The 57,671-nt window shown below is 32.2% G+C and carries 46 protein-coding genes (2 of these 46 running past the window's edge); 13 read left to right on the top strand and 33 right to left on the bottom strand.

Annotation, left to right across the window (positions count from 1 at the left end; genetic code table 11):
* Nucleotides 1-63, top strand: partial view of a mannosyltransferase gene (locus H0I32_RS10085; RefSeq protein WP_179313452.1) — the final stretch only. 1,302 nt of this gene lie to the left of the window's left edge; 63 of the gene's 1,365 nt are visible here — the last part of the coding sequence; its start codon lies off the left edge, out of view; its stop codon occupies nucleotides 61-63.
* A 37-nt stretch (nucleotides 64-100) separates the two neighbouring features.
* On the opposite strand, the gene H0I32_RS10080 is transcribed toward H0I32_RS10085, so the two are convergent.
* The 7 genes from H0I32_RS10080 to H0I32_RS10050 all read right to left on the bottom strand — a co-directional run bounded on the left by H0I32_RS10080 (nucleotide 101) and on the right by H0I32_RS10050 (nucleotide 6,477).
* Nucleotides 101-472 (bottom strand): hypothetical protein, encoded by a 372-nt coding sequence (locus tag H0I32_RS10080; RefSeq protein ID WP_173586373.1) that lies wholly within the window; start codon nucleotides 470-472, stop codon nucleotides 101-103.
* Between the two features lie 178 nt (nucleotides 473-650).
* Nucleotides 651-1,064 (bottom strand): VOC family protein, encoded by a 414-nt coding sequence (locus tag H0I32_RS10075; protein WP_179313453.1) that lies wholly within the window; start codon nucleotides 1,062-1,064, stop codon nucleotides 651-653.
* A gap of 124 nt (nucleotides 1,065-1,188) precedes the next feature.
* Entirely contained in the window at nucleotides 1,189-1,515 is a 327-nt protein-coding gene (locus H0I32_RS10070; protein ID WP_179313454.1) for a hypothetical protein, read from the bottom strand.
* A 44-nt stretch (nucleotides 1,516-1,559) separates the two neighbouring features.
* Nucleotides 1,560-3,092: a carbon-nitrogen hydrolase family protein gene (locus H0I32_RS10065; RefSeq protein WP_179313455.1), complete on the bottom strand. Its 1,533-nt coding sequence runs from the start codon at nucleotides 3,090-3,092 to the stop codon at nucleotides 1,560-1,562.
* 2 nt (nucleotides 3,093-3,094) lie between these two features.
* A complete protein-coding gene (locus H0I32_RS10060; protein ID WP_179313456.1) occupies nucleotides 3,095-4,072 on the bottom strand; it encodes a deoxyhypusine synthase family protein in 978 nt (325 codons plus the stop codon).
* Complete coding sequence (gene speB, locus H0I32_RS10055) at nucleotides 4,062-5,003, bottom strand: agmatinase (RefSeq protein WP_179313457.1); 942 nt, start codon at nucleotides 5,001-5,003, stop codon at nucleotides 4,062-4,064. Before speB ends, H0I32_RS10060 begins: the two co-directional genes overlap by 11 nt.
* 76 nt (nucleotides 5,004-5,079) lie before the next feature.
* Nucleotides 5,080-6,477, bottom strand: coding sequence for an arginine decarboxylase (locus H0I32_RS10050; RefSeq protein ID WP_179313458.1), 1,398 nt, complete (start codon nucleotides 6,475-6,477; stop codon nucleotides 5,080-5,082).
* Nucleotides 6,478-7,144: 667 nt separating this feature from the next.
* Here H0I32_RS10050 and H0I32_RS10045 point away from each other — a divergent pair.
* Nucleotides 7,145-8,098: a nucleoside hydrolase gene (locus H0I32_RS10045; protein ID WP_179313459.1), complete on the top strand. Its 954-nt coding sequence runs from the start codon at nucleotides 7,145-7,147 to the stop codon at nucleotides 8,096-8,098.
* A gap of 12 nt (nucleotides 8,099-8,110) precedes the next feature.
* The gene (locus tag H0I32_RS10040) at nucleotides 8,111-9,085 is read left to right on the top strand and encodes a phosphotransferase (protein WP_179313460.1); all 975 of its coding nucleotides are present in this window, start codon (nucleotides 8,111-8,113) and stop codon (nucleotides 9,083-9,085) included.
* Here the strand turns inward: H0I32_RS10040 and H0I32_RS10035 are convergent.
* Both H0I32_RS10035 and H0I32_RS10030 read right to left on the bottom strand, forming a co-directional pair.
* Nucleotides 9,082-9,843, bottom strand: coding sequence for a helix-turn-helix domain-containing protein (locus tag H0I32_RS10035; RefSeq protein ID WP_179313461.1), 762 nt, complete (start codon nucleotides 9,841-9,843; stop codon nucleotides 9,082-9,084). The genes H0I32_RS10040 and H0I32_RS10035 overlap by 4 nt on opposite strands.
* 46 nt (nucleotides 9,844-9,889) lie before the next feature.
* Nucleotides 9,890-11,032, bottom strand: coding sequence for an MFS transporter (locus H0I32_RS10030; RefSeq protein ID WP_179313462.1), 1,143 nt, complete (start codon nucleotides 11,030-11,032; stop codon nucleotides 9,890-9,892).
* 207 nt (nucleotides 11,033-11,239) lie between these two features.
* Between H0I32_RS10030 and H0I32_RS10025 the strand changes: the two genes are divergently transcribed.
* The 3 genes from H0I32_RS10025 (at nucleotide 11,240) to H0I32_RS10015 (ending at nucleotide 13,436) form a co-directional block, all read left to right on the top strand.
* The gene (locus H0I32_RS10025; RefSeq protein ID WP_173586362.1) at nucleotides 11,240-12,082 is read left to right on the top strand and encodes a helix-turn-helix domain-containing protein; all 843 of its coding nucleotides are present in this window, start codon (nucleotides 11,240-11,242) and stop codon (nucleotides 12,080-12,082) included.
* 386 nt (nucleotides 12,083-12,468) lie between these two features.
* Complete coding sequence (locus H0I32_RS10020; protein ID WP_179313463.1) at nucleotides 12,469-13,005, top strand: carboxymuconolactone decarboxylase family protein; 537 nt, start codon at nucleotides 12,469-12,471, stop codon at nucleotides 13,003-13,005.
* A gap of 41 nt (nucleotides 13,006-13,046) precedes the next feature.
* Nucleotides 13,047-13,436, top strand: a complete 390-nt coding sequence (locus H0I32_RS10015) for a cupredoxin domain-containing protein (protein WP_179313464.1) — start codon at nucleotides 13,047-13,049, stop codon at nucleotides 13,434-13,436.
* Nucleotides 13,437-13,774: 338 nt separating this feature from the next.
* On the opposite strand, the gene H0I32_RS10010 is transcribed toward H0I32_RS10015, so the two are convergent.
* A complete protein-coding gene (locus H0I32_RS10010; protein WP_179313465.1) occupies nucleotides 13,775-14,536 on the bottom strand; it encodes a DeoR/GlpR family DNA-binding transcription regulator in 762 nt (253 codons plus the stop codon).
* 289 nt (nucleotides 14,537-14,825) lie between these two features.
* On the opposite strand from H0I32_RS10010, the gene H0I32_RS10005 reads away from it, so the two are divergent.
* From H0I32_RS10005 to H0I32_RS09990, 4 genes are read left to right on the top strand one after another with little or no spacing between them, the layout of a single operon-like run.
* Nucleotides 14,826-16,385: a glycerol-3-phosphate dehydrogenase/oxidase gene (locus H0I32_RS10005; protein WP_179313466.1), complete on the top strand. Its 1,560-nt coding sequence runs from the start codon at nucleotides 14,826-14,828 to the stop codon at nucleotides 16,383-16,385.
* Between the two features lie 33 nt (nucleotides 16,386-16,418).
* Nucleotides 16,419-17,915 carry a glycerol kinase GlpK gene (gene glpK / locus H0I32_RS10000; RefSeq protein ID WP_173586357.1) on the top strand — a complete coding sequence of 499 codons (1,497 nt, stop codon included), beginning with the start codon at nucleotides 16,419-16,421 and terminating at the stop codon, nucleotides 17,913-17,915.
* 37 nt (nucleotides 17,916-17,952) lie between these two features.
* Complete coding sequence (locus H0I32_RS09995) at nucleotides 17,953-18,690, top strand: MIP/aquaporin family protein (RefSeq protein ID WP_173586356.1); 738 nt, start codon at nucleotides 17,953-17,955, stop codon at nucleotides 18,688-18,690.
* 25 nt (nucleotides 18,691-18,715) lie between these two features.
* Complete coding sequence (locus H0I32_RS09990; RefSeq protein ID WP_179313467.1) at nucleotides 18,716-19,483, top strand: hypothetical protein; 768 nt, start codon at nucleotides 18,716-18,718, stop codon at nucleotides 19,481-19,483.
* A 203-nt stretch (nucleotides 19,484-19,686) separates the two neighbouring features.
* On the opposite strand, the gene H0I32_RS09985 is transcribed toward H0I32_RS09990, so the two are convergent.
* From H0I32_RS09985 to H0I32_RS09965, 5 genes are all read right to left on the bottom strand, one after another.
* On the bottom strand, nucleotides 19,687-20,535 hold the full coding sequence (locus H0I32_RS09985; protein WP_173586354.1) for a pseudouridine synthase: 849 nt from the start codon (nucleotides 20,533-20,535) through the stop codon (nucleotides 19,687-19,689).
* Nucleotides 20,536-20,641: 106 nt separating this feature from the next.
* Complete coding sequence (locus tag H0I32_RS09980; protein WP_173586353.1) at nucleotides 20,642-21,544, bottom strand: geranylgeranylglycerol-phosphate geranylgeranyltransferase; 903 nt, start codon at nucleotides 21,542-21,544, stop codon at nucleotides 20,642-20,644.
* Nucleotides 21,545-21,633: 89 nt separating this feature from the next.
* Entirely contained in the window at nucleotides 21,634-22,563 is a 930-nt protein-coding gene (locus H0I32_RS09975; protein WP_179313468.1) for a mevalonate kinase, read from the bottom strand.
* 40 nt (nucleotides 22,564-22,603) lie between these two features.
* Nucleotides 22,604-23,689: a diphosphomevalonate/mevalonate 3,5-bisphosphate decarboxylase family protein gene (locus H0I32_RS09970; protein ID WP_179313469.1), complete on the bottom strand. Its 1,086-nt coding sequence runs from the start codon at nucleotides 23,687-23,689 to the stop codon at nucleotides 22,604-22,606.
* A gap of 6 nt (nucleotides 23,690-23,695) precedes the next feature.
* Entirely contained in the window at nucleotides 23,696-24,229 is a 534-nt protein-coding gene (locus H0I32_RS09965) for a DUF1697 domain-containing protein (protein WP_179313470.1), read from the bottom strand.
* 264 nt (nucleotides 24,230-24,493) lie between these two features.
* On the opposite strand from H0I32_RS09965, the gene H0I32_RS09960 reads away from it, so the two are divergent.
* On the top strand, nucleotides 24,494-26,779 hold the full coding sequence (locus tag H0I32_RS09960) for a response regulator (protein WP_179313471.1): 2,286 nt from the start codon (nucleotides 24,494-24,496) through the stop codon (nucleotides 26,777-26,779).
* Here the strand turns inward: H0I32_RS09960 and H0I32_RS09955 are convergent.
* From H0I32_RS09955 to H0I32_RS09915, 9 genes are all read right to left on the bottom strand, one after another.
* Entirely contained in the window at nucleotides 26,746-27,963 is a 1,218-nt protein-coding gene (locus tag H0I32_RS09955) for an NAD(P)/FAD-dependent oxidoreductase (protein ID WP_179313472.1), read from the bottom strand. The genes H0I32_RS09960 and H0I32_RS09955 overlap by 34 nt on opposite strands.
* Before the next feature lie 51 nt (nucleotides 27,964-28,014).
* Nucleotides 28,015-29,355 carry a DUF2254 domain-containing protein gene (locus H0I32_RS09950; RefSeq protein WP_179313473.1) on the bottom strand — a complete coding sequence of 447 codons (1,341 nt, stop codon included), beginning with the start codon at nucleotides 29,353-29,355 and terminating at the stop codon, nucleotides 28,015-28,017.
* 9 nt (nucleotides 29,356-29,364) lie between these two features.
* Nucleotides 29,365-33,069 carry a metallophosphoesterase gene (locus tag H0I32_RS09945; protein ID WP_179313474.1) on the bottom strand — a complete coding sequence of 1,235 codons (3,705 nt, stop codon included), beginning with the start codon at nucleotides 33,067-33,069 and terminating at the stop codon, nucleotides 29,365-29,367.
* A 72-nt stretch (nucleotides 33,070-33,141) separates the two neighbouring features.
* Nucleotides 33,142-34,083, bottom strand: coding sequence for an L-histidine N(alpha)-methyltransferase (locus tag H0I32_RS09940; protein ID WP_173586345.1), 942 nt, complete (start codon nucleotides 34,081-34,083; stop codon nucleotides 33,142-33,144).
* Between the two features lie 53 nt (nucleotides 34,084-34,136).
* Entirely contained in the window at nucleotides 34,137-35,294 is a 1,158-nt protein-coding gene (gene egtB, locus H0I32_RS09935) for an ergothioneine biosynthesis protein EgtB (RefSeq protein ID WP_179313620.1), read from the bottom strand.
* Between the two features lie 18 nt (nucleotides 35,295-35,312).
* A complete protein-coding gene (locus H0I32_RS09930) occupies nucleotides 35,313-36,530 on the bottom strand; it encodes a bifunctional alpha/beta hydrolase/OsmC family protein (protein ID WP_179313475.1) in 1,218 nt (405 codons plus the stop codon).
* Nucleotides 36,531-36,539: 9 nt separating this feature from the next.
* Nucleotides 36,540-36,821, bottom strand: coding sequence for a DUF427 domain-containing protein (locus tag H0I32_RS09925; RefSeq protein WP_173586343.1), 282 nt, complete (start codon nucleotides 36,819-36,821; stop codon nucleotides 36,540-36,542).
* A gap of 63 nt (nucleotides 36,822-36,884) precedes the next feature.
* The gene (locus tag H0I32_RS09920) at nucleotides 36,885-37,610 is read right to left on the bottom strand and encodes a flavodoxin family protein (RefSeq protein WP_179313476.1); all 726 of its coding nucleotides are present in this window, start codon (nucleotides 37,608-37,610) and stop codon (nucleotides 36,885-36,887) included.
* Between the two features lie 28 nt (nucleotides 37,611-37,638).
* Nucleotides 37,639-39,201 (bottom strand): protein adenylyltransferase SelO, encoded by a 1,563-nt coding sequence (locus H0I32_RS09915; RefSeq protein ID WP_179313477.1) that lies wholly within the window; start codon nucleotides 39,199-39,201, stop codon nucleotides 37,639-37,641.
* 201 nt (nucleotides 39,202-39,402) lie between these two features.
* Here H0I32_RS09915 and H0I32_RS09910 point away from each other — a divergent pair, with 201 nt between their 5' ends.
* Nucleotides 39,403-40,665 carry a Pycsar system effector family protein gene (locus tag H0I32_RS09910; protein WP_179313478.1) on the top strand — a complete coding sequence of 421 codons (1,263 nt, stop codon included), beginning with the start codon at nucleotides 39,403-39,405 and terminating at the stop codon, nucleotides 40,663-40,665.
* Here the strand turns inward: H0I32_RS09910 and H0I32_RS09905 are convergent.
* From H0I32_RS09905 to H0I32_RS09865, 9 genes are all read right to left on the bottom strand, one after another.
* Nucleotides 40,662-43,043: a GAF domain-containing protein gene (locus H0I32_RS09905; RefSeq protein ID WP_317166990.1), complete on the bottom strand. Its 2,382-nt coding sequence runs from the start codon at nucleotides 43,041-43,043 to the stop codon at nucleotides 40,662-40,664. The genes H0I32_RS09910 and H0I32_RS09905 overlap by 4 nt on opposite strands.
* Nucleotides 43,044-43,159: 116 nt before the next feature.
* Nucleotides 43,160-45,280, bottom strand: a complete 2,121-nt coding sequence (locus H0I32_RS09900; RefSeq protein ID WP_179313480.1) for a glycoside hydrolase family 97 protein — start codon at nucleotides 45,278-45,280, stop codon at nucleotides 43,160-43,162.
* Between the two features lie 2 nt (nucleotides 45,281-45,282).
* Nucleotides 45,283-46,959, bottom strand: a complete 1,677-nt coding sequence (locus H0I32_RS09895; protein ID WP_179313481.1) for an alpha-amylase family glycosyl hydrolase — start codon at nucleotides 46,957-46,959, stop codon at nucleotides 45,283-45,285.
* Between the two features lie 95 nt (nucleotides 46,960-47,054).
* Nucleotides 47,055-48,935, bottom strand: a complete 1,881-nt coding sequence (locus tag H0I32_RS09890) for an alpha-amylase family glycosyl hydrolase (protein ID WP_179313482.1) — start codon at nucleotides 48,933-48,935, stop codon at nucleotides 47,055-47,057.
* Between the two features lie 4 nt (nucleotides 48,936-48,939).
* Complete coding sequence (locus H0I32_RS09885) at nucleotides 48,940-51,327, bottom strand: TIM-barrel domain-containing protein (protein WP_179313483.1); 2,388 nt, start codon at nucleotides 51,325-51,327, stop codon at nucleotides 48,940-48,942.
* A 169-nt stretch (nucleotides 51,328-51,496) separates the two neighbouring features.
* The gene (locus tag H0I32_RS09880; protein WP_179313484.1) at nucleotides 51,497-53,803 is read right to left on the bottom strand and encodes a glycoside hydrolase family 65 protein; all 2,307 of its coding nucleotides are present in this window, start codon (nucleotides 53,801-53,803) and stop codon (nucleotides 51,497-51,499) included.
* A gap of 44 nt (nucleotides 53,804-53,847) precedes the next feature.
* Entirely contained in the window at nucleotides 53,848-54,504 is a 657-nt protein-coding gene (gene pgmB / locus H0I32_RS09875) for a beta-phosphoglucomutase (RefSeq protein ID WP_173586333.1), read from the bottom strand.
* A 6-nt stretch (nucleotides 54,505-54,510) separates the two neighbouring features.
* A complete protein-coding gene (locus tag H0I32_RS09870; protein ID WP_179313485.1) occupies nucleotides 54,511-55,869 on the bottom strand; it encodes an MFS transporter in 1,359 nt (452 codons plus the stop codon).
* Nucleotides 55,870-56,002: 133 nt separating this feature from the next.
* Entirely contained in the window at nucleotides 56,003-57,049 is a 1,047-nt protein-coding gene (locus tag H0I32_RS09865) for a LacI family DNA-binding transcriptional regulator (RefSeq protein WP_173586331.1), read from the bottom strand.
* 270 nt (nucleotides 57,050-57,319) lie between these two features.
* Between H0I32_RS09865 and H0I32_RS09860 the strand changes: the two genes are divergently transcribed.
* Nucleotides 57,320-57,671: the 5' portion of a SusC/RagA family TonB-linked outer membrane protein gene (locus tag H0I32_RS09860; RefSeq protein WP_179313486.1), read on the top strand. 2,579 nt of this gene lie beyond the right edge of the window; the window shows 352 of its 2,931 coding nt (coding positions 1-352); it begins with the start codon at nucleotides 57,320-57,322; the stop codon falls past the right edge of the window.

Here is a 57,671-nt window from a genome sequence, read left to right as displayed (position 1 = left end):
CTTATTGTCTTTTCTGTATTTATTTGGGAAGTGGTCTTAAAAAAAAGACTGTCAGTTTCCTAACAGCCTCTATTTACAATTTTTAGAAATTTCTATTTAATTACAACTTTTTGAGTTTAATTATTTTATAACTTTCGTAGATCTCAGTGTAACCATTTTCATCTACTTCTTCATACTCTGTAACTTCGTATGTAATCTCAAATCGCTTACCTATTAAATCCTTAGACTTTAGATTCGCTATTTTTAAAACAGATGCATCAACCGTAGCAAAATAAACAGTTGCCTCAGTGTCTTCATCTTTCTCATCCTCTCTAATTAAAAAGGCATAACCATCATCAATATCATAACCATCATAAACCCCCTGAGCAGTTACGATTGTTTTATCTTGAAATTTATCTTTTGTAATTGAAATTGCATTCACGCTTAAAACCATTACCATAAGCACAAATACTGCTATTGTTCTTGTATTCATTGCACTAAATTTTGTACTGAAATTATTCAGTATGAATTAATATAAGATTGTGGTTTTGGGAATTTGCCACTTCAAGCCCAAATGCTTTTAGAATACAGCCTTATGGCTATAATTACTGTGGATATTTTAAAGTATTTCTTTCTGAAGTTTCGTTGTGCTAGATTATAAAATAACAACCTTAAGTTGTAAACATATGATTAGGATCCTTAAAACTTTTAAACTCTAACATATAATCATTAGGATCTTTTATAAAAAAAGAGCAATGCTCACCTCGTTTATCATCTAAAAAAGTCGTCTGAGTTACTTTTTTTAAATTTGAATTACTAAGGTTTTCATGTAACGCTTTCCATTTTTCAACAGCTACAATAATACCAAAATGGAATGAAGGTAATAATTTACCTCCAAAGACATAATTAGGACTATTGAAATTAAATTTTTCGGTTTGAATAAAGGTGACTTGATGACCAAAGAGATTAATATCTACCCAGTTTTCTCCTGTTCTTCCTAAAGAACCACCAATGTTATCAATATAAAAGTTTCTAGTATCTTCTATACTTAAACATGGTAAAGACATGTGAAATGCAGTTTCCATAATTCAACTATTTAAAAAGGATTCACTCTTAAATTAAAAACTCAGCTTCAACTTTTTTGTAGACAAAAGCTAAAGCTGAATTCCTATATTAAATTACAAAATATTTTTTACGTGATAATCTTTATTAAGAAAAATCTTCGTCTTCTGCTCCTGGCTCTAATTCTGGATCAACAACTGCATCGGGATCATCATCTTCGAAATCTTCATAATCATCTTCGTCGTAATTTTCCATCGTCTGCTCAAGTTTCGTACTCACTTTAACCAAATACTTGGTATCTTCAGTAGTGACTTCAACGGCTTCGACTGTTTCATTTTTTGCATTTTTAAACGAAATTACATTTTCATCATCATATCCATCGGGATATTTCTCTACTAAAAGTGATAAAATTTCTGGTGTTAATTTTTTAAAGTCAACTATAACTCGTTTTAAATGTGCGTCTTTTGGTTTCATTCTTTAATATTATTTCTAAAGCTAAATTTTTTTAAATATAATACTTATTTACTTACTCGAATAACATCGTAAACATCTTTTCTACGATCTTTTAAATTTTTTACTGCACCAAAAGAATTCAGCTCTCTTAACAAGCCTAAGTCTACATCTGCAACTAAAATCATTTCCGTATTTGGCGTGGTTTCTGCTTTTATACCATTACTTGGAAAAGCAAAATCACAAGGCGTAAATACAGCAGACTGCGCATATTGAATGTCCATATTACTCACATTTGGCAAGTTACCTACACTACCTGCAATGGCCACATAACATTCATTTTCTATGGCACGCGCCTGTGCACAAAGCCTTACACGAGAATAACCGTTTTGAGTATCGGTTAAAAATGGCACAAATAAAATATCCATACCTTCATCTGCTAACAACCGTGATAACTCAGGAAATTCAGAATCATAACAAATTAAAATTCCTATTTTACCTGCGTCTGTTTCAAACGTTTTTAGTTCACTTCCACGTTGCATCCCCCAAACTTTAGCTTCATCTGGCGTAACATGAATTTTTTCATAACGCTCCAAACTTCCATCTCTTCGACATAAATATCCTACATTATAAAGCACATCTCCAACCAATTCTGGCATACTCCCAGTAATAATATTTATATTGTATGAAATTGATAATTGCTGCATTTTCTCTACAATCGTCTGCGTGTAACCTGCTAACTCTCTAATCGCTTGCGGCTCGTGCATGTGATTGTACTTTGCCATTAACGGTGCATTAAAAAACTCAGGAAACACTGCAAAATCTGAACGGTAAGCAGAAACACTATCTACAAAATATTCTACCTGTTGCATTAAATCGTCTAATCCATTATAAGGACGCATTTGCCATTGAATCAACCCTAAACGCACTACTGTTTTTACGCTGCTCGCTTTTTTATTTGGTTTGGTATAATAAATATTATCCCATTCCATTAAAACCGCATATTCACTAGACGCTGTATCGCCTTCTAAATACCCTTTAATAATTCTTAATGGGTGAAAATCATTAGACGTTTGAAAGTTTAAAACCGGATCATGTATTTCCTTACGTTTTACTTTCTGAATATATTCTTTTGGTGAATATTGATCTTTATATTTATGAAAATTAGGCATTCTACCTCCAAAAACAATTCCTTTTAAATTTAGGTTTTCGCACAATTCTTTACGGTAATCATATAAACGACGTCCTAATCTTAACCCTCTAAACTCGGGTTTAATAAAGACATCTATGCCATATAAAACATCGCCATCAGGGTCGTGATTTTTAAATTTATCTCCCTCAATAATATCAGCATAGGTGTGGTTATCATCAATTTTATCGTAATCTACAATTAAAGATAATGCACAACCTGCCAACTGACCATCAATTCTAATAACCACCTGACCTTCTGAAAAAATAGAGGTCAAACGTGCAATATGGTCTTTTTTCCAATAGGAATTTAAAACACCACCATAGGCTTCTAAGGTTGCCGATTTTAATTCCTTAAAATCGTCAACCGTTAAAAAGCTTAATTCTATATTATTAATTTTATGATCTTCCATAATTACATATCTAAAAGATAAGCAAATATTAAAGGTGCAACAATAGTGGCATCACTTTCAATGATGAATTTTGGGGTATCGATATCTAATTTACCCCAAGTTATTTTCTCATTCGGCACAGCTCCAGAATACGAACCGTAACTTGTTGTACTATCACTAATTTGACAAAAATAACTCCAGAATGGTGTTTCTGGACGCTCCATATCTTGATACAACATTGGCACTACACAAATAGGAAAATCACCTGCAATACCTCCACCGATTTGGAAGAAACCAATACCTTTTTCAGAATTATCTGTGTACCAATCTGCTAAAAACGTCATGTATTCTATACCAGATTTCATAGTGCTAGCATTTAACTCTCCTTTAAGTACGTAGCTTGCAAAGATGTTACCCATAGTACTATCTTCCCAACCTGGACAAACAATAGGTAGGTTTTTTTCGGCTGCAGCATACATCCATGAATCCTTTAAATCTATTTCGTAATGCTCTTCTAAAACACCAGATAATAATAATTTGTACATATATTCATGTGGTAAATAACGTTCACCTTTAGCTTCTGCATCTTTCCAAATCTTAACAATATGTTCTTGAATTCTTCTAAAAGCTTCCTCTTCTGGAATACAAGTATCCGTAACACGATTTAATCCTTTTTCAAGTAAATCCCATTCGTCTTGAGGCGTTAAATCTCTGTAATTAGGTACACGTTTGTAATGAGAATGCGCTACCAAATTCATGATATCTTCTTCTAAATTGGCACCAGTACAAGACACTATTTGCACTTTATCTTTACGAATCATTTCAGCAAAAATCTTACCCAATTCTGCTGTGCTCATTGCACCCGCTAAAGACACTAACATCTTTGCGCCAGAATTTAATTGTGCTTCGTACCCCTTTGCAGCGTCTACTAAAGCCGCTGAGTTAAAGTGTAAATAATACTTTTCTATAAATTTCGAAATTTCTCCTTTGCTAGTATTCATCTTCTGTATTGAATTTAGATTTTTTATTTCCTTCTTTGTTTGAATCGTTAAAGTTGCTTTCAAAACCATCTTCTATATTTTGATTTTGAAATTTATAACTCAACATTTTGTAATATAATTTGGCTGCTAAGAAGTCTGAAGATTTATCAGCTTCATTAGGACATAATTCTACAATATCAAAACCTACCACATTCTTTTCTTCAAAAACTTGTTTTAAGAACTCTAGCGTTTCGTAATACAATAATCCTCCCGGCTCAGGTGTTCCTGTACTTGGCATAATTGAAGGATCAAACGCATCTAAATCGAATGTTATAAAGACGTTATCTGTCATTTGGTCTATTGCAGCATCCATCCAGCTATCATCCATAGCCATTTGGTGAGCGAAATACGTTTTTTCTTCATCCATTACCGTTTTTTCGATACTATCCATGGAACGAATTCCGACCTGAATTAAGTTAGTCGTTTGGCTCGCTTCATAAACAGCACAAGCATGGTTACATGTAGAACCTTCATAGCTTTTGCGTAAATCTGCATGCGCATCGATATGAAGCACCGTAAGGTCTTCAAACATTTCATTAAAGGCTCTAATAGTTCCGATAGATACTGAATGTTCACCACCAAAAACAGTAACAAATTTATTTTTCTTAATATATTTTTTTGTCGCTTGGTGCACCGCTTCTACCATAGCTTCTGGCGATGTATGTTCTGTAACCGCATTGGCTAAAAATACACCTTGTTGGTAAACTTCAGAAGCGGTTTCAATATCATAAAGCTCCATATTTTCAGAAGCATCTAAAAAAGCATCAGGACCTTTATCTGCTCCTTTTTGCCAAGTGCTTGTACCATCATAAGGTACAGGAATCAATACAATTTTAGCTGTTTCTAATTTTGCTAAATCTTCTGGAATACCAGCGTAAGTTTTTGTTTTCATTTTATATCATTTTCCGCTAAAACGGAAGTGTTTTATTATTCAATAATTTTATTAATACTGTTTACTTAACCTCCTCTTAAGAGTCATACCCTAAAATACCGAGTAAGTGTTCACTTTTTTGCTGTTCTGCAAAAACGCTAGTCTTTAAGTTTCCATCCGCATCTTTTTGAATTAAAATATGCTTTGGTGTTGGTATTAAACAGTGTTGCAAACCTCCAAAACCACCTATAGTTTCTTGGTAAGCACCTGTATTAAAAAAGCCAATATATAAGGGTTTATCTTTATTATATTTTGGTAAATAAATAGCATTAGTGTGTTGCTCACTATTATAATAATCATCACTATCGCATGTTAAACCACCTAAAAGTACACGCTCATAACTTTCGTTCCAACGGTTAATTGGCAACATTATAAAACGTTTATTAATCGCCCATGTATCTGGCAATGTTGTTATGAAAGATGAATTAATCATGTTCCATTTTTCACGATCGTTTTGCTGTTTTTGATAAAGAATTTTATAAATCGCACCACCACTTTCTCCAACGGTAAAACTCCCAAATTCTGTAAAAATATTGGGTACCGCTACCTCTTCTTCTTCACAAACTAGGTTTATTTGATTTACAATTTCATCTACCATATAAGCATAATCAAAATCGAAAGCCAATGAGTTTTTTATAGGAAAACCACCACCAATGTTTAAACTATCTAAAGTTGGGCATATTCTTTTTAAAGCTGTGTATACCTTTAAACACTTATGCAATTCGTTCCAGTAGTAAGCATTGTCTCTTATCCCTGTGTTAATAAAAAAGTGAAGCATCTTTAACTCTACTTTTTTATTATCTTGAATTTGACTTTTATAAAAAGGTACAATGTTTTTGTAACCAATTCCTAAACGTGAGGTGTAAAATTCAAACTTTGGTTCTTCCTCAGAAGCGATTCTAATTCCAACCTTAAATTCCCCGTTAATCTCTTCAGATAATAAATCAATTTCTTCGTAATTATCTATAATAGGGATACAGTTTTTATGACCGTCATTAATAAGACTTGCAATATTAGTAATGTATTGATCACGTTTAAAACCGTTGCTTAACACATAAGTTTTGTCGGTAATTTTACCTTCTTTTTTAAGTGCTTTTACAATATCTATATCAAAAGCCGAAGAGGTTTCAATATGAATATCATTGGTAAGTGCCTCATCTAAAACATGCTTAAAGTGTGAGCTTTTAGTACAATAACAATAATTGTATTGCCCCTTATAGTTATACTTTTCAAAAGCATCAGCAAACCATTTTTTAGCACGCTGTATGTTATTAGAAATTTGTGGTAAATATGTAAATTTTAAAGGTGCTCCGTATTCTTCAACCAATTTCATTAGGTCTATATCGTGAAAATGCAAAGCTTTGTCTTCAAGTTTAAATTCGTCTTGAGGAAAGTGAAAGGATTGATCGATGAGATCAATATATTTATTGTTCATGTTGTGGATTAAAAATTCAAGTATAAGATAAAAAATATATGCGTAAACAATGTTAAGGATACGTTATATCATACCTGAATTTGGCTTTGTGTAGTAGGTACAAAACCGTAAATATGCTGACTAGCAGCAATCGATGATGCGGAAGTTAGCTCTAAAATTCGGTTACTTAATCTATAAGCTGCTCTTGAATATGACTTCCTAATTTTCAAGAACCCGAACATATAAACATGTCTCAACTGTTCAGCTAAAATTGGTTTTATTATCTTGTTAGACGGTCACCAATTTCGGGACAAATATATCTTTTTTTTTAATACGTTAATCTTTTTTTATTTTTTTTAAACATTTATTTTAGACTCCTTATCTTTAAAGGAATACAACATTTATTAGAGTTAATAATTAGAGCAACAAAGCCTTAATTCCATATTAATATTAAGAGATAAAGTGTATATTTATAAAACACTATTAACGACATATTACATAATTTGAGAAGACTAATATTTATGCTATTCCGAATTCCATCCTCATAAAAACATTAAATTCTCGTTAAAAAAGAATTAATAAACTCAAAACCCGTAATAAAATTTAAATTTTACGACCTATAGCTTCAACACACTTTAGGTTTTTAAATAATCTATTAAGCTTAAAGCAGCACAATCAATCTTCTTAAATGAACAATTCACACTTAAATAAAAGCATAAAAAAAATCAACAATTACCTTTTTTTAGGTCTTTTACTTTTATGCTCTATTTCTATAAACGCACAAGATAAAACGCAAAAATTAGATTTAATTATTGACGCTGACACCGCAAATGAAGTTGATGATTTGTATGCGATTGTAAGAGCCATTTTAGAACCTAGCTTTAATTTAATAGCGATAACATCTGCTCAGTTTTACACCTCTCCTCTAGCTTCAGACAATACCGTTAGCGAAAGTCAAAAAATTAATGAAGACATTATTAGCCTAATGAATGCTAAAGGTATTTCACTCCCCTTAGGAAGCAACACACCTTTAACGGAATACGGCAAACCGGTTTCTTCTGATGCTTCTCAGTTTATTATTGAAACAGCGCATAAAATGAAAGGTGATCAAAAACTAAATATTGTTGTTCTAGGCTCGTGTACCAATATTGCCTCTGCTATTTTAGAAGACCCAACAATAATCCCTAAAATTAAAGTACATTATCTTGGTTTCTGGCACACACCAGAGACTAATATTTATAATAAAAAAGAATTCAATTCTGGAAATGATCCTATTGCTGTAGAAGTTTTACTTAACACAAAAACACTTAATCTAGATGTAATGACAGCGACTACAAGTCAGCATTTAGTATTTACAAAACAAGAAGTAGATCTTCATTTAAAAGATAAAAAAGGTATCGCCGCTTATTTAATCAATAGATGGGAAACATACGATCGCTGGTGGACAAAAGAAGATCCTAAAAAGGAAAAATGGACCATGTGGGATATTGCAATTATTGAAGCTTTAGCAAAACCAAAATTATCCACTAAAGAAAGCCATCTAACACCTCCTGAAAACACACAACGCAATATTGGTATACATACCAAAATAGACGCTGAACAAATGACAAGTGATTTTTGGAATACTTTAAAAAAAATATAATCTGCCCTTTTTATGTTTATAGACCTACAAACACCTAGAGAAGACATTAAAAATCTCTTACAAAAAATTGATTTTTTTAATGATATAAACGAAACCATCACTCACGTTACAAAACCAGGTGAAGGCAATATGAATGTAGTATTACGTATTGAAACTAATTTGCGTTCATTTATTTTAAAACAATCACGTCCATTTGTTCAAAAATATAAAGATATACAAGCACCAATAGAACGCATTGATGTAGAATTTCAATTTTATTCTTCTATTGAAAATAACATTTTGGTCAATAAACATTTTCCAAAAGTTTTAAAATACAACGCAGAGCATCATTTATTAATTTTAGAAGATTTAGGTAAATGTGAAGATATGACCAGCTTATATGATGCTCATAAAATTGACTTAAACCAATTAAGACTACTAGCCAATATTGCTGCAAATATTCACAACTCAAAAGCACCTAAAAACTACCCAGAAAATAAAGCGCTACGATTACTAAATCATCAACATATTTTTGAACTTCCATTTATAGAAAATAATGGTTTTTGCTTGGACGACATTCAACCAGGATTAGAAGCGCTTTCTATTCCATATAAAAAGGACACTTTACTAAAAGAGAAAATTAAAGAAATAGGACAGCAATATTTGTCTAAAGGAACAACTTTATTACATGGTGATTATTACCCAGCAAGTTGGATGACAAATAAAGATTCGCTTTATATTATTGATCCCGAATTTAGCTTTTTAGGTTTCCCTGAGTTTGATCTTGGTGTTCTTGCTGCACATTCGATTATAATAACAAAAGACGAAACATTTATTTCTAGGATTAAAGACCATTACCCAAATGAAATAGACAAAAACCTTTTAGCACAAATAACAGGTGTTGAAATTATGCGTCGTTTAATAGGTTTAGCACAATTACCAATTTCGACTTCTATAAAAGAAAAAGAAGCACTCTTACAATTGGCTTACAAATTAATTATGAATTAATGCTGCTTCTTAAAACCCGAAGGACTTACACCAACATATTGCTTAAAAAATCTTGAAAAACTACTCATAGAACTAAAACCTAAATCAAAAGCCAACTCTTTTGTTGAAATTTCACTTTTAATCAATCTGCGTTTGGCCTCCGTTATTTGACGCTGCTGAATAATTTGTTTTGCGGTGAGATTTAATTTTTCTTTTAAAATCTGATTCAATCGTTTGGTACTCATACCGATTTCTTCAGCATAAAAATGAGGATTGGTTTCGTTTAAAAAATTAGCCTCCATCAATTCTAAAAATTGAAAAACTCTTTTTTGGTGAAGATCTTGCTTTAAAAAATCATCTTTCTGAGAACGTATTAAATGAAGTAACAAAACTTTAAGTAAGGTTTTTAGCATTATATAAGATGCTAATTCACTATAAAATTCATCTTTAATGAGGTTAATGATTTGTCGAAGTAAAACAACCTCTTTAGCATCTTTAATTTCTAATTCTGAATACTTATTAAAAAGAAACATCACATCTAAAGCATACTCAATATCATCCTCGTCAATAAGTTCACGTTCAAAATTTAATAATACACCGTGATTCGAATTAAAAATGGTCGTATCAAAAACCTCGTTTAAAGGTTTAAAATGAACAATAACTTTATTTTCTTCAATAAATTTGAAATAAACACCCATAGAATTAACTGAAAGTGAAGTTGTATCACTTTCAAAATCATCTACTATCTGAATTTTATTTTTCCAGTGCTCTTTACTCATTCTCTTTTTCAAGTGAACTCCAAAAATAAGAAGAAATTACCCAAATTTATTGTTTAGATAATTTCTGAAACATTACAAACATTGCAATACCAATGATTAAAGCTAGTGCTGCCGCTGTTCCAAAAATCGCTTCATAATCCTTAGAAATGTAATTGATAAACGTAGATAAAAATTGACCACCAAACACTCCCATAGAAAACAAACCTAAGTTTTTCCCTTGGTCATGTACCGTACTTGCCTCAACCATCATGTGGTTAAGTAACGGAATGGTAAAACCAAAACCTACACCTATAAACAATACCGTTAACACTAAAAATGGTGCAGATGTAGCAGTTGCTAGCACCAAATACCCTAACATAAAAAACAGAAAACCAAATGAGACCGTTTTTCCATCTCCAAAAGTTTTTACCATTTTAGGCATCTGACTTGCTGTTACAATAGCAATAAGTGAAATAAAAGCCATTAGGTATCCGGTGTGCGATTCGCTAAATCCAAACGATTCTGGCAAGTATAGAGGTAAGGTTACAAAACCTATAAAAAAGAGCATCATAGCTAATAAAGATGCTGTAAAAATTAGCCTAACTTTAAATTTCTGTTTATCACTCGATGTTGTGTTGTCTTGTTCCTCTAGTATTTCAACCTCAGGTTTTGGTAATGTTTTTGCGACTAAAACCAAACACAACAAAGCAATTAAATAAATGTAAAATGGGTATTGCCAATTTAGCTCCCCTAAAATTCCGCCAATTGCAAGAAACACAACGCCACCCAACTCAATAGACATTCCCTGCCAAGCCATCATTTTCATTCTTGCTTCACCTGTAAAAAAATCAGCAATATACGCCGTTACAGAAACCTGAACAGCAACTGTAGCTCCACCTAATAAAAACCGATCTAAAATCAGCAGATAATCATTAGCTATAAAAGCACCAATAAGTCCTAAAATAGCATAAGGAATAAGACCTAAACTCAATAATTTTAGTGTTCCTAACTTATTTAAAAGCCGACCAACAAAAGGCGCAAAAACCACAACACCTAAAGAAGGCAATGTAATTAACCAACTTGGTGAAAAACTAAGATTTTTATGCTCTACAATTCCTGAAAGTGATGGAGCGATAACCGTCCCAACCATTATGGTTAAACTACTCACGAAAAGCAGTGTGAAAATTCCGAAGTTTGATATTTGTTTCATAATGCAAAATTCAAACTATTATAATGAAATGACTTTACCAGTTTTCTAAATAAGTAAACCGAAATGGACATTCTTATAAAATAAAATACATAAGCTCAACTTTCAAGTCTTCTCAAATATCCTTAAGCATTTATATTCCTAATCAAAAACAGGATCTAAATTCTATTTTTTGTAATTTTCAATCTTCTAATGAGACTTAGTAAGTATATGATACACACTTTCAAAGAATTTTCTACAAATGCTATTTTCAATATTGGAAATGAGAATGATTTATTGTCCTTCAAAAAAGCAAAACAAAGTGAATTTTACACTTTTATTTGGGTAAAATCAGAAGCTGTAGATCTTGTTATTGATAGTGTCCCATTCACGGTACAACCACACAGTATCTTAGCACTTACACCTATTCAATACCTTCAGTATATAAAAGGAACAAATGTTACTGTATATCAATTTAACCAAGAATTCTATTGCATTAAAGACCACGACCAAGAAGTTAGCTGTGTTGGTATATTATTCTTCGGAAATATCAATATTCCTATTATACATTTAGATGAAAAAGAACAAACAAAGTTTGAAACTTTACATGAAGTTTTTATTGATGAATTAGAAACTGAAGATAACATACAAGCCGAAATGCTCAGAATGCTAATGGCTCGTTTTATTATAAAAAGCACACGTTTATTAAAAGCGAAAGAGGGAATTATTGAAACCCCAAAAAGTTCTAAAGTAGACCTCTTACGTGAATTTAATTTTTTAGTAGAACAACATTTCAAAACAGAACACAGTGTTGGTTTTTATGCCGAAAAATTATTTAGATCTCCAAAAACCTTATCCAATAATTTTGCTAAACTAAACAGAAGTCCACTACAAATTATACACGAACGTATTATTTTAGAGACGCAACGCCAATTAAGTTATACTGATAAAACAGCAAAAGAAATTGCTTACGATATTGGTTTTGAAGATGCTTCTCACCTAAGTCGTTTATTTAAGAAACACACCACGTTATCACCTTCAGACTACAAAAAACGACTAAATACCTTAAGTTAGGAAAAATTGACATGCCATAAGGCAAATTATTCATTTTATAACAGCTTCTTCTATCGCATCTTTGCATTGTAATATTAAAACAATTAAAAGATGAAACTAAAAAACATATCCTTATTCAATCTCATAGAAATATTCACTAACAACAAAAAACGAGTTGTTAACACCATTAGCCCTAAAACATACTGTGAACAAAAACATATTCATGACTTCTATTGTGATGCAGAAAAACCTTTTATAGGTTAAAACAAGACAAAGGGAAAAAATGACATGCTAAAGGGAATAAGAATCATTCCCCAACTCTTATAAAACACGCAACTTTGCACCAACAAAAAAAATTAAAATAAATAACATAACACTGAACACCTTTCAGTATAAAAAAATAAATTATGAATACATTTAATATCCCAACAAAAGAAGAAGTAAGTTCAAACAATCAAGCCATTTTTGAAAATTTAAATAAAGCTTTAGGTTTTGTTCCAAATTTATATGCAACATATGCACATAGTGATACAGCTTTAGAAAACTATCTAAACTTTGCTAATGCTAAAACATCATTATCTGCAAAAGAGAAAGAAGTCGTAAACCTTGCTGTAAGTCAAGTTAACGACTGTACATATTGTTTATCTGCACACACAGCAATTGGAAAAATGAATGGTTTTACAGATGAACAAATCTTAGAATTAAGAGCTGGGTTTTCTTCTGTAAATGACAAATTAGATGCTTTAGCAAAATTAGCTAAAAACATTACCGAAAATAGAGGAAAAACAGATGATGCAGTATTAGAAAACTTTTTTAATGCAGGATATACAAAAGGAAACCTAATTGATACTATTTCTTTAGTTGGAGATAAAACAATTTCTAATTATATACATAGCACTACACAAGTGCCAGTAGATTTCCCAATTGCTCAACCTTTAAAATAATAAACCCAATACTTAATAATAAACTTTAAAAATAAAAAAAGATGAAAAAAATTATCACATTACTCGTAATCGCGTTAACTTTTACATTAACAGGAAATGCTCAAGACTCTATGAAAATGAAAACTAAAGCAACAACTGTTTCTTTAGAACAAACGACTGGAGAATTCACTCAAAAATCACTTAAATTAAAAGAAGGAGATTATATTTTTGAAATCGCTAACAAAAATGTAGGACACCAAGTTGGTTTCGTATTAGTACCTAAAGGAAAGGATGCTTCTAAACCAGAAAACCACATCAGCACAGCTTATGTTACTAAAGCCGTAGAGAACAACACAAAAGAAACTAGTAAAGTTACAAGCTTAACTAAAGGAAAGTATATTTATTTCTGCCCTTTAAATCCAACACCTCAATATACATTGACTGTAGAATAAAGTAAATGTCTCTAATTAAATAAAGAAAGAGCAATCCAATGGATTGCTCTTTCTTTATTTAATGTCACCCTCTTCACAATAGCATATTATATTACCTCAGGAAAATATATTAATCATTAAAATAAACACATAAAAAAGTACCCGTTAAAAGGATGCTAAATTCTCAAAAAATCAGGAAAGATACTGCTTCTCACCAAGTAATGTGAAGATGTTTCTTGCTAAATTATCTATACTTCAAAAATAAACAAAACCTATTTTAACTATGTTAAACACATGTTTTATCTAGGTTAAGTATTCGTTGCAAAACAATATGACAAAATAGATAACAGACTATTTAATTATACAATAGTTAACTCTACTCCCATTTCTAGTAATCTGCGTTTTGTATTCTCGTCAATACCAGAGTCAGTAATAATTTGATCTACCTCATTAAGTTCACAAATTCTACCAAAACCCTTTTTATTAAATTTTGAAGAATCAGCTAAAACAATAATTTTTTGTGACGACTTTATCATCTCCTTATTTAAAGAAGCCTCCATTAAATTGGTTGTTGTAAGCCCATAATCTAAATCAATACCATCAACACCTAAAAACAATTTAGTAAAGGTAAATTCTGCTAACATTTTCTCACCAATAGGTCCAACAACAGAAGCAGAACTAGGCCTCACCATACCCCCTAATTGCATAACATCTATTTCTTTATTTTTAGATAAAATAAGAGCTGTACTTAAAGAAGCCGTCAAGACAGTTAATCCCTCCACAGGTCTAATGCGTCTAGCAAATTCAATAACAGATGTACCAGAAGCAATAATTATGCTGTCATGTGGCTCTAAAGTTTTTGTAGCAGCTTTGGCTATTTTATTCTTTTCTTTTGCATTAATTTTTTCTTTAACCTCAACATGATTCTCTGTAATATATGGATTTACAGGTATTGCTTTTCCATGAGATCTAAACAGTAATTTTTTTTCTTCAAGAAGCTTAAGATCCTTTCTTATAGTCACCAATGAAACATTAAACTCTTCACTTAAATCATTGACATTTACAAATCCATCTTCATTTAATTTACTTAATATGAGTTTATGACGATCTATGATATTCATTGCTTTTTCTTCGTTTTAAACAAAAATAAAGATTATTAATATCATTTTAACATTGAAATCACAAATATTCTTGATTTTTTTAACACAAAACGAAACCTCTTTTATGTATTCATGAAATAAATTGACAAAAAAATCATAATTACAAAATTAAAACACGCCTTTATTGTTAAAAAAACATATAAAAATTAAAAATAACAATAAAAAACTTTTTTTTAGTTTCGTTTTGTTGTAGTTTTATACTCGGAAACAAAAATAACAATAAGTTAACAACATATTAATCTAACCCGTTATGGATAGAAATAAAATGATAAGTAAGTTAAGAAGTGATTCAAAAACTTATGATTTCGTAATTATAGGAGGAGGAGCAACAGGTATTGGTATTGCTCTCGAAGCATCTGCAAGAGGATATTCAGTTGCATTGCTTGAAAAATCTGATTTCACTAAATCAACATCAAGTAAAGCGACAAAATTATTACATGGAGGTGTAAGATATTTGGCGCAAGGAGATATTGGACTAGTAAGAGAAGCCGTAGTAGAAAGAGGTTTAATGCTAAGAAACGCACCTCACATTACTAAAACCCAATCTTTTATAATTCCAACACATGGACTTTGGGATGAAATATTATATACTGTTGGTTTAACATTTTATGACTTATTAGCTGGTAAGTTAAGTTTAGGAAGATCAAAACGCATCTCCAAAGAGAAAACTTTAAAACGTATCTCTCTCATCAATCCAGATAAAATATCTGCTGGTGTCGTTTATTACGATGGTCAGTTTGACGACTCACGTATGGCGATAAATGTTCTTCAAAGTTCAGTTGAAATGGGAGCCTTAGTCGCTAACTATTGTTCCGTTGAAGGTTTAATTAAAGATGAAAACGGAAATGTAACAGGTGTTAAAGCTCATGATGAAGTAGACGGAACCTCTTTCGAAATAAAAGGAAAGCAAGTTGTTAATGCTACTGGGGTTTTTGCTGATGATGTGTTACAGATGGACAAACCGGGTGCTGAAAAAACAATTGCACCAAGTCAAGGTGTTCACTTAATGTTAGATAAGTCTTTTTTACCAGGAAATGACGCTATCACTATACCAAAAACAGATGATGGCCGTGTGTTATTCTTAGTGCCATGGCACAACAGAGTTATAGTAGGAACAACAGATACACCTTTAGAAAAAGAATCATTAGAGCCAGTTGCTCTTGAAGAAGAAATAGGGTTTATTTTAAACACCGCAGGTCGTTACTTAACCAAAGCTCCAAAAAGAAGCGATGTACTAAGTGTATTTGCAGGATTACGTCCTTTAGCAGCTCCAAAAGCAAAAGGAAATAAAACTAAAGAAATATCAAGAAGTCATAAAATCTACACTGCAGATTCTGGACTATTAACTATCGTTGGAGGTAAATGGACCACTTTTAGAAGAATGGGACAAGATTTAGTAGATACTGCTGAAAAAAATCACGATTGGAAACACATCCCTACCAAAACAAAACGTTTAAAAATTCATGGTTACAAAGAAAATATTAATCATAATGATCCTTTGTATTTCTACGGTAGTGATGAAGAAGAAGTGCTAAAATTATCTAAAGAAAACGGATGGGATAAATCCCTAAGTGATTCTATGGGAGTTATACAAGCACAAGTTGTATGGGCTGTACGAAATGAAATGGCTTTAAACATCGAAGATTTTCTTGCTAGAAGAGTTCGTTGTCAATTATTAAATGCTAAAGAAAGTGTTACAATGGCACCAGAAGTTGCTAAAATAATGGCAAAAGAATTAGGTGAAGATGAAGCTTGGCAAGCTGCACAAGTAGAAGAATACACTAAGGTGACCTCTAATTATATACTATAAACAACAAATTAAAAACAACTAAATCAAACTGTAATGAAAGACAAATTAATTTTAGCGTTAGACCAAGGGACAACATCGTCTCGAGCTATTTTGTTTAACCACAGCGGAGAGATTGTAAAAGTATCTCAAAAACCTTTCGAACAAATATTTCCAAAACCGGGATGGGTAGAACATGATCCAAATGCTATTTGGTCATCACAAATATCAGTTGCTGCAGAAGTTATTGCACAACATGGAATTAACGGAGAATCTATTGCTGCTATCGGTATCACAAACCAAAGAGAAACTGTAGTGGTATGGGATCGTGAAACTAGCGAACCTATTCATAATGCAATTGTATGGCAAGATAGAAGAACATCTAGATACTGTGACGAGTTAAAAGAAGCTGGTCACACAGATATGATTAAAAAGAAAACAGGTTTAGTAATTGACGCCTATTTCTCTGCTACAAAATTAAAATGGATTTTAGATAATGTAGAAGGAGCAAGAGAAAAAGCTGAAGCTGGAAAATTATGTTTTGGTACTGTTGATTCATGGCTTATCTGGAAACTTACTAGAGGAAAAATGTTTATCACAGATGTTTCAAACGCAAGTAGAACAATGTTATTTAACATTCATACTATGGCGTGGGATGAAGAATTAATGGAATTATTTACTATTCCTAAAGCTATGTTGCCAGAAGTAAAACAAAGTAGTGAAGTATACGGAACTACTGCAACAACATTATTCTCTACAAAAATTCCAATCGCAGGTATCGCAGGTGATCAACAAGCTGCATTATTTGGACAAATGTGTACAAAACCAGGAATGGTTAAAAACACTTACGGAACAGGATGTTTCTTATTAATGAATACTGGTGAAGAAGCTGTTTACTCTAAAAACAACTTATTAACGACTGTTGCATGGAAAATAAACGGAAAAACTACTTATGCGTTAGAAGGTAGTGTTTTTGTTGGTGGTGCCGCAATACAATGGTTACGTGATGGTGCAAGAATGGTAAGAACTGCCCCAGGTATTAATCACTTAGCTGAAATGGCGGAAGATAATGGTGGTGTATATTTTGTACCAGCATTAACAGGTTTAGGTGCTCCTTATTGGGATCAATATGCACGTGGAGCTATGTTAGGAATTACTCGAGGAACTACTGATGCACATATTGCTCGTGCAACATTAGAAGGTATTGCTTTTCAAGTTTACGATATCGTTAGAGCTATGGAAGCTGATGCAGGTAAAAAAAGTATTGAACTTAGAGTTGATGGTGGTGCAGCTGCAAGTGATTTGTTAATGCAAATTCAATCTGATTTATTTGGATTTAAAATCATTAGACCTAAGACCCTTGAAACAACAGTTATGGGAGCTGCATATTTAGCAGGTTTAGCAGTTGGTTATTGGGATAGTATAGATGATATTCAATCTCAATGGGAAATTGACAAAGAATTTTACCCAGAAGCTCCTCAAGAAAAAGTAGACAACATGCTGCATTACTGGCATAAAGCAGTGAAGTGTGCTCAGAACTGGATTGAAGAATAAATAAACTCTAATACAACAACTATAAAATTAAACAATCATGTCAATATTATTAGCAGAAATATTAGGCACCATGATCCTCATTATATGTGGTAATGGTGTCGTAGCAAATGCCGTATTAAAAGGCACAAAAGGTAATGGATCGGGGTGGATTGAAATCACCACAAGCTGGGCCTTAGGTGTATTTCTTGGCGTTATCATAGCAGGACCATATAGTGGTGCTCACTTAAACCCAGCTGTAACTGTTGCTTTAGCAACAACAGGTGGTATTTCTTGGGCTGTAGTACCAGAATATCTTGCCGGTGAAATGATCGGTGCCATGTTAGGTGCATTTTTTGTATGGTTAGTATACAAGGATCACTTTAAAATTACAGATGATGAAGGAGGTAAATTAGCTTGTTTTAGCACAGGACCAGCAATAAGAAACACGGTCTCTAACTTAACTAGTGAGATTATTGGAACTTTTGTTTTAGTATTTGTCATCTTTTATATCGCAGGACCTACTATTAACTTAGGAGTTTCAGGAAGTACTGAAGCAGCTATAGGACTAGGATCAATTGGAGCAATACCCGTTGCATTTCTTGTTTGGGTAATAGGTTTATCCTTAGGAGGTACAACTGGCTACGCTATTAATCCCGCAAGGGATTTAGGACCAAGAATTATGCACGCTATTTTACCTGTAAAAGGTTCTAGCGACTGGAGCTATTCATGGATCCCAGTAGTAGGACCTATTATAGGTGCTTTAATCGCATCGTTTTTATACATGGCCATAAGCTAATACATCTCTCTAATAACAAAAACAAATGAAAAAATTATTAATAATATTCGTAGCACTAATTGCAGTGCAAATGGGCTATGCTCAAGACACAGAATTAAAAGACAGTCCAATTGATTTTAATTTAGACGTAAAAACAAACCATCTTTGGAGAGGGTTAGTTATTACAGATAAACCAATGGCAGCTGTTTTTTCAAAACTAAAACTAAACGAATCAGGTAGTTTTACTGCTGGATTCTGGGGAGGAATGGCTTTTTCTAATGATAGTGATGCTACTTCTTACAAAGAGATAAACTACTATGCTCAATATGCAAAAAACGGTTTTTCTATAGCGTTATGGGATTTATTTAACACAAGAAGTGTAGAAAATCCTGATGTGTGGAATTATGATAAAAACACAACTACACACCTATTAGATTTACGTACTTCTTACACTTTTAAAGGTGATTTTCCTTTAAGATTAGAAGCTGATGTATTGCTATACGGAACTGGAGATGCACAATTAAATGACGAAGGAGAGTTAGAGCAAAGATATTCTACTTACGTAGAAGCATCTTACCCTATTATCAGAGACTCTAAGGTTAATTTAAATGCTTTTGCAGGTGCTGCTTTTTCTTTAAACGGAGACACTCACTTATATGGTGATGGTGAACAAAATTTCGATTTTGTTAATGTAGGATTTACAGCTTCAAAAACACTTAAATTTTCAGATTTAAGTTTTCCTGTATCAGCTACAACAATGTGGAATCCTTCACAAAAAATAGCTAGAATACAGTTAGCAGTTAGCTTATTCTAAGAAAATTATCATAAGTTTTATTACATACCCTATGGTTTGAAACGCTTTTCAAATCATAGGGTATATTTTTTTGAATATCTTTTCAAGATAATTGAATCCATATAATAAAAAAACCTTTGATTACGTGTGACATTTATTATCACATGTAATCAAAGGTTCAATTATAAATAGTAGATGTTAACTACCTAATTGTAATTACAACTTTATATCATTTTTAAGGTATTCACCTCTTGCTCTGTAAGATGTTTCCAGTGACCACGAGGAATATCTTTTTTCGTTAAGTGACCAATTGCAACACAATCAATTCTTACAATATCATATTTAAGTTCATCAAATATAGTACGTAAGATAGTGTTACCTGTATTTTTAATTTTAATACCTACTTGATTTTTAGATTCACCTTGTATGTAACTAATCTCTTCTACAGAAACAAGTTTTCCTTCAATTTTAAAACCTTCTTGAATCTTTTTTAGATCTTCAAATTTTAAATTTTTATCTAATTCTATTTGAAATAAACGAGCTACACCGTTTTTTGAATTAGTAAATTTTTGAACCACTTTGTCATCATTAGTAAACAATAGCAACCCTAACGAGTTTCTACCTAAACGACCTATTGGCTTTATGTTTACATTAGTTGCGTTAGCTACTAAGTCCATAACCGTTTTACCTTTACCTTCTGCAGTTGTAGTTGCAAATCCTTTTGGCTTATTTAATAACACATAAACATTTGGCTCTGGAGTAATACGTTGACCATCGTAACGCACCTCATCAGTACGCTTTACTTTATGCCCCATTTCGGTAATTACTTTACCGTTAACAGATACTAAACCAATAGCTATATTCTCATCAGCTTCACGACGCGAACAAATACCTGAATTTGCTATATATTTATTTAAACGCATCTCATCTGGATTAGATGGTTTGCTTGCTGCTGGTGTTTTCTTTTTTACGGGAGCATTTCCTCTAGCTAAACTATCGGTTTTACTATTAGCATTTCCTCTTCCTGAAGTTTTCCCTTTCCCTTTTCCTTTGCTATCTTGATTTCTGCTCATGTTCTAAATTTTTTGCAAAGATAAACAATAGTTTACATCTTGCACTTAATTATTAAAGTAGTTTAACTCTTGTAATTTTCAACACTTTAAAACTATAAAGGCAATTCTATATTCTATTTAAAACGACCGAAACATCAATTAATAGAATTGAAAAAACACCTGTTACAATTATAAATTTAAGAATATTATGCAGTATTAAATAGTGCGTTTTCTTATTTGATTTTAAAAGGATGATAAGGTAGATAAGCAATAGCATTATACTCAAATAAAAGAAATAATACATATATCCGATTTCAAAAAACAGAATAAGCAACACTGCAGAAACAATAGTTAAAACAGCTACAATAGTTAGCATTAACTTAGACATCTGCTCTCCATAAACTACAGGGATAGTTCTGTAATTTAAAGCTAAATCACCTTTTATATTTTCTAAATCTTTAGTGAGTTCTCTCATAGAGATTAATAAAAACAAAAATATACCATGAGCAAAAACAACATGCTCAAAATTCTGATAATAAATAAAGATGACAAAAAATGGTGTTACAGTAAGTATTGCAGATACCAAGTTACCTACTAAAGGACGTTTTTTTAAACGATGTGAATAAAACCAAATCGCAAAAATGTATATAGAAAAGAAAATTACAGCCTTAAATGACACATAACTAGCAAAGACAACTGCCACAAAATTTAGCACAAAATAAAAAGACAATTTTGTATTTTGACTCACCAAACGGTCAAGCATTGTTTTTCGAGGCTTGTTTATTAAATCTTTTTCAGAATCGTAGAAATTATTAATAATATAACCTGATGCAATTGTTGCTGAAGATGCTAGAACTAACATTAATAAATTAATATCTAAAAGTACTGATTTAACAGGTTTAGTATGTGCAAAAATATAAATAGATGCTAAATACTGAGCGATAACTACAACTAGAACATTATAGCCTCTAACAACAGAGAATAGGCCGAAAAATTTTAATAGAATGTGTTTCCGCCTTCTAGATAACATAATTTGATTAAGAAAAAATTAGAAATAAAACTTCAATCTACTTTAATAAAATACATTTCTTAAAGCTTACTGAATAACGGAATCAAAATCTAAAAATTATAAACAACTTCTAATTTCTGACCCTTAAGCGCTTCCCTAGCTTTATCTATATTTTCAGTAAATCCTAAGATATAACCTCCACCACCAGAACCACAAAGTTTTAAATAGTAATCATTAGTATCTAAGCCTTTTTTCCATAAGTCATGAAATTGAGCAGGAATCATAGGCTTAAAGTTGTTTAAAACAACTTTAGATAATTGCTTTGTATTTTTAAACAACGATTTCATATCACCCTTTAAAAAATCATCTACACAAGCATCAGTATGCTTTATAAATTGATCTTTAAGCATGCTACGGAAACCTTCATTTTTCATGCTTTCCATAAAAATACTCACCATTGGTGCAGTCTCACCAACAATACCACTATCTATTAAAAATACAGCTCCTTTTCCTTCTGCTTTTTGTGAAGGAATACCTGTAGCTTCAATATTATCTTTCGAATTGATTAAAATAGGAAGACTTAAATAACTATTTAAAGGATCTAATCCTGAAGATTTACCATGAAAAAATGATTCCATAGCAGAAAAAACAGATTTTAACTTTAGAAGTTTTTCACGTGTCAAGTTCTCTAAAACTGTGATTTTGTCACTTGCATATTTATCATAAATTGCAGCAACTAAAGCACCACTACTCCCTACTCCGTATCCTTGTGGAATTGAAGAATCAAAATACATGCCTTCATTAAGATCTCTATGTAATTCACTTGCATTAAAAACCACCAAATCCTTATCTAAACCCTCTAAATACGTCGCAAAACGTTTTAAACTAGCGTTAGAATCTGTAGCTTCTTTAGTTTGGTTATCACTAAGTTTTAGTGCACCATTATAAAAATTATAAGGAATAGACAAGCCTTTAGAATCGCGAATGATTCCGTACTCTCCAAATAAAAGAATCTTAGAATAAAATAATGGTCCCTTCATAAATTTAAAGCAATTACTTTAACAAATATACGTATTAAAATTAGATTTGGTTTGCACCCAAACCAATTTGGTCGCAAATATAATGTTCATTTTGACAATAGCTAACCAATTCATTTTTAATAAACTCAAGAACACTTTTGGTTTCACTTTCTGGATACAGAATATGCACATTTGCACCTGCATCTAGCGTGAAACAAACTTTAGAATCGGTCTTTGCTCTAAAGGCCCAAATTTTATTAATAACCTCTAGTGTGTTTGGTTTCATTAATATAAAATAAGGCATACTCGTCATCATCATAGCATGGAGCGTTAAGGCTTCACTTTCTACAATTTTTACAAATTCATTTAAATCACCCGAAGCTAAAATCGTTTTTAAAGTCGCTAAATTATCATGCGCTTGCTTAAAACGTTCTTGAGCAAATGGATGTCCATACATTAACTGATGACCAACCGTACTACTCACCTGCTTCTCTCCTTTATCGACTAACAAAATAGTGTCTTGATAATTTTTAAAGTTAGAATGCACTTCACCTTCAAATTTTACACCGTATAAATCTGAACTTTCAGCTATACTTTCATTCTCTCCCCAAACAACAAGTTCTCCTTCAATACTTCTGCATGCACTTCCGGATCCTAATCTTGCTAAAAAAGATGCTTTTTGATTAAAATATTTAAGATCAGAAGACTTTTCTACTGCATTCAACTTATATTCAATACTCATTAAACACAAAGCAATAGCACTCATACCTGATGCAGATGAAGCAATACCAGAACTATGAGGAAATGTATTTGAAGTATCAATTTTAAAATGATAATCTCTTAAAAATGGCATATAAGCTTCAATACGCTCAAAAAATATTTGAATTTTCGGTTTGAAGGCTTCATTTTTTTCACCTTCAAAATACACATCAAAACTAAATTCTTTGCCTTCCTTTTTAGTATAAGTAACTTCCGTTATCGTTTTACAATTAGAAAGCGTAAAACTTATGGAAGGATTTTCTGGAATTTGATCTTTCTTTTTCCCCCAATATTTCACCAAAGCAATATTACTTGGAGAAGCCCATTTTACTGAACCTGTTTCAACATTAGTTTGGTATGATTTTAGAATAAAGTCTTGTACTGTCATTACATATTAAATATTGGACAAAGATAAGAGTTTTACCATTGTTTTATAGTTTCTGGCTGTAGCATTGACATCTAGTTTTTTTTCGAAGTAACTTAAGTTGAATTTAGATTTACCATAACCTTTAGAACAGAACAAATAAATACAGTTGTTCATAATCTTATAATCATCATCTATATATCTTTTTTCTGAGGCTTCTTTTATCAACTTTTCGTTTGAAATATCACTCAAAATAACGAAATAACTATGCTCTTTTTTAGCATCACTAAAAGGACAATTATTAAAAATAATTTCTAATTCACTTCTTAAAAGTACCAAAACCGGAATTTCAAAACCAAAATGAGTTAATATTAAATTTTGTATCTTATTTTCTAAAACTCTTTTATCCTCATCTATAGTCTTAAAAATAACATTACCACTTTGTATATAAGTTTGTACATTTTCTAATCCAGATTTAGATAATAAAGTTTTAAGCTCTTGCATTGAAATTTTTCTATGTCCACCAACATTAACCCCTCTGAGGAGTGCTATATAATTTTGCATATTACATCATATTAAAGTATTAGCTACTAATTATTAATAAAACTCGTTATAAATAATATTTCTTTTACAAAAATCTACTAAAATAAATTTACACAACAAAAAAAAAACACTAAACCACCTATACCACAGGCACTTAACATGATTTTTAATTGTTTAAAACATTATAAATTAGCTAATTAATATCTTCAAAATACAAATAAACACGATTAAATGTTGCAAAAGCTTGGTAAAAGTTTAGTTTTACACTCTTAATAGTTGAATTACATGTGTTTCCCCAAATCCAACGCTATTATTATTTTATTTGTTTTCTTACTTTTTGCAGCTCTAAATGTAAATCCACAAGAAAAGCCTTTAACAGATAATAAAAGTGAAGTTTACTCTTTTGATAGTTACAGACTAGATCGGTTAGTTGATAAAGACAGCCTTTACAAGGCAACTATACTTGTAAATAAAGCTATAGATTTCTCAAAGAAAAACAATCTGAAATTAACTGAAGCCAAAGCCTATAATGCTTTAGCTAATGTTTTAGTTAAAACCTCTAATTTTAAAAAAGCGGAGAGTTATCATAAAAAAGCATTTCAAATATTTGATTCATTAAATAACAAAAAAGGAAAAGATCTTGCACTAGCTGGATTAGTTAATACTTATGTCAACGAAAAAAACTATACGAAATTTGATAGTATATACCCTATAGCTCAAGCATTATCGAAATCTTTGAATAGTGAAATTTATTTTATAAATTTTGAGAATTTAATTAAAAGAAACTATTATAATTTAAAAAACAACAGTCTCTTAGAAACCTCTACAAAAGGATTAGAAATTATTAACAATACAGATTTCAGTACTTTAAACAACTCTAAAGATTATCGTACCGAAAATTTAAAACAAGCTTTAACTTTATCTTATAAATACTACAACAGTATTGCCAGAGTAAAAGTAGACAATGTTACCCCTGAAGATTATACAGCTCTATTATCAATAAATGATAAGGATTTAATGTCTATTTTAAAAACAGACATGAGCACTTATAGAAAAGTTGCTACACTAAACTATTATAAACATTCATACTTCACCTATGCTAATAAAAATTTAGACTCAGCAAATAAGTATCTTCTAAAGTCTGATAGCTATAAATACACTGCATTAAGACTTAGTGAAAAAAAAGAGGCTAGAAATGGCGAGTTAATTTCTAAGATAATTAATGCTGAACAACAACTAAATTTAGCTAATGAGATTCAGAAAAAAGATATTAATAATTCTAAAATTTTTCTACGAAGTACAATCATAGTTAGCATCTTATTTATTATTACATTGGTTAGTTTCTTTTTCTACTTTAAAGGAAAAAAGAATCTTGAAAAAATGAATAAAGCATTAACAGCTTCTAATTTAAAATTTGCAAAAATTGACAAAGATAGGCTAGAGTTTTTCTCTATTTTAAGTCATGAATTACGTACACCAATTTATGGCATTAATGGTTTAGCGACACTTATTGACCAAGAAAAGGATGATAAAAAGAAACAATCTTACTTAGACTCACTTATATCCTCAAGTAACTATTTATCTATTTTAATTGATAACATCCTACAAGCTAATCGCTTAAAATTTGACAAACAAAGCCTCCGTTTAAAACCGGGGAAAATAAATACTATTGTCAATCATGTAGTAAGTACCGTTGCCGTTGCTGCAAAGAATAAAGGTTTAGATCTTAAAATTCATATTGATAAATCTGACGAACAAGAACACATTTTAATAGATAAAGTAGCCTTTAGTCAAATATTAATAAACTTAGCATACAATGCTATTCGCTATACAAAAAAAGGCCATATTGGTATTAATGTTTTTGAAAAAAAGCGAGACGCAAACAATATCACCTTACGTTTTGAAGTAAAGGATACAGGTATTGGAATAAGAGAAGAGCACAGATCTATTGTATTCAGTGCCTTTGAAAATAAGGCGTTCTTAAATAAAAATAGTAGTGGCTCTGGATTAGGTCTTCATATTGTAAAAACATTACTCGAAAGTCATAATTCGCAAATAGACTTCACATCTGTCCTAAATGAAGGTACTTGCTTTTTCTTTGAAATTACATTTAAGCTTGTCAATATCTCTGATGAAACTCAAAAAATAATATCTATATTACCGCATAGAGAGATGCGCGTATTGGTTGTTGATGACAATAAAATTAATCTTTTAATTACCAAGAAAAATATAGAGAAAATTGAAGGTTACAGTTGCGAAACAGTATCTAATGGCAAAGAAGCTATAGCTGTCATAAAAAATAAAGATTTTGACATCATCTTAATGGATATAAACATGCCTGACATGGACGGTTATGAAGTTACTAGACACATTAGAATATTTAATTCTGGAACTCCTATTTTGGCACTAACGGCTTTAAATTCTAATGAAATTTTACAAAAAGCTGAAGAAGCAGGTATTAATCACATCATTACTAAGCCTTACATTTTTGAAGATTTTAAAGCTGTTATTATGTCGTACAGTGGCGATAACGACAACTACTGTAAAATTATCGATGTCGATGCAATGTAAGCACTTGTCCAAGCATTCTGAAAGTTAAAACCACCCGTTACCGCATCTACATTAATGACTTCACCAGCAAAATAGAGATTAGGAATTCTTTTGCTCTCAAAAGTTTTAAAATTTACTTCCTTTAAATCAACTCCGCCAGCTGTAACAAATTCATCTTTAAAAGTACTTTTTCCCATAACCTGAAAAATAGCACGTGTTAATTGGCTAGCTAATGCTTCTAATTGTTGCTTATTAAGATCTGCCCAACGTTTATTATCTTCAATATCTGAAGCTAAAACTAATTGTTTCCATAACCGTTTTGGTAAGTCGAAATGCGAAAGGTTAATGACAGTCTTCTTTGCAAATTCTTGTTTAAAGGCTTTAATCTGATCTATGCAAGATTCATAATCTCTATTAATAAAATTAATTTCAATCTTAAAATTATAATCCATTCTTGCCAATTCTACAGCTCCAAAAGCAGAAAGTTTTAAAATGGCAGGCGCACTCATACCAACATGAGTTATTAGTAATGGCCCTTGTGATTCCAAATCTGTACCTACAACTTTAATGTTTGCATTTTTAGCAACAACGCCAGGAATATCTTTAATGCGTTTATCTTTTATATCAAAAGTAAACAGTGATGGAACGGGATTAATAATAGTATGCCCTAAACCTTCAATAAGTTTCCAAATTTTAGGATTACTACCCGTAGCGATCATTACTTTTTTAGACTGAAAATCGCCTTGAGATGTTTCTATTTTAAATCCACTTTCTAAAGCATCCATAGATTTAACCGAGTGATTATATAAAATCTCTACGTTATGCTTTTTAGCTTCATATAGAAAACAATCGATTATAGTTTGAGATGAATTTGATGCAGGAAACATACGTCCATCTTCTTCAATTTTAAGTTCTACACCACGTTCTTCAAACCAAGCAATTGTATCACCTGTCATAAACTTATGGAAGGGTCCTAAGAGTTCTTTTTCGCCTCTTGGATAGTTGTGCACCAATTCTGAAGGAATAAACTCAGCATGTGTTACATTACAACGCCCTCCTCCAGAAATCTTTACTTTTTGCAAACCTTCTTTACCACGCTCTAATAAAGCAACTGATAATTCTGGGTTTTGTTCGGCAATATTAATCGCCGCAAAAAAACCAGCAGCACCTCCACCTATAATAATGACATCTTTGGTAATAGACATAAAATATATTTAAGAAATTGCGTAATTCAGTCTATCAGCTATTAATTTCACCTATTGAACCTCTAAGGAATATTCTGAAGGAATTACAGTTTTAAGTTTTGCAATATAGGATTTAATCACCTCAATATCTCTATCATTTTGATGATTATTTAAAGCATCATTTCTAAGATTTATGATTTCTTTTATAATAATTTCTTTATAATTTTCTTTTAAAACATCATTTTGCTGCAACAAATATTGAAACATAATAAATAATTTCTGAACAATTATAATATCATGCTTACAGTAAGTTCTCATGGCTGCCATTACATTATAAAGTAATTCCTGAAAATTTACAGTTTTAATAGAAATAACTGCTTTTTCATCTTCATTAAAATAGTAACTTTTATCTTTTTTAGTCATCCTTAACGCAAACAATTCCGTTAAATAATCAATTGCATTGATGCATGTACCTGGATCATTAACTCCTGGCGACATTGCTTTTAATGCAATCTCAGTAATCTGCTTAAAAGCCAAAATATAATTATCTTCAATAAGCTCACTGTTAGAAAATGTAACAGCTTCTATCAACTTTTTTTCAAGATCTATGTGATCTTCTTTTTCCTCAGCGACTTCACCTTTGTATTTTAAAACAGGAACACCTTTAAGAATATACATTCCTTTTACAGGTACTATATCAATTTTTAAATGATGTTCTTCTGCTAGCGTTGCCAAAGCCTTCATGTTTACATCTTGCATGTAGCCCGTTGTGCTAGCCATAATACTTTTCCAATCTGAAGAATCCTCGAATTCTACATCAATGTACTTTTCATTTTCAATTAACCCTTCTAAACGTTGCTTCGATTTTTTAAATATTTTATCCATAATTGTATTCACTTGAATTTCTTGAGAAATAGAATGAATAAAATAAATAAAAGCTCCTAAACTAAAGGTCATAAAAACAATAGCCAACAGCACTGAGAACCCTGGCAGTTGGTATTTATCTCCCTCTGGTGCAATTGAAACTAAAGTAAAAATACAGTATAGTAAAGAAGAATTATAAATACCAAGTATCACTTGATGTCTACGATTAGAAATTAATCCTGGCAATACTCTAGGCGAAAAATTACTTGAAGCTTGGTTGAGTAAAATCATTACCAAAGAAAAACTAAAAACCATTATTGATATAAGCCCAGCAATAAATGTGGTTAATAAACTTCTAGCAGTCTCGGTATTATTAACAACCAAAATTGGCGCATGCTCTACTAAATATTTAGAAATCCCTATGCTCTCTAAATAGATCATAAAAAAAGCAAATAACACCCCAAATAAACTAATTATTGAAGGATAGAAAGCAATATTACTTTCTAACTTTTCTAGCGTATCCCATATTTTATAAATGTAGTTTTTCAAATTATGTTTTTAAAAACTAAGACCTAAGCCAAATGAAAATCGAAGACCATCTTCTCCGCTAAATAAATTAAATGTTCCTGAAAGTGATTCTGCTGCAGTAATCCAAAAACCACCTCCGTAATCATTGTGCCATTTATCTGAGACATCATTTTTTAACCAAACTCTACCAACATCAAACCCTCCAAAAACACCAATTTGTAATGGCGTTACGCTCGTTCTAAACGAATTGAAGCTATATCTTAAATCTGCACTACTTACAAAAGATTTTTTTCCGGTAAAACGCTCTGTTCTATAACCACGTAAACCTGTATCTCCACCAATATTTGCGGCTTGATAAAAAACCATATCATTACCAATTCTAAATTGACTTCTTACATCTGTTTTTAAAACCAATTTTCTATCTTCAGATAACGCATTGTAAAAACCTAGATTTGCATTAATATAGCCATATGTATTATTAGTATCTTCTAATTCGGTCTTAGCCCCTGCATTGATCATGAATTTCATTCCTCGTGTTGGATTTATTTCAGAATCAAAACTCTTATAATTAAATTGTCCCTCTAAACCACCAAAATATTGTCTCTCATAAAATTCTGATGTAGCATCTGGTATAAAATCTGTAATAAATCGATTATCTGTGGCTTCTAATTCTATGCCTTCAAATATTGCTTTTACTCCGTAATCACTACCAAAATCACCTTTTTTAGAAATCCCTGCATAGGCCTGAATGATACTTGTTTTTACACGGTTATAATCGCGATCTAAATCATCTTCAAGATTTACAGTTTCGTTTCCATAACCAAAGAAATTATTAGTGTAATTTTCTGAAGTAAATTGCCCTCCAACTTGTAAATTCCAATTACCAAAGATATTAGAAAACTCTCCATCATAGTTTAAAGAAAACCCTTCCGTTGCAAAGAAATAACCCCCATTAAATCTATGTTGACTAGAAAATGGATTGCGTTGAAAACCGTTTTTAGTAATTACATGAGATATACCAAGAGACATACCATCATCTGGATTATAACCTATAGCTGGAGTTGTAACACGCTGATTTAAAATATTTTTGTTAAAATCGAATAAATTAAGATTATAAATATCTGTTAATCTTACAGCAGCTCCGCCCTTTTCTTCAATTGTATTCTTTTTACTTTCGTGATCGTAAATCTTTATTTTACTCCCCGATTTGATTTTATATGTATCGTTTTCTTGACCGCCAATTAGCCGTGTAAAGATCTTATGACTTCCTTTTCCTGTAACTTCAAAAACATCTTTATCATCTAACCCGTAAATCCACAGTTCTTTTGTAACAGCTTTATTTAAAACCTTATCAACAATAACATCTGCTTTTTCACCGTCTTTAATTCTAGATATAATAACACGAGTTTCTTTATTCCCTTGACGAATCACCTCTATATAATCATCTTTATCTGTTCCTGTTAAAATGACTAATTCATTCAGGTATTCGTAATATCTAGTCGCTATATCTACAAGATTTTTGCGACGTCCTTTTAAATTTTTCTTAATATCCTCTAAGGTTTCATCTTGAACTTCTTTAGGAATTTTAGAAAATGCTTTTTCTATCACCTCATCCGTAATATGCTCTTGAAGAAATTTAGCATGCTCTAACCATTCTTCTTTTCCTGATTGTTGGATTAAAGTACGATCTAGTTTTATACCAGCGTTATTCATCCATTTTATATTCTCTAATTTATCATCATAAATCTGAAGTTGGTTAGCTGCACCTGCAACCACACGAGCGACATCTAATAAGGCTCCATCAAAATTAGAAAACACTTGATCTCGGTCTCTCGGAATTGGTCTGTATAATTTGTCTCCATTTGGCTGATCGAATTGTGCCCAACGCCACTGATCTTGATGCCTATCCCAATCACCAATTAACATATCAAATAAACGTGCTCTTATAAATGCGTTCTCATCAATTTTATATTCTTCATCCTCTCTTACTTTTTCAATAATATCATGCGTACTTTCAATATCATCTGCATAACCAAAATTACGTTCATCTGTATAATTTTCTTCAGGTCGCTCTTCAATCATATAGAGCTCATCCCCATATTCTTCATTAAAATCACCTAAATATTTATGCTTAGGTATAAAGAAAAGTCTTGGATTGGTATGGTAGACCTCTGCTGCATCTGATAAATCTGGCACCACAGTAAAAGCATAAGGGTGTGCTGCTGTATAGAAATCTAAAACTAAACCTTCTACTTGTGTGCGTTCAAAATCATCTTGAATGTAATTCTCTTTAAATAGAACCGTCTGCAAGTATTGCGTGGCACTTTTCTTTAATGCTCGCATATTTAATTCTCTACCATCTTTAGTCTTTAGACGTAAAGACCTTGTTTGGTGCCCACCACCTTTACGCACAATCTCTAAGCCACCGTATAGAGTATCTAATGTGGCTACTTTCGCTTTTATTTTAGTACTGTAGACTTCTCTGTAATGATCCCCCCAAACGGATTTAAAAAAACCTGTTCTATCCGTCTCTTCTTCATCATAAACAGAAACACTAATTTCATTTGGAAATGTATCGGGTAAATTAGAAACATCGTAAGGTTCTTTAACACCTATTATTTCATGTTCAAAAACAAGTTTTGGATTGTCATTTTCTACACTAAAAAACTTAACCCAAGAACTGCCGTCTTTATAAACCACAAGTTCTGCAAAACCTTGCCCACCGTAACTAAATAACCCTTTTGTCCCTAAAGCTGCTGCACCGTCTTTAGACCCCGACCCTGATACAATTTGTTTTATATTTTCATTTTCGAGATATTGAAGTGTATGCTCGTGACCAGAAACAAACACAATATTTTCTTTATCGAACGTCAGCGTTTCAATACGTTTCATTAACTCGTTGTAACGTTCATTATAACGATCTTGAATTGAAACACCACCTTGCGTCCTTACTTGTGTAATAAGAGTTGCTAAAATTGGCAATGGCACATTACCTTGCGTTGGATAAAGGTGTTTTTTTGCACCATAATAACCACCATGAACTCCATTGGTATGCATTGGATGGTGCATGGCTATAATGGTTGTTTTATTTTGAGCTTTTTTAATTTCGCCTTCTAATTCTTCAAAAAAACGATCTCTGGTCTTTATTTCACACTTATCATTTATAGTAGGATTGTTATTCCAATTTTCTAAATACCACTGTGTATCTACCACAATAAGCTTTATATTATCTCCTATATCAATATCCTCAATTGGGCAACCATTTTCTGGTTGAAATGTGTTTTTACCTAAGGCATCTTCAATATATTTCTCTTGACGTTTTAGCCCTTTTAGTCCGTTTGAATACCAATCGTGATTTCCGGGAATAAATAAGACCTCTCCTTCAAAATCTTTTACCGCATTAATTTGTACATCTAAAGCCTGTTCTGCCTCTGCTCTATCTGAATCATCTTTATCTGGCAAGCCTACAGGATAAATATTATCACCTAAAAAAAGAGCAACATCGTCTTTTGTTTCCTTTGTTGAAATATAATTTTTGAAGGCAGACAAGGCACTAGACATGCCACCATTATCCACTAAACCAGCATCACCTATTAAGTAAAATCGTCTATCAACTTCCTTTTCTGGTGATTTATTTACTTTTAATTTTTCTTCTTTATACTGCGCTTCGTAAGTCGCACAAGCATTAAAAAACAAAGTAAAAAGTATAACAAGTAGTGTGTATTGTTTTCTCATATTTTAAAGTAAATCACAAAATAATGCTATTTTTATGGAAGAACTTGACTGTTATACAATGAATTTTAGTCTTTATACTTTCTCCCAAAGACTATCTGTAAAGTAATGTTTACAATCTAAGAAATTAGATTTGACATCAAAATTAGTAGCACCTGCTAATTTTTCAATTTCATTGAGTGCATATTTTTTTGATAGCTCTGTCCATATTAACTCATTGTAACCAAAGGTAATCGTTTTATTTATAGCTTTGAGCTGTACCGTTTGTTCTCTAAGGCTAACAATATAACTTTTTACATCACCTGTTAAAGGATTGTAATGTGCATAAAAATCGAAATCATCAATTTTAAAATCGGCGTCTAATTCTCTATTGATTCTTATTAGTAAATTAAGATTAAATCTTTTGGTTATTCCATGTTTATCAAAGTAAGCATCATGAATAGTGATCGGATTTTTCTTTAAATCGAAACCAATTAAAAGCTTATCTCCCTTTTTCATGTTTTTATTAAAAAGCTGAACCAATTCTTTAGCTTTATCTTCAAGATAATTTCCAATATTACCGCCTAAAAACAATAATAGACTAGGATGTTCACTTTGTTTATTTTCTTTTAAAATCTCAAAATAATCACCTACCTGTGGCTTAATACTAATACCTGGCAAACGTTCTTTTAAGCGCTTTTCTAATATATCCATGGCCTCTTTAGAAATATCAATAGGCAAATAATTAAAATCGATATTATTAGCTACTAAATATTCTAAAAGCTTGAAGGTTTTTAAGCCATCTCCTGCTCCTAATTCTAAAATATTAAACGGTGTAGAAAACTGTAAAGCCTCTGTAATTTGCTGACATTGCATGGATAAAATCTCAAATTCAGCGTTAGTGAGATAATATTCTGGCATATTCATTATATCTTGAAATATGCGACTACCATTATCGTCATAAAAATATTTTGAAGGTAAATGTTTTTCCTCTGCGGTTAAGCCTTCAAGGATATCTTGTGCAAATGTATTAGTCATAAAAAAGTTTAAAGTTTAAAACGGATCTAAAGTTCTTTGTATAATGATTGTGTTTATTTGGCAAGTCTGATTCCTGAAAATTGCCAGCGTAAGTTTGCTTGAAAAAAGTTGCGATAAGTAGCTCGGCTATGATTTTTAGATGTTGCTACTGAGGCGCCACGCAAAACCATTTGATTCACCATAAATTTACCGTTATACTCTCCTAAAGCACCATCTACTTTGGTGTAATTAGGATACGGTAAATAAGCACTATTGGTCCATTCCCAAAGCTGACCATATTTAAATTGAACGGAAGCCACTTCCCATTCAAATTCCGTAGGCAAACGCATACCTTTCCATTGTGCATAAGCAAAAGCTTCATAAAATGTAACGTGACTTACCGGTAAATTACCATCAACTTCTACAAAACCGTTAAGTGTATATTGCATCCATTTCTCTTCTACATAATGCCAATACAAGGGTGCTTTGAGTTTATTATTTTGAACAAAATCCCAGCCTTCCGCATGCCAAAGATTAAAATCGTTATAACCACCTGCTTCTATAAATTGAATATATTCTGCATTAGTAACCAATCGGTTGGAAATTTGATACTCATGAAGATACACTTTATGCCTTCCTAACTCGTTATCAAAACAAAAGCCATCGTTATTATGTCCAATTTCATAAACGCCTTCTTTGATTGGAATAAATGTTTGTGTTTGTGTTTCTACCTGTAATTGAATTGTGTAATCCAATTTTGGAAATGAAGGTTGATTACCAAAAATATATTTAATATCATAAATTAATAATTCTTGGTGTTGTTGCTCGTGCTGAAGGCCAATTTCAATAATATTTGAAATTTCTTCTGATATTCCTTTCGCTATAAATTGTGCTAAGTGCTCATTTACATAAGCTCTATATTCTAAAACCGATTGTAATGTAGGTCTAGTCATTAAACCTCGTTCTGCTCTCAAAACACGTTTTCCTACATTATTGTAATAACTATTAAAATAATAGGCATAATCTTCATGAAAAATCTTGTAATCTGAACAAAAATCAGACAGTATAAATTGTTCAAAAAACCAGGTGGTATGTGCTAAGTGCCATTTTGGTGGCGACACAAAATCGGCTGGTTGAATAGAAACATCTTCGGGCTCAAGCGAACTACAAATTTGTTCCGTTTGTTGTCTTATTTCTAGAAATCGTTCGGATGTTATGGTGTTGGTGGTTATAGCTTGCACGTGTATAATTTATAGGATTTCTGTTTCAAAAATAACTTCGCTAGCAATCGTTTTATGTACTGGACAACGCGATGCTATTTCTTTTAATCGTTGGGATTGTTCTTCACTTATATCTCCTATAAATTTTAGCTTTTTACTAATATGATCTAAGTACTTAGGCTTTTCTAAAACAAGATTTAAGTCGTCACTATGTTTTCTAGAGTGCGATATGTAAACATAAACCTCTTTTAAATCCCACTTTTTTCGTTCGGCATACATTTTTAAAGTCATCACCGTACATGCAGCTAATGCAGCATTTAGGTATTCGTATGGTGAAGGTCCAAAATCCTTACCACCAACACTTGCTGGTTCGTCTGCAATTAGCGTATGATTTTTAGTTTGAATAGAAGTGGTAAAATTATCTTCTACAATATTAAGATGCCCAACTAATTGATCTCCTTCGGTATCGAGCATTACATTTTCCACCTTAGGGAAATATCGTTTTGCCCAAGTCCCTATAATTTCACCAACATACTGACTATCCTCTTCTTTAGTTAATAAATGATCTGCATTATCTAATGAGACAAAGCTTTTAGGGTGATGTGCATTTTTATATAACTGCTCTGCATTTGCTATACCTACTGTTTTATCAAAAGGCGAATGCATTATTAACAAAGGTTTACGCAGTGTTTTTACAAGTGCTGGTAAATCTGTTTTATCAAACTCTTCAACAAAGTCTTGATTAATAACAAAAGGGCGTCCTCCAATATTAACTTTAACATCTCCCTTTTCTTCCGATTCTTCAACCTGATGAGAAAATAAATGTTTTACATGATCTACTGTAGCTGGTGCTCCAACGGTGGCAACTGCTTTTACAGCTTCTATTTCTGAAGCCGCTACCAATACTGCTGCACCTCCAAGAGAATGACCAACAAGTAAACTTGGTGCTTGATAATGTTGAGACATATAACTATGTACGTCTAACAAGTCCTCTACATTTGCAGAGAAATGACTATCGGCAAATTCGCCTTCACTTCTTCCTAGTCCTGTAAAATCGAAACGCAGAACCGCGAATCCATTTTGCGTTAATGCTCTACTCACATTTCTAACAGCTTTTAAACTGCTACTACAAGTAAAACAATGTGCAAAAATGGCGTAGTAATTTGGTTTCTGATTGGCTGGTAATTCTAAATTAGCATTTAGAGTTAGACCTTTTCTATTTTGTATTTTAAGCTTTGTACTTTTCATTACCTAATTTTAATCTTCAATTTGCACACCGCGCCAAAAAGCCACATGATTTTTAATCCCTTTTGCCAATTCTGATACCTCTGGATAAAACCAAGCTGCATCTTTATTTTGTTTTCCATCCACTTCTATGGTGTAATAAGAAGCAGTTCCTTTCCAAGGGCATACGGAGTGTATTTCACTCGTTTTGAAAAATTCTTTATTGATACTCTCGTGAGGAAAATAGTGGTTTTTTTCAATAACTATCGTTTTATTACTTTCTGCTATGACTTTATTATTCCAAATTGCTTTCATCTTTGTTGTTTTTTAATACCTAATAAGGACTTTTATATTACCCTATTTATGCACACGTAATTTCTATCTGTATTCAGGATTTTCGAAAGACCAATGCGTCCCACTATCCCAAGCTTCTCGAGAGTTACCATAATTACTGTAACCTTTGTTTTCCTTTAATAATTTTGCCAAGTGTAATAGATTGTAAGTCATAAAGGTCGTGTTTCTATTTGTAAATTCCGAATCAAAACCTACAGGTGGATTAATGGATTTATCCTTCCATTTTGTATCACCATAACTAGGCCCAGGACCAACTTCACCAATCCATCCAGAATCGGCCTGCGGCGGAATAGAATAGCCAACATGTTGTAAAGCATACAATATACCCATTGCACAATGTTTTACCCCATCTTCATTACCTGTTACCATACATCCACCAACTTTACCGTAAAAAACATATTGGCCCTTTTCGTTGGTTTCTCCACTCATTGCATAAAGACGCTCAATTAATTTTTGAGCTTCAGAAGATTTTTCACCTAACCAGATTGGGGTTCCCACTATTAAAACATCTGCCTCACTTACTTTTTTATAAATACTTGGCCATTCATCTTTATCCCATCCATGCTCTGTCATATCTGGATAAACACCAACAGCAACATCACGATCTATAAATCGGATAGTTTCAAACGAAACTTTTTCCTTTTTTAGAATATCCTGTGACACTTGCATAAGCTTTTCTGTATGGCTTACAGCTGGTGATTTTTTTAACGTGCAATTAATATACAATACTTTGAGTTTCGAGAAATCCATTATTTTGTTTTTTTAATTATTAATTTTTTTAAGAACTACATGAAAGCATTGAGCAACCCACTTTATGTCTTGCCCACTCTGGTCGTTTGGCAAACCATTTTTCGTTTTTGGGTTGCTCATCGTATGGTTTTTTTAATAGTTGAAATAATTCATCTATTAAACTATAATCTCCTTCATCAGCTTTATCAATGGCTAATTGCGCCATATAATTACGAAGTACATATTTAGGATTTACAGCATTCATCTTTTGGTGACGTTCGGCATCAGTTGCTTCCTCCTTCTGCAATCTTTGGTCGTAAGCATTAAACCAAACTTTCCATTGGTCTAGAACTTTACTTTTTACTTCTTCTAACTTATAAAATGCTTTACGTATAATTTCTATCCCTTTTTCAACATCACCTTTTTTATAATGACCTAATTGTCTGAAGAAAATAGTCATATCTGTTTCCGTAAGAAGCAAACAATCTTCAAGATCTGCCATTAATTTTGCATCCTTTTCAGCTTCAAATTTTAATCCTAACTTAGAACGCATCATTTGAAGCGATTGCTTTTCAAAATCAGTTTGGTATTGATTTAAAATAGTCTCTATCGGTTCTGCTTCTTCTACAAGTGGGTAAAGTGCATTGGCGAGTTGTAGTAGATTCCAAAGCCCAATGTTTGGTTGATTTCCGTAACGGTAACGCTTATTTTGCTTATCTGTAGTATTTGGCGTCCAACCAAAATCAAAATCTTCTAACCAGCCGTAAGGTCCATAATCTATCGTTAACCCTAAAATAGACATATTATCGGTATTCATAACTCCGTGTACAAAACCGACACGCTGCCAATGGATAATCATATCTAAAGTCCGTTGTGTTACGGCTTCAAAAAATTGGATATACGTTTCTTTTGAAGGCTTACCCAATTCTGGATAAAAATATTTTATAGTATAATCCGTTAGTTTTTTTAAATTTTTAATATCATTTCTTGCTGCGAATAATTCAAAATTCCCAAATCGAATAAAACTTGGCGCTAACCTAGAAACAATGGCTCCTTTTTCATAATCTGCATTTCCATTATATAGTACATCTCTTAAAACTGCATCACCAGAGGTCATTAAACTTAACGCTCTTGTGGTTGGCACGCCTAAATAATGCATGGCTTCGCTACAAAGATATTCACGAATAGAAGATCTTAAAACCGCAAAGCCGTCACCTTGCCTTGAATACGGTGTTTCTCCAGAACCTTTGAGTTGTAACGCCCAACGTTTATGATGATGTTCTACTTCAAATAAATTAATTGCTCGTCCATCCCCTAATTGCCCAGCCCAATTACCAAACTGATGACCAGCATAAGCCATAGCGTAGGGATTAGTTTCTGGATAAACTTTAGCACCTGAAAAAACTTCTAAAAAGTTCTTTGATTTCACATCAAATTCATCTAACCCAATATTCAATAACATCTCTTTTGAAAAATGAAGCAGTTTTGGTTGCGATGGTACTTTTGGAGCAACATAAGAATGTGTAGCTCCAGAAACCTGCCGTCTAGAATTTTGAGTATTAGGATCTGAAGGTAGCTCTTTGTTAAAAGAATCTTTTATATTTAATTTCATATACGGAAATATTGCGCTTTGTAAAATTCAGTAAAATAATATTGAAATGTTACTGCATATAAGTCGACTATTAACTCAGATCATTTCAAAATTTGAATTTTTATAAAAATACGATTTGATTGTAACTCATATAGCAAACAAAATGTTAAGTCTTAGAACTTTTTTGTAATTTCACATGATTCTTAAAAATTATTTAACCCAATGTCACAATCTCTAATTGAAGAAACTCAAGAATTTGTTTTTAACTTACTTAAAGACGAGCTCCCTAATACCTTTTTGTATCATAATTATACGCATACACAACGTGTATTGAAAAGTACGAAGGAGATTATTGAGCATTCTTCTTTGAGTGAAGAAGAAATCTTAATTTTAGAATTAAGCGCTTTGCTTCATGACACTGGTTATGTAAAAAGTTGTGAAGAACATGAAAAGGAAAGCATTAAGATTGCTACGATTTTTTTAAAAGAGAAAGAAGTTGACGAAAATATTATTAATGCAGTCTCTAACTGCATTATGGCAACTAATATTAACGTTGAGCCCCAAAACGAACTTGAAAAGATTTTAAGAGATGCAGATGGCTCTCATTTTGGAAAAACATACTTTAACGAAGCTAGTGAGTTTTTAAGAAAAGAACTCGAATTACAAGGAAAGAAAAACTTTTCACCATCTGAATGGAGAAAGGAAAACATTAAAGTTTTAACTGAGAAACATCATTACTATACCGATTATGCTTTAAAAAACTGGCAAGCAGTTAAGGAAGAAAACTTAGCCAAACTTCTTAAAAAGAAGAAAAAACATAAAAAGAAACTTAACGTAGAGAAGCTAAAAGCGAAGTACAAAACGCAATACAAAAACGAAAGTCCAGAGCGTGGTGTACAAACGTTCTATAGAACAGCATTGAGAAACCATATTAAGTTAAGTGATATAGCAGATACAAAAGCTAACATCTTATTATCTGTAAATGCTATTATTATTTCTGTAGTCTTAGCCAATCTTATTTCTAAATTAGATAACAACCCATATTTAACATGGCCAACGGTAATATTTACCTTGTTTTGCGTTATTTCGATGATTTTATCTGTCATTGCTACACGACCAAACGTTACTAGCGGACAATTTACAAAACAAGACGTTATAGATCAGAAAGTAAACTTAAGTTTCTTTGGTAATTTTCATAAGATGAAATTAGAAGAATTTGAGTGGGCTATTGGAGAAATGGTAAAAGACAAAGACTACATTTATAAAGCTCTAACCAAAGATTTATACTTTTTAGGTATTGTTTTAGAACGAAAATACAGATTACTTAGAATGACATATACCGTATTTATGATTGGCATTATTGTGTCCTTAATTTCGTTTGCTGTGGCTATAAAAAATAATCCTGCATTAGATATCGTTGATATTATTCCAGAATCCTCATCAACTACTTATATTAACAGTTCTCAAATTCCCCCCCACCTTTAAGACTCTATCGTAGCCATTAAATCATCATAAGTGTAATGCTCTTTATCATTATTTAAACCACTATACAACAAACTAACACGCAAGGCTTTTAAACCAGTAACACCCTGTAAATCTTCAACTTCTATATACTCTAAATCATCAGACAATATCTGTTTAGATTGTAAGAAATTAATATATCTTACATATTCTTCTTCATCTTCTTTTTGAGAATAGAAAATTGTAATTTTCCCTTTTTGAGTAATACGTTCTTGTGTTCCTTTAACAAAAGCTTTATCTACACGCTTTTTAACCACTTCGTAACGCGCATTATAAGTCCCATCAACATCAAATCGTTTTTCATCCATTCTAAAACGAATCGATAACGGCTGATTAAACACCAAAATCATTGAGGCAACATCTAAAGCTATTGGATATTTATCTTGATTATGGTAATAATCATTTTCCATCTCACACATAACCTGCAATTGCCACAGTCTTAAATTGTAGAGATAAATCATATCAAAACTATCCTCCTTGGTAATAGACTCACCTATATACATATTATGTTCTACACCATCCGTTTTAAAACGTTCAAAAAAGTGAGGATACATCTTCTGTGCCTCTATTTGTTTCTGATCTAACAATGAAGACATATTTCTGTTAATATACTTTACAGTATCATCATAATGTTTTCGGTTAAAATAGACGACATTTAGATTCTTATCTATCTTACTAAAATAAGATTCAACATCAGCTTTCAGTGACGGTTGTGTTTTCTTAATTAATTCAAAAACAGGTTTTAATTTCTCACTTAAAAAAACAGAAACCTCATGTTCACTATAAACTTTAAAAGTGGTTTTTAATCCATTTTCAAATTCACCAATTTGAAATTTCATCTGTTCATAAATAGGCAAATCACTGACCTCAATACTCTTATCTAAAACTTTATCAGCTAATTTTAATTGCAATAACAAATCTTTCTGTGTCGCTGTATTTCTAGCTGTTGAAGAACCTTTGACATCAATCTGACCGTATAACGGGTACACATTTTTAAATGCAATTTTTCTAAAAGAAGGAGATTTATCTGAAAGCCTTTCTGATTTTATATAATGTTTAGCTTCTTCAACAAATTTCCAATGAACACTAGAATGAATAGAAGTACATTCCTTTTGTATAAGCGCCTCAATTAAGTTAGACTCTTCATTTTTAGAACGCTGAATAGCCGACTCAATAAACGGCATAACGTCCTCTAATTTATTTGCATTAATGCTATTTAAAACTTTTGGTTTTTTAGAAACAATTTCTAAAATCCCCATTAAGCCCTCATCATTTGCTATGGGTGCAAAAATGGCACTTTGTATATTTTGATTATCTAAAACTTTAATATGAGGAGGGTTACAATCCGTGTTTTTCAATGCTTTTTTTACATCTGAAACAGAAAAATATTTCTTCTCATTAAGTAGTCTATTGTAAGACCAATCACAAAGCGTATCCGAACACTGTGCTGTATCTAATTCATTAAGTAAAAAACTATTTACTCCTACTCCATAAAGACGTTCAAAAGTATCCGTTTCTTTATTATACATTGAAAAACCGACCTTAATAGATTTCAAGCCTAAAAGTGAGCGAAATATTTCATGGAAATTATTGAAAAAATTTTTATCGTCTCCTTTAACTTCTTTAATTAAACCCGATTTAATATTTGAGATCGATTGGTCATCTGTAACATCAAACATATTTGATATTATAAAACCATCAAATTCATAACTATTTGGTGGAAATTTTTCCTTCCAAAGATCTATATTATCAAAGTTATCTAATAACTCATCGTAATCTTCTTGAGTTATTTTTGGCGTACCAGGTTTTGGTTTTATTTCTGTAAAATCTGCATTATATAAAATTTTATAATAATGCATAACACCGTTTTCATCAGGAATTTCATAAAAAAATGGACGCTTAAAATTTAATGAGTATCCATAACAGAAGTTTAATACAATACTACAAGCCGTAATATACATCTGCTCTGTAGGCATATTTTGTATTTCTAACTCATAATCATTCCCCGCTGCTTTTATAATGGATTTAAAACGCTCGGAAGGATTAAATATGAAATTATAAAATGGCAAAGCTGCTGTTTTAATTTCATTTTGAGTTAGTAACGGATTAAAGGTATCCTGAAGAATCCCTTCGATTTCCTTTTCATAAGTTTTAAATACAGAAAACTTGCTAAAACCCTCTCTTAATATAGGGTTGTTTTCGGCAATTTTAAGCACACGCTGTGCATTAGCAACAATAAAGTCATTATCAGCATGAATTAATTCATCATACTTTTCTAATAATTTATTAAAACTAACCTTAATGCTAAAAGGAGATTCTATTTGGTTATTAATGTCCAACACTTAATTTTTGATGTTAACCTAAGTTACGAATAATTATCTTAGTCGTAACTTAGGTCTATTTATTACACTGCAAAATTAACGTAAAAACAAATATTTAAACTCAAATAGAGCCGCTATTATTTCTTTTTTAAGCTGATAGCAAAACCACCTCCTTCAGCTAATTTCACACTTAATTTAGAATCTTTTTTAATCTCTATTTTTTCGATAGAAATATCTAAAGGATTATTATCCCAATGCGCATTTTCACCATCTTTATAAATAACAACCTCATACTCTTGATTCTCGCCTAAAAAATCGAATGTTAAATCTACAGTTCTAGCTTTTTCATCTGTAATTCCTCCAACAAACCAGTTTCCTGTTCCTCTTTCTTTTCTAGCAATAGTAACATAATCACCAACCTCTCCGTTTAATACTTTGGTTGTTTCCCAATCTACTCCAACATCTTTTATAAACTGAAGTGGTTCTGGATTCGCTTCGTAATGCTCTACCAAATCGGCAGCCATTTGCACCGGACTATAAATCACCACATACAATGCTAATTGTTGAGCAATAGTAGTATTAACTTGATTATCCTTTTTGTACTCATCAAATTTAATATTAAAAATACCAGGTGTAAAATCTATCGGTCCCGATAACATTCTTGTAAAAGCAACAATTGGTAAGTGCTCTGGTGGATTTCCGCCATCTGTAGCCCAAGCGTTAAATTCTTGCCCTCTTAAACCTTCTCTCGATATAATATTTGGATACGTTCTACGCAATCCTGTTGCTTTTATAGGCTCGTGCGCATTAACAGCAACCTCATATTTTGCGGCCTTAATTGCTGCGTTATTATAATGATTCACCATATATTGTCCATGATGATATTCACCTTTTGGTAAAATCTTACCAACATAACCAGATTTTACGGTATGCATGCCGTATTTCTGCATCAATGCATAAGCAGTATCTTGTTGTTTAGTATAGGTTTCCGTTGCTGCAGAAGTTTCGTGATGCATAATAATATCTACACCTTTTTCCTTTCCGTAACGCACTACTTCATCTATATCGTAATCCGGATAAGGGGTTACAAAGTCAAAAACACCTTCGCGGTCTTCAAAACCAATCCAATGCTCCCAACCGGTATTCCAACCTTCTACTAAAACACCTCCCATGTTATTTTTAGCGGAAAAATCAATAAATCGTTTTACGTTTTCAGTATTAGCACCGTGTGTTCCATTAGATTTCCCTCCGTCAGTCCATGTACTCATATCTTGCGTCATCCCATAATCCCAAGATGATTTACCCAAGTGCATTTCCCACCAAATACCTGTGTATTTCATGGGCTTAAACCAAGATACGTCACCCAGTTTATTAGGTTCATTTAAATTTACAATAAGTTTCGATTCTATTAAATCTGGCGCATTATCTGCAATTTGAATCGTTCTCCATGGCGTATTAAAGGGCATGGTACGTTTTACCTTATAATCCGTGTTTTCAGAACCTACTAAATTACTTACTAAGTTTAAATTTTCTGTATCTACTTTTAAAGTCATACCTGAATAATCCACTAAAGAAGCTTCATGGAAACTTAAATGTGTTCCATCGCTACCAACCATCGTTACCGGTGTATTTACAGCATTTTCAGGAATATACGTTTGTGCTAAATTAGCATGATTTGCTAATTTTAAAGCATCAATTTCAGATAACTTAGTAGTATTATACAAATGCTCGTAAATATCCCAATCTCCAGGAATCCAAAAGGTTTTGTAATCTTCAGTAAGATTAAATTCAGTATGCTCTTCAGTTATAAAAATATCACCTTTTAATCGTGCTTGCTTTGGGAATTCGTATCTAAAACCAATACCATCATCATAGACTTTAAATACGATATTTAAAAAGCGTTCTGGACTTGTTTTTTCTTGAAGCTCAACCTTTAATTCGTTATAATGGTTTACCACATCTAACTGTTCTCCCCAAGGCATTTGCCATGTTTCATTAAACGTTGAGGCTGTCGTGCTTTTAATTATAAAATTCTTATTAAAAGATGGAACATCTTTAAACTCGAAACCTAAGTAAGAGGTATCAACAACCGTTTTATTATTGAATTGAACCGTATAAAATGGTTGTCCTTCATTATTAATATTGAAACTAATGGCAACTTCTGAGTTTGGCGACTTAGCTTCTAAAATTGTTTTTTCTGTTTTAGAACAAGAGAAAAAACCAATAGTTATTAGAAGTATGGCGAATTTAATTTTCATGTTTATCTTTTTTCGATTAATACTATATTAAAACCTGAGTCTATCGTTATTTTTCCATTTTCTACAGTTGCTATTTCTCCAGAATATGCATCACGTAGCATTACTCTTTCTTGAAAAACTTTAGAGACATCAATTACTTTTTTACCTTTTTCAAGATCTAAACCAATGACAACTCTATCTTTAAAATCCCCTTTTTTAAAGCTTCTAGAAAAATAATAAGGCGAAGCTAAAATCATCTGATGAGTTCCTGCACCAACTGCTGGATGTTTAGCTCTAAATTGTCCTAATTTTTGCCAATGCATTAATACTTTTTTCGTTGTTGGATTATTAGCTATAGAATCCCAATTCATAAATGAGCGTAATGTTGCATCTCCTTCTGTTCCTTCAATAACTAAAGACCTAGCCGATTCATCACCATAATAAATTTGAGCTGTTCCTGGTGCCAATAACAATTTATTAGCCGTAACATAAGGCTTTTTTCTTAAAGCATCAAACGGACTGCCATCATCATGAGAACTTAAGTAATTTAAGGTTCCAAAACCTTTTAATTCATGTTGTAAAATCTGAGAATAATTAGAAAATAAATCTTCATAGCTTTTATCTTTTGAATTGTATTTGAACTCAAAATTAATCAAACTTTGAAAACTTGGTGGATTAAAATAATTCACTTTTTTATCTCCAAAATCATAAAATTGACCGCTACTAATTCCGTAGTTATAAATCTCTCCAACTAAATAAAAATTGTTATCATCTATAACTTTATCTGGATTGCTTTTCTTGAATTCTGCAAACGCATAATCACATTCTACTTTAAATTCTTGCCAAACATATTCTTCCGTATGCTTTACAGTATCTGCTCTGTAACCATCTACACCAAATTCTGTAATGTAATCCGTTAACCATTTCATAATATAAAAACGCGGTGCCCTTGGGTGACCTGTACGCTCAAAAAATTCGTCGAGCTCTTTTACTTCTTGATCGTAACGTCCTTCTGCTTTCCACTTTTCTACTAATTGTGGTGGTAAAGCAACAGCTTCATTACTTTCGGTTCTAATATCTGGAAGATTTGCTACCAACGTACAACTGATGGTATTGTTGTAATTATCGTAAGAACATTGTTTGTCCGTACGTACCCATTCTTCTGGCCAAACTGGGTCTTTTTCCGTTACTGGACCTGTGTGATTTATTACAGCATCTAATACAATTCTAATCCCTTTAGCATGTGCTTCTCTTACTAACTCGTGCAAATCTTCTTTGGTTCCAAAATTTGGATCAATAGTAGTCCAATCCTTAGCCCAATACCCATGATAACCATAAGTAGTTCCTGTTCCTTCATCAGTTCCACCATGAATTTGCTCTACAATTGGCGTCATCCAAATAGCATTAATTCCAAGATCGGTAAAATAACCTTCTTTTACTTTTTGTGTAATCCCTTTAATATCTCCACCTTCAAAACCTCTCAGCTTTCCTGCTTCTTTTGTTCTATCAAAATTGAGATCATTAGACGTATCACCGTTATTAAAACGGTCTGTCAATAAAAAATATAGATTTGCACCTTCCCAAACAAATGGCGTTTCTATAATATCCGATACCTCTGTAGCAGTTGTCTTTTTTTCTGTATCCTTATTTTTACAACTCAAAGTGATTAGGATTATGGTGAATAAAATTAGTTTTTTCATGTATTTTTATTATTTCTTCTCGATACAAATTTGTTCATACTTCTCAAATTCACTCGAAGTGACGATTGTTTATTATTGTAAGACTTACTAAAGCTTTATTTAATTTTTAGGATGAACGACTCTAAAGGCTTCACATCAATTCTCACTTCAGCCTTACCATTTGCTACTTTTAATGTTGAAGTATAGGTATTGTATAATTGATCTTTTACTTCATATTCTCCATCTTGAAGCTGTAATTTCTGAACTAAATCTTCAGGTAACTGCAACTCAAATCCGTACGCATTATCTGCATTAAAATTTGAAATAATAATCAACTTCTCATCTTCACTCCAACGCACAAAAGACAATACTTTATCGTTATACCATTCCGTATGTTCTTGATTATACCATTGAATATCTTGATAATCTCCCATCAATGCAGAACTATTAATGGTGAAGTTTAATAAACGCTTATAAAAATCACGAAGTTCTTTTTCTGCTTCAGTAGATTGTCCGCCATCAAACCAATAATCATTTACCCAACGCACTTGACTTGGCACAGATCCATAATCAAAAATAGAGGTTCGGCTTGGATCTCCAAAACCTAAATCTTCTGCTCCTGGCTCTCCTAATTCTTGTCCAAAATAAATCATCGTTGGTGCTGTAGACGAAGTTGCAGAAACCACCATTGCAGGTTTTCCTTTAACTGCACTGCCTGCAAATTCGGGACTTGCAATACGTTGCTCATCATGGTTTTCTAAAAAGTGAAGCATGTGCTGTTCAATATCACGCAATTCATTTAAAATTGGTGGAATATTATTTGTACTTCCGTGACCTTGCACCACGTTTTTTAATGTATCGTACAACTGAACTTTATCGTAGAGATAGTCCATTTTACCTCTTTTAATATAATCTCTATATAAACTTGGATTGTAAACCTCAGCTAATAAAAAGGCATCTGGATTTTTCATTTTTATATGAGAATTCATATAACTCCAAAACTCCACAGGCACCATTTCTGCCATATCATAACGAAAACCATCAATACCTTTTTCTGTCCAATAGAGAGCGATATCTTTAAATTTTATCCATGAACTAGGAACAATTTTATCACTCCAAAATTCATAATGTTTTTTGTAATTTTCATTCTCAAAACCATCTGGCAATTCGTCAAAGTCTTTTCTCCCATCTGGACTAATTCCGTAATTAACCTTTACGGTTTCGTACCAATCATTCATATCTGGTTGCGATGCTCTTGAGCCATTTCCAGTCCATTTTGCCGGAATCTCTTCAAACTTACTGTCTGCTAAAACTGTTTTTTCACCACCTAAAGGTTGGTAACCATTTTTCCATTTGGGTACTTTAAAAGCTTCACCTGGATTGTAATAAAAGTTATTATTAACGTCGTAAGTTTTGGTTTTATCATCTTCTGCTCCAAAATCGGTAACACCCTCAGGGTTGGATAAACTTTGGTAATTACGAGCCACGTGATTAGGCACTATATCAATAATCACTTTTAATCCTGCTTCATGAGAACGCTTTATTAAGTTTTCAAATTCTAGTAATCTGTGATCAATATTTATCGCTAAATCCGGATTTACATTATAATAATCCTTTACCGCATATGGTGAACCTGCTCTTCCTTTTACAATATCTGGATCGTCATTTGAAATGCCATATTTAGTGTAATCTGTAATCACATCATGATGCGGAACACCTGTATACCAAATATGCGTCACTCCTAAATCTTTAATTTCAGCTAAAGCTTTATTGGTAAAATCATTAAACTTCCCAACACCATTCTCTTCCAAAGTTCCCCAAGGTTTATTAGTGGTATTTGTATTTCCAAACAAACGTGTAAAAACCTGATAAACGACTTCCTTTTTCTTCATTTCCGTTTTAATTACTTCTGATTTTGGCGATTCTTTTACTTCATTTTTACAACCGACAAACACCGTAAAAACAAGAGCAATTAAGATAAGATTTTTTATGTGCATTCGTTTATTTTTTTAGTTTGATTTTAATTTCTTTTACTTCGGAAGTATTCCAAGTTACAGGAACTATCAATGTATTTGTTTCTTCATTATAAAAGAAAGGAATTTTACTACCAATAATCTTTACATTTTTTGGACTCTCTAGAATATTATGAATAATTAAATCTATTGATTTAGTTTTCGATTCAAACTGAGAATCCTTACTTGTTTCGAATTTAAATTGCAGATTAGACCCTTTAAATGCAGCTTTAAAATCTAATAATTCAAAATTCTCTGTATTGGCTTCAAGTCCGTTATCATTGTATAATTTGTATGTAGTTTTTGGCGTACTTGAATCGAAATAATAATAATGTAACTCAAAATTATCACTATTAAAATCCGTTGTCGATTGCATCGGTTTTGCCATCGGAATAAAAGCACCTGCTCTTACATAAGTTGGAATCGTATTTTCTTTTAGTTGAACGGTTTTGCTTTGTCCACCTTCTACTTTTTCATTGGTATAAAAATCGAACCATACATTATCCTTTGGAAAATAGATTTCTTGTTCCGTAAGCTCAGCTTCCAAAACTGGTGACACTAAAATAGCATCTCCCCATAAATAGGTTTTTGAATAATTAAATAAGGCTACATTATCCGCTTCTTCAAAAAACAAAGGTCGCATTAAAGGTTTACCAGATTGGTTATTTTCATAAACCAAATTGTAATTGTAGGGCAATAATTTATAACGTAATTCAATCGCTTCTTTGGCCAATGCTTTTGCTTTTTTACTTCTAAAAACGGGTTCGCTTGGTACGTCTTCTTGCGCGTGTGGTCTAAAAATAGGGTTAAAAACTCCGTATTGTAACCAACGCACATATAATTCATCATCTAAATTAGCGCCTGCAAATCCGCCTAAATCACTATGCATATAAGCCAAACCTTGCATGCCCATTTGTAGGGCAATTTCAGGTTGACTTTGTAAACCTCCCCAAGTTCTGTTGACATCTCCAGACCATGGAATCATTCCGTAGCGTTGTGAGCCTGAATAACCTGCTCGCATTAAAATGAAAGGTCTTGCATTTGGAAAATCACGTTGATAACCTTCGTGGATTAATCGTGCCCAATCGTGTCCATAAATATTATGAACCTCATCTGCAGAACCTGTATGATGTTGCACCCAACTTGGATGTACTTCTGGCTCTCCTAAATCACCCCAAATACCTGCAACACCCATATTAGCGATATCTTTATAGATGTTCCAAAACCATTTTTCGCCTTCGGGTTTATATATATCTATGAGTCCCGTATTTCCGAAATAGAAATCATATTTAGCAGGATTCCCTATAGAATCTTTAGCTAAAACATCTTTTTCAACAGCTTCTTCCCATTTTTTAGACGTAGTAAGCACAAAAGGTTCTGTAATAGTTATGGTTTTTACACCTTTATTATTAAGACGTTTTACCATGCCTTCAAAATCAGGAAAAGAATCTCTGAAGACTTCCAAATTCCCCATCGTTCCTTTTAAGTCTTTTCCGAACCAATATAAATCTAGAATGATAGCATCAACCGGAATTTCTTCTTCTTTAAATTTATTGATAGTCATTTCTACTTCTTCCTGCGAATGATACCCAAAACGACTAGAGAAATTCCCCAAAGCCCAACGTGGCAACATAGGCTGTTTCCCTGTTAGATTTGTATAATTATTAGTGATGTCGTACCAAGACTCCCCTACGATGACTTGATAGGTTTTACGTCCTGAAATCGTTTCATATTTCAACGTATTATCGCCTTTACTATCTAAGTCTAAGAAACCAATTGGTGCATTATCAAAGTGAATCATGTATTGGTTAGAAGACAATACAATTGGCAAAGTAAAGTTCATTAATTCACTATGGGTTTCGTAACCATAATGCGCTCTATTGTATAGTTTCAGTCTATACCCACGACGATTCATACCTAAAGCTCTTGCGCCTCCCCCATATAAAACTTCATCTTTGGTAAGATTAAATTCTATAGTTTCTAGACTGTCGTTTTTAACATAACCTGCTTTTTCAGATGTGATAAGTTTGCCTTTGTAGTAATATGAAATTTGAAATGGATTTTTAGTGACTTTGATATCAATACCATTTGTTTTAATTTCTATAATTTTTTCACTTTCTAGAACTTCAAAAATTGAAAAATCAGGCTTTGCTATAATGGCATGAGAATCTGAATTTATCGTTTCATCATTTGGAATAAATGAAGTTTCTACCATTTCTGAGGCATAAGCTTGAAAAATATAAACACCATCATTTACCTTTATAGATGGCACACCTTTATTTACCCAAGCGAAGGATTGAAATGTGCGTTCTGTATTTTGTGCATTAATTAAAAATGAGGAAAATATACATGCTAAGAATAGAATTATTTGCTTCATATTAAAACTTATAATTACAAGGTTTATTTTTTCAAACGCAACGAAAAATTTATTCTATTTCATTTCATTATGAAAAAATACCTACAAGGTTTTAGAAACCTTGCAGGATATTAAATTTATATTGGTTTTATACTTCGTTTGCACTTAACTACCGACTAAATATGCAGTATTACACCGTCATTAACTTATTAGGACTGATAGTCACTTCTTTTCCGTTGACAAAAATCTGTAAATCCTTATCGCCTTCTAATTCAAATTTCGTTTCATTTTGATTGACACTTACTTTTACAACTTGGTGTCTAAAATTCACTTTAAAAGAGTAACCATCCCACTGTTTTGGAATTTTTGGCTCAAATGATAAGGTGTCATTTTTAACACGCATACCTCCAAAACCTTCTACAATACTCATCCACGTTCCTGCCATTGAAGTAATATGCAATCCTTCGTGAACTTCGTGGTTATAATCATCTAAATCTAAACGCGAAGTTCTTAAATAAAACGTATATGCTTGGTCCATTCTGTCTAACTTAGCCGCCTGAATACTGTGTACACATGGTGACAAAGAACTTTCGTGAACGGTGAATGGTTCATAAAAATCGAAATGACGCTCTAATTCTTCCGTTGTAAATTCATCTTCAAAGAAATACATCCCCTGAAGTGTATCGGCTTGTTTTATATATGGTGAACGTAAAATTCTGTCCCAAGACCATTTTTGATTAATTGGACGTTGCGACTTGTCTAAATCTGTAACTGTAATTAATTCTTTATCTAAGAAACCATCTTGCTGTAAGTATACATTATGTTTTTCAGAATAAGGAAAATACATATTGTCAGCAACCTTTAACCATTCGCTAACTTCTGCTTTAGATAGCTTGGTTTTATCCATTACACGTGTGTAGTCCGCACTGTACTCTGCCTCTACTTTTTCTATACTTTGAGCTGCATATTTAATACACCATTGCGCGATATAGTTGGTATAAAAGTTATTATTTACGTTATTTTCATATTCGTTTGGCCCCGTTACACCTAGAATAACATACTTATTTTTATTCGTAGAGAATGTGGCGCGTTGATGCCAGAATCTTGCAATACCAATAAGTACTTCTAATCCCATTTCGGGGATATAACTATAATCTCCAGTATATCTGTAATAGTTAAAAATAGCAAAAGCGATAGCTCCGTTTCTATGGATTTCTTCGAATGTAATTTCCCATTCATTATGGCATTCTTCACCATTCATCGTTACCATAGGATACAATGCAGCACCATTTTTAAAGCCTAATTTTTCAGCATTTTCAATAGCTTTTTGCAAATGATTATGTCTGTAAGCTAATAAATTTCTTGCAACACTTTGGTCTTTTGTAGCCATGTAAAATGGTATACAATACGCTTCTGTGTCCCAATACGTACTTCCACCATATTTTTCACCTGTAAATCCTTTTGGACCAATATTTAAGGTTTTATCAGTACCTAAATATGTTTGATTTAAGTGAAATATATTAAAACGAATACCTTGTTGTGCTTTTACATCGCCTTCTATTGTGATATCTGCGGTATCCCAAATGTTAGACCATGCTTGTTTTTGATCTTCTAATAATTTAGTGAATCCTATTAAGGTCGCTTTATCTAAAGTTGATTTTGCTACCGTAATTACTTCGGTTTTATCAAGATTTCGATCTACTGTATAACCACCAAATTTATGGATAGAAAATGTATCGCCTTTAGTTACCTTTTGTGTATATGAAAATGCAATAGTCGTATCTGTTTCTTCTTTTTCTGAAGCTATTTCTACTTGATTTCCATTATGAAATAATTGCGATTCCATAAACGTACAGGTATAAAACTCAGTTTTCATGGTTTTAGCTTCTATAAAAGCTTTTTCACCTTCTTGAGATACTTTTACGGTATCCCAAAATTTATCGTCCCAGTTAGTATCTTCATTAGTGATGCCACTATCTAAATAAGGTTGGTAAGTTATAGTTGCATCTGCATTTAATGGCTTAACAGAATAATCAATAGCACCTAATTCGTCTATATCTAAACTTAAAAAACGCTTTACATTGACTTCTACTTCTATATCATTTGGAAGTGTTGCCGTAAAACTTCTTGACAACCAACCTTCTTTCATGTTTAATTCTCGCTTAAAATTTTCTACATTTTTACACGTATGAAGATCTAAAGCCTCTCCATTAATAGAAACATTAATCCCAATCCAACTTGGTGCATTTAATACCTTTGCAAAATATTCTGGATAACCGTTTTTCCACCAACCTACTCTAGTTTTATCTGGATAGTATACACCCGCGATATAACTACCTTGAAATGTTGGTCCTGAATAGTGTTCTTCAAAATTAGCACGTTGTCCCATAGCTCCGTTTCCGATACTAAACAAACTTTCTGATGCCTTAACTTGTTGAGGATCGAATCCTTCTTCTAAGATTGACCAATTGTTTGGTATGATATAATCTAGATTCATTATGATGATATTTTAAACCTCTTTACGAGATACTTATTTTTAATTTATTTTTCTATTAGAGATTTTAAAAAATCTTCTGATATTTCTGTAAAATCATTGAATACATAATCCGCATGACCTAAAATAGCTTTGCTTCCTATTCCGATAGAAATCATATTTGCTGTGTTCGCAGCTTCTACTCCTGCCACTGAATCTTCAAAAACAATACAATTTTCTGGCTTCATATTAATTTCCTTAGCTGCTATTAAAAACACCTCAGGATCTGGTTTTGCTTTTGTAACATCATTTCCATCTACAATAGCATCGAAATCAGACATGATATGAACACGTTCTAAAATTGTTCTCGCATTTTTACTTGCCGAGCCTAATGAGATGGGTTGTTTATTTTCTTTTAGAAACTTTAAAACCTTTGGTACATCTGGTAATATTTCGCTTTCATCCATTTCTGCGATGTAACCTAAATATTCTTCATTCTTTTTTCCCATAAGGTCATTGAACAGCTCTTGAGAAATGGTTTTATTTCCCCATGCTAATATTTTTTCTAAAGAACGTACACGGCTAACCCCTTTAAGTTGTTCATTTTCTTCCTCTGTAAAATTTATACCTAAACCTTTAGCGAGTTGTTGCCACGCTAAAAAGTGATATTTTGCAGTATCTACGATGACACCATCTAAATCGAATATGAATCCTTTTTTGTTCATTTACTTTTATTTTTGAATAACGTCATCAACGTCTTTTACTTTTGATACTAAAGCTGCAGCGATTAAAAAGCTGACACCACTCATTACTAATGCAAATATGGCTTGGTCACCATAAGCGTATTTTATAAGAGGTCCGCCAATTAATGCGTTAATTATTTGTGGAATTACTATGAAGAAATTAAAAATCCCCATATAAACCCCCATCTTTTTAGGTGAAATGGAACCTGCTAAAATAGCGTAAGGCATAGCCAAAATACTTGCCCAAGCAATACCGATACCAATCATAGAAACGATAAGCCAATTTTTATCCGGCATAATATAAATGGAAAGTAATCCGAGTCCACCAATAATTAATGAAATGGAATGCGTACGTTTTCTCCCTATTTTCTTAGCGATATAAGGCAATGCGAAAGCGTAAAATGCAGATACAAGATTATAAATACCAAACAGAATACCTATCCAATCGCCAGCATCTTGATATGCAGAACTACTGCTATCTGTAATTGGCAATCCATAAATATGCTGTGCAATTGCTGGTGTGGCAAATACCCACATACCAAAAAGACCAAACCATGAAAAGAACTGCACCCAACTTAATTGGCGCATGGTTGTTGGCATTTTTTTAAAATCTTCTAAAATATCTAAAAGACTAGATTTTTCTTCTACAGGAATTTTAAGACTATCAGTGTCTTGGTGTTCGTTTTCAAAAGCATGTAATTCTTCTGGTGAATATTCTTTAGTCGTAACCACAGTTACTAAAATTGAAATAATCAACATTACTGCTCCAATAATAAAGGACCAAATTAAATTTCCTGGTACAACACCTGCTACAGTTTCGTTTGAAACACCAAACCAATTGGTTAATGCATAAGGTAACCAAGACCCAATTACAGCTCCGAAACCAATTAATGCCGTTTGAATACTAAAACCTGCAGTACGTTGATCTGTTCTAAGATTATCTCCTACTAAAGCACGGAAAGGTTCCATGGCAATATTAAAAGAGGCATCCATAATCATTAACATCCCTGCTCCAACCCAAAGTGCTGGCAAAAATGCAATAAACATATCTGCTTGTGGCATAAGTACCAAACCAACAGACGCCAAAATAGCACCGACTAGAAAATAAGGTTTTCTACGACCGAATTTCCCCCAGGTTTTATCGCTACAATGCCCTACAATAGGCTGAACGATTAATCCCATAAGGGGTGCTATAATCCAAAACCATGACAGTTCGTGGATATCTGCTCCGAAAATTTGAAGTATTCTACTTGCGTTGGCATTTTGAAGGGCGAAACCCATCTGAATTCCTAGAAATCCAAAACTCATGTTCCAGATCTGCCAGAAACTTAATCTACGCTTTTCCATTAAAATAGTATATTAATATTAATACTATTCTGACAAGCTTAGCTTATCAAAACTTTTTCATTGAGAAGTGAAAATATAAGTTTTGATTATGGTACAAAGATATAAAAGATTTTAAAACGGCAATGTTAAATTTCTATTTGGTGGATTCTCGCTCTACTAATTCGGTATTAATTACAATGGTCTGAAACTGCTCTTCTTCCGCTTCAAACTCTTTCTCTATTTTATCTATTAAAAGGTCCGCAGCACGTTCTCCCATTAATTGCGCATGCTGACTCACAGTAGTTAAACTAGGTGTTGAATGTTTTGAAAGCACACCATCTGTAAACCCTATAACCTGTATATCATTAGGTACATTTAACCCCATTCTTCTTGCTACTTTCATAGCAGATAATGCGTATAATTCATTTACTGCAAACACACCATCTATCTCTTTATGAGCATTAAAAAGCTGCTCAATTTCATCTTCTAATTTTTCTAAATGAACCTCATAATCTAAGGTATCATCCATTTTTAGAATTAATTCTGCTTGAGGTGTAATTTTATTTTCTTCTAATGCTTCTAAATATCCTTGCGTTCTTAACCTACCAACACTCACATAATCTTTTGTTGTAATAAGAGCTATATGCTCACAATTATTAGATATCAATTTTTGCACTGCATTTTTCGCACCATTAAAATCATCAACTATAACTTTATCACATTTAATTTCAGATACTACTCTATCAAACATAACAATAGGCATTCCTTGATTCATGGTTTCATTGTAATGGTGATAATCTTGTTGCAGCAACGTTTCCTTAGACATTGAAAGGATAAACCCATCGATACTGCCATTAGCAAGCATTTCCATATTTATAACTTCCTTAGAAAAGGATTCATTAGATAAACCAATGATTACATTATAACCTCTTTTGTTAGCCACCAACTCCACACCTCTAATCACTTTAGAGAAAAAGTGATGTACAATTTCTGGAATAATAATTCCGATAGTATTAGTTTTTCTATTTTTAAGACTTAAGGCAATATTATTTGGTCTGTAATTATACAATTTAGCAAAAGCTTGCACTTTTTGAATCGTATCTGCACTAATTTCTTTACTATTTTTTAGAGCTTTCGATACTGTAGAGATTGAAACATCTAATTCTCTTGCTATTTGTTTTAAGGTGATTTTTTTTCTCATTTCTCACTATAAATTTGTCATTAATTCAGTTAAAAACCAAATTCAGAATATTATTGATATCCCAATATTAGTACTAAAAAGTAAAAATCCTTTATTTTTTGCATAATATTCTTAATAATATCATTTTATTTTAAAAGTTTTTAACACGCAAACGTTTTCGTGACTTCTATCATCTTTTTTAATAGCCAATTCACGTTAAATTTACATAGTTTTAACCCGAGAAGTGAAAATATAAACTAATTAACTAAGCAATTAACTTAAACATATTGTATGAAAACAATCTTAAATGCTTTACTATTCTGTCTGATATTATTACCAGCAACCTTGATGGCACAATCTACTGCCACTGGTACAGTTACAGATAAAGCAAACGCCATGCCTCTACCTGGTGTTAATGTCATTATCAAAGGTACGTCCCGAGGAACATCGACAGATTTCGACGGTAACTACATGATAGAAATAAGTCAAGGTGAAACTTTAGTAATTTCTTATGTTGGTTACACCACACAAGAAGTTGTGTTTAACGGTCAATCTCCAATAGACATTATCTTATCTGAAGATGCAGCTCAATTAGACGAGGTGCTTCTTATAGGTTATGGTTCTGTAAAAAAGGATGATTTAA

This window comes from Winogradskyella sp. HaHa_3_26 (assembly GCF_019278425.1).
Classification (GTDB): domain Bacteria; phylum Bacteroidota; class Bacteroidia; order Flavobacteriales; family Flavobacteriaceae; genus Winogradskyella; species Winogradskyella undariae.
This window is presented reverse-complemented; position numbering and strand designations above follow the sequence as displayed.

Excerpts from the sequence above, each read along its gene's own strand:
- H0I32_RS09885 (WP_179313483.1), bottom strand. The coding sequence starts at position 51,327 with ATGAAGCAAATAATTCTATTCTTAGCATGTATATTTTCCTCATTTTTA.
- H0I32_RS09865 (WP_173586331.1), bottom strand. The coding sequence starts at position 57,049 with ATGAGAAAAAAAATCACCTTAAAACAAATAGCAAGAGAATTAGATGTT.
- H0I32_RS09880 (WP_179313484.1), bottom strand. The coding sequence starts at position 53,803 with ATGAATCTAGATTATATCATACCAAACAATTGGTCAATCTTAGAAGAA.
- H0I32_RS09910 (WP_179313478.1), top strand. The coding sequence starts at position 39,403 with ATGTCACAATCTCTAATTGAAGAAACTCAAGAATTTGTTTTTAACTTA.
- H0I32_RS10025 (WP_173586362.1), top strand. The coding sequence starts at position 11,240 with ATGATACACACTTTCAAAGAATTTTCTACAAATGCTATTTTCAATATT.
- H0I32_RS10060 (WP_179313456.1), bottom strand. The coding sequence starts at position 4,072 with ATGAATACTAGCAAAGGAGAAATTTCGAAATTTATAGAAAAGTATTAT.
- H0I32_RS09975 (WP_179313468.1), bottom strand. The coding sequence starts at position 22,563 with ATGAAGGGACCATTATTTTATTCTAAGATTCTTTTATTTGGAGAGTAC.
- H0I32_RS09890 (WP_179313482.1), bottom strand. The coding sequence starts at position 48,935 with ATGCACATAAAAAATCTTATCTTAATTGCTCTTGTTTTTACGGTGTTT.
- H0I32_RS10005 (WP_179313466.1), top strand. The coding sequence starts at position 14,826 with ATGGATAGAAATAAAATGATAAGTAAGTTAAGAAGTGATTCAAAAACT.
- H0I32_RS10080 (WP_173586373.1), bottom strand. The coding sequence starts at position 472 with ATGAATACAAGAACAATAGCAGTATTTGTGCTTATGGTAATGGTTTTA.
- H0I32_RS09995 (WP_173586356.1), top strand. The coding sequence starts at position 17,953 with ATGTCAATATTATTAGCAGAAATATTAGGCACCATGATCCTCATTATA.
- H0I32_RS09985 (WP_173586354.1), bottom strand. The coding sequence starts at position 20,535 with ATGAGCAGAAATCAAGATAGCAAAGGAAAAGGGAAAGGGAAAACTTCA.
- pgmB (WP_173586333.1), bottom strand. The coding sequence starts at position 54,504 with ATGAACAAAAAAGGATTCATATTCGATTTAGATGGTGTCATCGTAGAT.
- H0I32_RS09960 (WP_179313471.1), top strand. The coding sequence starts at position 24,494 with ATGTGTTTCCCCAAATCCAACGCTATTATTATTTTATTTGTTTTCTTA.
- H0I32_RS10015 (WP_179313464.1), top strand. The coding sequence starts at position 13,047 with ATGAAAAAAATTATCACATTACTCGTAATCGCGTTAACTTTTACATTA.
- H0I32_RS10070 (WP_179313454.1), bottom strand. The coding sequence starts at position 1,515 with ATGAAACCAAAAGACGCACATTTAAAACGAGTTATAGTTGACTTTAAA.
- H0I32_RS10030 (WP_179313462.1), bottom strand. The coding sequence starts at position 11,032 with ATGAAACAAATATCAAACTTCGGAATTTTCACACTGCTTTTCGTGAGT.
- H0I32_RS10010 (WP_179313465.1), bottom strand. The coding sequence starts at position 14,536 with ATGAATATCATAGATCGTCATAAACTCATATTAAGTAAATTAAATGAA.
- H0I32_RS09895 (WP_179313481.1), bottom strand. The coding sequence starts at position 46,959 with ATGAAAAAACTAATTTTATTCACCATAATCCTAATCACTTTGAGTTGT.
- H0I32_RS09940 (WP_173586345.1), bottom strand. The coding sequence starts at position 34,083 with ATGACTAATACATTTGCACAAGATATCCTTGAAGGCTTAACCGCAGAG.
- H0I32_RS09945 (WP_179313474.1), bottom strand. The coding sequence starts at position 33,069 with ATGAGAAAACAATACACACTACTTGTTATACTTTTTACTTTGTTTTTT.
- H0I32_RS09990 (WP_179313467.1), top strand. The coding sequence starts at position 18,716 with ATGAAAAAATTATTAATAATATTCGTAGCACTAATTGCAGTGCAAATG.
- speB (WP_179313457.1), bottom strand. The coding sequence starts at position 5,003 with ATGAAAACAAAAACTTACGCTGGTATTCCAGAAGATTTAGCAAAATTA.
- H0I32_RS10040 (WP_179313460.1), top strand. The coding sequence starts at position 8,111 with ATGTTTATAGACCTACAAACACCTAGAGAAGACATTAAAAATCTCTTA.
- H0I32_RS09915 (WP_179313477.1), bottom strand. The coding sequence starts at position 39,201 with ATGAAATTAAATATAAAAGATTCTTTTAACAAAGAGCTACCTTCAGAT.
- H0I32_RS10045 (WP_179313459.1), top strand. The coding sequence starts at position 7,145 with ATGAACAATTCACACTTAAATAAAAGCATAAAAAAAATCAACAATTAC.
- H0I32_RS10050 (WP_179313458.1), bottom strand. The coding sequence starts at position 6,477 with ATGAACAATAAATATATTGATCTCATCGATCAATCCTTTCACTTTCCT.
- H0I32_RS09925 (WP_173586343.1), bottom strand. The coding sequence starts at position 36,821 with ATGAAAGCAATTTGGAATAATAAAGTCATAGCAGAAAGTAATAAAACG.
- H0I32_RS09955 (WP_179313472.1), bottom strand. The coding sequence starts at position 27,963 with ATGTCTATTACCAAAGATGTCATTATTATAGGTGGAGGTGCTGCTGGT.
- H0I32_RS10035 (WP_179313461.1), bottom strand. The coding sequence starts at position 9,843 with ATGAGTAAAGAGCACTGGAAAAATAAAATTCAGATAGTAGATGATTTT.
- H0I32_RS09900 (WP_179313480.1), bottom strand. The coding sequence starts at position 45,280 with ATGAAAATTAAATTCGCCATACTTCTAATAACTATTGGTTTTTTCTCT.
- H0I32_RS09965 (WP_179313470.1), bottom strand. The coding sequence starts at position 24,229 with ATGCAAAATTATATAGCACTCCTCAGAGGGGTTAATGTTGGTGGACAT.
- H0I32_RS09980 (WP_173586353.1), bottom strand. The coding sequence starts at position 21,544 with ATGTTATCTAGAAGGCGGAAACACATTCTATTAAAATTTTTCGGCCTA.
- glpK (WP_173586357.1), top strand. The coding sequence starts at position 16,419 with ATGAAAGACAAATTAATTTTAGCGTTAGACCAAGGGACAACATCGTCT.
- H0I32_RS10065 (WP_179313455.1), bottom strand. The coding sequence starts at position 3,092 with ATGGAAGATCATAAAATTAATAATATAGAATTAAGCTTTTTAACGGTT.
- H0I32_RS09870 (WP_179313485.1), bottom strand. The coding sequence starts at position 55,869 with ATGGAAAAGCGTAGATTAAGTTTCTGGCAGATCTGGAACATGAGTTTT.
- H0I32_RS10020 (WP_179313463.1), top strand. The coding sequence starts at position 12,469 with ATGAATACATTTAATATCCCAACAAAAGAAGAAGTAAGTTCAAACAAT.
- H0I32_RS09970 (WP_179313469.1), bottom strand. The coding sequence starts at position 23,689 with ATGACAGTACAAGACTTTATTCTAAAATCATACCAAACTAATGTTGAA.
- H0I32_RS09920 (WP_179313476.1), bottom strand. The coding sequence starts at position 37,610 with ATGGATTTCTCGAAACTCAAAGTATTGTATATTAATTGCACGTTAAAA.
- H0I32_RS09930 (WP_179313475.1), bottom strand. The coding sequence starts at position 36,530 with ATGAAAAGTACAAAGCTTAAAATACAAAATAGAAAAGGTCTAACTCTA.
- H0I32_RS10075 (WP_179313453.1), bottom strand. The coding sequence starts at position 1,064 with ATGGAAACTGCATTTCACATGTCTTTACCATGTTTAAGTATAGAAGAT.